The organism is Brachyspira suanatina (assembly GCF_001049755.1).
GTDB lineage: Bacteria > Spirochaetota > Brachyspiria > Brachyspirales > Brachyspiraceae > Brachyspira > Brachyspira suanatina.
Genome location: NZ_CVLB01000001.1, coordinates 1,268,625 through 1,326,295 on the forward strand (window position 1 = coordinate 1,268,625; position 57,671 = coordinate 1,326,295).

The 57,671-nt window shown below is 27.8% G+C and carries 47 protein-coding genes and 1 pseudogene (2 of these 48 cut by a window edge); 29 read left to right on the forward strand and 19 right to left on the reverse strand.

The features are described from left to right. The 5 genes in view from BRSU_RS05525 to BRSU_RS05545 are tightly spaced (at most 55 nt apart) and all read right to left on the reverse strand, a layout consistent with a single transcriptional unit that may run on beyond the window. A protein-coding gene (locus BRSU_RS05525; RefSeq protein WP_048594285.1) for a sulfate/molybdate ABC transporter ATP-binding protein crosses the window boundary here: on the reverse strand, positions 1-499 show its beginning. The gene continues 554 nt to the left of window position 1, outside the view; only the first 499 of its 1,053 coding nucleotides appear in the window; the start codon lies at positions 497-499; its stop codon lies off the left edge, out of view. A gap of 18 nt (positions 500-517) precedes the next feature. After that, entirely contained in the window at positions 518-1,186 is a 669-nt protein-coding gene (gene modB, locus BRSU_RS05530; RefSeq protein WP_014487826.1) for a molybdate ABC transporter permease subunit, read from the reverse strand. 4 nt (positions 1,187-1,190) lie between these two features. Continuing rightward, positions 1,191-1,982: a molybdate ABC transporter substrate-binding protein gene (gene modA / locus BRSU_RS05535; protein WP_048594286.1), complete on the reverse strand. Its 792-nt coding sequence runs from the start codon at positions 1,980-1,982 to the stop codon at positions 1,191-1,193. Positions 1,983-2,037: 55 nt separating this feature from the next. Continuing rightward, positions 2,038-2,514 (reverse strand): MogA/MoaB family molybdenum cofactor biosynthesis protein, encoded by a 477-nt coding sequence (locus tag BRSU_RS05540; RefSeq protein WP_048594287.1) that lies wholly within the window; start codon positions 2,512-2,514, stop codon positions 2,038-2,040. Further along, positions 2,486-2,935, reverse strand: a complete 450-nt coding sequence (locus BRSU_RS05545) for an MOSC domain-containing protein (RefSeq protein ID WP_048594288.1) — start codon at positions 2,933-2,935, stop codon at positions 2,486-2,488. The genes BRSU_RS05540 and BRSU_RS05545 overlap by 29 nt, the downstream gene beginning before the upstream one ends. 162 nt (positions 2,936-3,097) lie before the next feature. Here BRSU_RS05545 and BRSU_RS05550 point away from each other — a divergent pair, with 162 nt between their 5' ends. The 4 genes from BRSU_RS05550 (at position 3,098) to moaC (ending at position 6,629) form a co-directional block, all read left to right on the forward strand. Beyond that, entirely contained in the window at positions 3,098-3,958 is an 861-nt protein-coding gene (locus BRSU_RS05550) for an XdhC family protein (protein ID WP_048594289.1), read from the forward strand. A gap of 195 nt (positions 3,959-4,153) precedes the next feature. Next, positions 4,154-5,374: a molybdopterin molybdotransferase MoeA gene (locus BRSU_RS05555; protein ID WP_048594290.1), complete on the forward strand. Its 1,221-nt coding sequence runs from the start codon at positions 4,154-4,156 to the stop codon at positions 5,372-5,374. After that, complete coding sequence (locus BRSU_RS05560; protein WP_048594291.1) at positions 5,358-6,155, forward strand: GTP 3',8-cyclase MoaA; 798 nt, start codon at positions 5,358-5,360, stop codon at positions 6,153-6,155. Before BRSU_RS05555 ends, BRSU_RS05560 begins: the two co-directional genes overlap by 17 nt. Positions 6,156-6,179: 24 nt before the next feature. Continuing rightward, positions 6,180-6,629 carry a cyclic pyranopterin monophosphate synthase MoaC gene (gene moaC / locus BRSU_RS05565; RefSeq protein ID WP_048594292.1) on the forward strand — a complete coding sequence of 150 codons (450 nt, stop codon included), beginning with the start codon at positions 6,180-6,182 and terminating at the stop codon, positions 6,627-6,629. Between the two features lie 100 nt (positions 6,630-6,729). Here the strand turns inward: moaC and BRSU_RS14665 are convergent, their stop codons facing one another. Then, positions 6,730-6,939 carry a hypothetical protein gene (locus BRSU_RS14665; RefSeq protein ID WP_053082761.1) on the reverse strand — a complete coding sequence of 70 codons (210 nt, stop codon included), beginning with the start codon at positions 6,937-6,939 and terminating at the stop codon, positions 6,730-6,732. 171 nt (positions 6,940-7,110) lie between these two features. Then, entirely contained in the window at positions 7,111-8,943 is a 1,833-nt protein-coding gene (locus tag BRSU_RS05575; protein WP_048594293.1) for a methyl-accepting chemotaxis protein, read from the reverse strand. A 224-nt stretch (positions 8,944-9,167) separates the two neighbouring features. Between BRSU_RS05575 and BRSU_RS05580 the strand changes: the two genes are divergently transcribed. The 5 genes from BRSU_RS05580 (at position 9,168) to epsC (ending at position 14,142) form a co-directional block, all read left to right on the forward strand. Next, positions 9,168-10,790: a peptide ABC transporter substrate-binding protein gene (locus BRSU_RS05580; RefSeq protein ID WP_048594294.1), complete on the forward strand. Its 1,623-nt coding sequence runs from the start codon at positions 9,168-9,170 to the stop codon at positions 10,788-10,790. 121 nt (positions 10,791-10,911) lie between these two features. After that, positions 10,912-11,253: a hypothetical protein gene (locus BRSU_RS15000; RefSeq protein WP_280642051.1), complete on the forward strand. Its 342-nt coding sequence runs from the start codon at positions 10,912-10,914 to the stop codon at positions 11,251-11,253. A gap of 5 nt (positions 11,254-11,258) precedes the next feature. Then, positions 11,259-12,398: a beta-Ala-His dipeptidase gene (gene pepD / locus BRSU_RS05585; protein ID WP_280642066.1), complete on the forward strand. Its 1,140-nt coding sequence runs from the start codon at positions 11,259-11,261 to the stop codon at positions 12,396-12,398. A gap of 89 nt (positions 12,399-12,487) precedes the next feature. Continuing rightward, a complete protein-coding gene (locus tag BRSU_RS05590) occupies positions 12,488-13,402 on the forward strand; it encodes a PLP-dependent cysteine synthase family protein (RefSeq protein WP_048594295.1) in 915 nt (304 codons plus the stop codon). Positions 13,403-13,413: 11 nt separating this feature from the next. Beyond that, on the forward strand, positions 13,414-14,142 hold the full coding sequence (epsC, locus tag BRSU_RS05595; protein ID WP_048595140.1) for a serine O-acetyltransferase EpsC: 729 nt from the start codon (positions 13,414-13,416) through the stop codon (positions 14,140-14,142). A 78-nt stretch (positions 14,143-14,220) separates the two neighbouring features. Here epsC and BRSU_RS05600 read toward each other — a convergent pair whose 3' ends face one another. Continuing rightward, positions 14,221-14,892, reverse strand: coding sequence for a hypothetical protein (locus tag BRSU_RS05600; RefSeq protein WP_048594296.1), 672 nt, complete (start codon positions 14,890-14,892; stop codon positions 14,221-14,223). A gap of 174 nt (positions 14,893-15,066) precedes the next feature. Here BRSU_RS05600 and BRSU_RS05605 point away from each other — a divergent pair, with 174 nt between their 5' ends. The 5 genes from BRSU_RS05605 (at position 15,067) to tsf (ending at position 20,646) form a co-directional block, all read left to right on the forward strand. Further along, a complete protein-coding gene (locus tag BRSU_RS05605; protein WP_245158056.1) occupies positions 15,067-16,476 on the forward strand; it encodes a sialidase family protein in 1,410 nt (469 codons plus the stop codon). 149 nt (positions 16,477-16,625) lie between these two features. Further along, positions 16,626-17,648 carry a sugar kinase gene (locus BRSU_RS05610; protein ID WP_048594298.1) on the forward strand — a complete coding sequence of 341 codons (1,023 nt, stop codon included), beginning with the start codon at positions 16,626-16,628 and terminating at the stop codon, positions 17,646-17,648. Between the two features lie 86 nt (positions 17,649-17,734). After that, positions 17,735-18,691: an ROK family protein gene (locus BRSU_RS05615; RefSeq protein WP_048594299.1), complete on the forward strand. Its 957-nt coding sequence runs from the start codon at positions 17,735-17,737 to the stop codon at positions 18,689-18,691. Between the two features lie 236 nt (positions 18,692-18,927). Beyond that, positions 18,928-19,743: a 30S ribosomal protein S2 gene (gene rpsB, locus BRSU_RS05620; protein ID WP_028331245.1), complete on the forward strand. Its 816-nt coding sequence runs from the start codon at positions 18,928-18,930 to the stop codon at positions 19,741-19,743. A 48-nt stretch (positions 19,744-19,791) separates the two neighbouring features. Further along, on the forward strand, positions 19,792-20,646 hold the full coding sequence (gene tsf / locus BRSU_RS05625) for a translation elongation factor Ts (RefSeq protein ID WP_048594300.1): 855 nt from the start codon (positions 19,792-19,794) through the stop codon (positions 20,644-20,646). 150 nt (positions 20,647-20,796) lie between these two features. Here tsf and BRSU_RS05630 read toward each other — a convergent pair whose 3' ends face one another. Genes BRSU_RS05630 through BRSU_RS05640 form a run of 3 tightly spaced genes read right to left on the reverse strand, consistent with a single transcriptional unit; the run spans position 20,797 to position 25,382 of the window. Beyond that, entirely contained in the window at positions 20,797-22,158 is a 1,362-nt protein-coding gene (locus tag BRSU_RS05630) for a tetratricopeptide repeat protein (RefSeq protein ID WP_048594301.1), read from the reverse strand. 14 nt (positions 22,159-22,172) lie between these two features. Beyond that, positions 22,173-23,210, reverse strand: a complete 1,038-nt coding sequence (locus tag BRSU_RS05635; protein WP_048594302.1) for a hypothetical protein — start codon at positions 23,208-23,210, stop codon at positions 22,173-22,175. A 24-nt stretch (positions 23,211-23,234) separates the two neighbouring features. Next, positions 23,235-25,382: an ATP-grasp domain-containing protein gene (locus tag BRSU_RS05640; RefSeq protein WP_048594303.1), complete on the reverse strand. Its 2,148-nt coding sequence runs from the start codon at positions 25,380-25,382 to the stop codon at positions 23,235-23,237. A 174-nt stretch (positions 25,383-25,556) separates the two neighbouring features. Between BRSU_RS05640 and BRSU_RS05645 the strand changes: the two genes are divergently transcribed. The 7 genes from BRSU_RS05645 to BRSU_RS05675 all read left to right on the forward strand — a co-directional run bounded on the left by BRSU_RS05645 (position 25,557) and on the right by BRSU_RS05675 (position 32,922). Then, positions 25,557-26,849, forward strand: coding sequence for a hypothetical protein (locus BRSU_RS05645; RefSeq protein WP_048594304.1), 1,293 nt, complete (start codon positions 25,557-25,559; stop codon positions 26,847-26,849). A 324-nt stretch (positions 26,850-27,173) separates the two neighbouring features. Beyond that, positions 27,174-28,598: a sulfatase family protein gene (locus BRSU_RS05650; RefSeq protein ID WP_048594305.1), complete on the forward strand. Its 1,425-nt coding sequence runs from the start codon at positions 27,174-27,176 to the stop codon at positions 28,596-28,598. 46 nt (positions 28,599-28,644) lie between these two features. After that, positions 28,645-29,685, forward strand: coding sequence for an ABC transporter substrate-binding protein (locus BRSU_RS05655; protein ID WP_048594306.1), 1,041 nt, complete (start codon positions 28,645-28,647; stop codon positions 29,683-29,685). 42 nt (positions 29,686-29,727) lie between these two features. Beyond that, complete coding sequence (locus BRSU_RS05660) at positions 29,728-30,558, forward strand: ABC transporter permease (protein WP_014487861.1); 831 nt, start codon at positions 29,728-29,730, stop codon at positions 30,556-30,558. Positions 30,559-30,570: 12 nt separating this feature from the next. Further along, the gene (locus tag BRSU_RS05665; protein WP_048594307.1) at positions 30,571-31,371 is read left to right on the forward strand and encodes an ABC transporter permease; all 801 of its coding nucleotides are present in this window, start codon (positions 30,571-30,573) and stop codon (positions 31,369-31,371) included. A 21-nt stretch (positions 31,372-31,392) separates the two neighbouring features. Then, complete coding sequence (locus tag BRSU_RS05670; RefSeq protein ID WP_014487863.1) at positions 31,393-32,151, forward strand: ABC transporter ATP-binding protein; 759 nt, start codon at positions 31,393-31,395, stop codon at positions 32,149-32,151. Positions 32,152-32,169: 18 nt separating this feature from the next. Next, entirely contained in the window at positions 32,170-32,922 is a 753-nt protein-coding gene (locus BRSU_RS05675) for an ABC transporter ATP-binding protein (RefSeq protein WP_012669982.1), read from the forward strand. A 64-nt stretch (positions 32,923-32,986) separates the two neighbouring features. Here the strand turns inward: BRSU_RS05675 and BRSU_RS05680 are convergent, their stop codons facing one another. Then, positions 32,987-34,021, reverse strand: coding sequence for a LacI family DNA-binding transcriptional regulator (locus tag BRSU_RS05680; RefSeq protein ID WP_048594308.1), 1,035 nt, complete (start codon positions 34,019-34,021; stop codon positions 32,987-32,989). A gap of 179 nt (positions 34,022-34,200) precedes the next feature. On the opposite strand from BRSU_RS05680, the pseudogene BRSU_RS15080 reads away from it, so the two are divergent. Both BRSU_RS15080 and BRSU_RS05690 read left to right on the forward strand, forming a co-directional pair. Beyond that, a pseudogene (locus BRSU_RS15080) lies at positions 34,201-34,582 on the forward strand (type I restriction enzyme endonuclease domain-containing protein); the annotation flags it as partial. A 468-nt stretch (positions 34,583-35,050) separates the two neighbouring features. Continuing rightward, on the forward strand, positions 35,051-35,581 hold the full coding sequence (locus BRSU_RS05690) for a hypothetical protein (RefSeq protein WP_048594310.1): 531 nt from the start codon (positions 35,051-35,053) through the stop codon (positions 35,579-35,581). Between the two features lie 297 nt (positions 35,582-35,878). On the opposite strand, the gene BRSU_RS05695 is transcribed toward BRSU_RS05690, so the two are convergent. Beyond that, positions 35,879-36,574 carry a YggS family pyridoxal phosphate-dependent enzyme gene (locus BRSU_RS05695; protein WP_048594311.1) on the reverse strand — a complete coding sequence of 232 codons (696 nt, stop codon included), beginning with the start codon at positions 36,572-36,574 and terminating at the stop codon, positions 35,879-35,881. Between the two features lie 196 nt (positions 36,575-36,770). Between BRSU_RS05695 and BRSU_RS05700 the strand changes: the two genes are divergently transcribed. The 3 genes from BRSU_RS05700 to BRSU_RS05710 all read left to right on the forward strand — a co-directional run bounded on the left by BRSU_RS05700 (position 36,771) and on the right by BRSU_RS05710 (position 40,197). Continuing rightward, positions 36,771-37,226, forward strand: a complete 456-nt coding sequence (locus BRSU_RS05700) for a YaaR family protein (protein ID WP_048594312.1) — start codon at positions 36,771-36,773, stop codon at positions 37,224-37,226. Beyond that, positions 37,223-37,915, forward strand: a complete 693-nt coding sequence (tsaB, locus tag BRSU_RS05705; protein ID WP_048594313.1) for a tRNA (adenosine(37)-N6)-threonylcarbamoyltransferase complex dimerization subunit type 1 TsaB — start codon at positions 37,223-37,225, stop codon at positions 37,913-37,915. Before BRSU_RS05700 ends, tsaB begins: the two co-directional genes overlap by 4 nt. Positions 37,916-38,070: 155 nt before the next feature. After that, on the forward strand, positions 38,071-40,197 hold the full coding sequence (locus BRSU_RS05710; protein WP_048594314.1) for a methyl-accepting chemotaxis protein: 2,127 nt from the start codon (positions 38,071-38,073) through the stop codon (positions 40,195-40,197). 69 nt (positions 40,198-40,266) lie between these two features. Here the strand turns inward: BRSU_RS05710 and mnmH are convergent, their stop codons facing one another. The 3 genes from mnmH to BRSU_RS05725 all read right to left on the reverse strand — a co-directional run bounded on the left by mnmH (position 40,267) and on the right by BRSU_RS05725 (position 42,780). After that, positions 40,267-41,295 (reverse strand): tRNA 2-selenouridine(34) synthase MnmH, encoded by a 1,029-nt coding sequence (gene mnmH / locus BRSU_RS05715; protein WP_048594315.1) that lies wholly within the window; start codon positions 41,293-41,295, stop codon positions 40,267-40,269. 60 nt (positions 41,296-41,355) lie between these two features. Continuing rightward, positions 41,356-42,030 carry a PAQR family membrane homeostasis protein TrhA gene (gene trhA / locus BRSU_RS05720; RefSeq protein ID WP_048594316.1) on the reverse strand — a complete coding sequence of 225 codons (675 nt, stop codon included), beginning with the start codon at positions 42,028-42,030 and terminating at the stop codon, positions 41,356-41,358. A 141-nt stretch (positions 42,031-42,171) separates the two neighbouring features. After that, positions 42,172-42,780 carry a hypothetical protein gene (locus tag BRSU_RS05725; RefSeq protein ID WP_048594317.1) on the reverse strand — a complete coding sequence of 203 codons (609 nt, stop codon included), beginning with the start codon at positions 42,778-42,780 and terminating at the stop codon, positions 42,172-42,174. A gap of 194 nt (positions 42,781-42,974) precedes the next feature. Between BRSU_RS05725 and BRSU_RS05730 the strand changes: the two genes are divergently transcribed. Together BRSU_RS05730 and trpS are read left to right on the forward strand one after the other, a co-directional pair. Beyond that, positions 42,975-43,964: a PSP1 domain-containing protein gene (locus BRSU_RS05730; protein ID WP_048594318.1), complete on the forward strand. Its 990-nt coding sequence runs from the start codon at positions 42,975-42,977 to the stop codon at positions 43,962-43,964. Positions 43,965-44,200: 236 nt separating this feature from the next. Continuing rightward, positions 44,201-45,199: a tryptophan--tRNA ligase gene (gene trpS / locus BRSU_RS05735; RefSeq protein ID WP_048594319.1), complete on the forward strand. Its 999-nt coding sequence runs from the start codon at positions 44,201-44,203 to the stop codon at positions 45,197-45,199. A gap of 82 nt (positions 45,200-45,281) precedes the next feature. On the opposite strand, the gene mltG is transcribed toward trpS, so the two are convergent. The 3 genes from mltG to BRSU_RS05750 form a co-directional block, all read right to left on the reverse strand. After that, the gene (gene mltG / locus BRSU_RS05740) at positions 45,282-46,289 is read right to left on the reverse strand and encodes an endolytic transglycosylase MltG (RefSeq protein WP_048594320.1); all 1,008 of its coding nucleotides are present in this window, start codon (positions 46,287-46,289) and stop codon (positions 45,282-45,284) included. 78 nt (positions 46,290-46,367) lie between these two features. Beyond that, positions 46,368-47,618: a histidine--tRNA ligase gene (gene hisS, locus BRSU_RS05745; protein ID WP_048594321.1), complete on the reverse strand. Its 1,251-nt coding sequence runs from the start codon at positions 47,616-47,618 to the stop codon at positions 46,368-46,370. A gap of 27 nt (positions 47,619-47,645) precedes the next feature. Then, positions 47,646-49,709, reverse strand: a complete 2,064-nt coding sequence (locus BRSU_RS05750; protein ID WP_048594322.1) for a PDDEXK family nuclease — start codon at positions 49,707-49,709, stop codon at positions 47,646-47,648. A 450-nt stretch (positions 49,710-50,159) separates the two neighbouring features. Between BRSU_RS05750 and BRSU_RS05755 the strand changes: the two genes are divergently transcribed. Continuing rightward, positions 50,160-57,671, forward strand: the start of a protein-coding gene (locus BRSU_RS05755; protein WP_048594323.1) for a SpiroCoCo family coiled-coil protein. Its footprint extends 16,071 nt past the window's final position; 7,512 of the gene's 23,583 nt are visible here — the first part of the coding sequence; the start codon lies at positions 50,160-50,162; the stop codon falls past the right edge of the window.

The following is a 57,671-nucleotide window of genomic DNA, read 5'->3' on the forward strand; positions in this document are numbered from 1 at the left end:
CCCATTTTATATGATAGTCTAAAGCACTTAAAGGTTCATCAAGCATTAATATATTCGGAGATGATACAAATATCCTTGCTAATGCAGTTCTTTGCTGTTCTCCTCCAGATATTTCTCTTGGTCTTTTATTTTTTATATGATTTATAAAAAACTTTTTCATGATATATTCAATATCAATGTTGCTTTTTTTATCTCTTATACCGCATTTAATATTTTCTTCAACAGTCATATTTGGAAATAAAGCGTAATTTTGAAATAAAAAACCTACATTTCTTTTTTGAGGCTTTATATTAATATGCTTCTTAGAATCATAGAAAACATTCCCATTGCATTCTATATATCCGCTGTCTGGTTTTTCGATTCCTGCTATGCATTTCAAAGCCATACTTTTGCCGCTGCCTGAAGCTCCTAAAATAGAAAATACTCCGCTTTTTACTTCAAACTGTAAATCTAAATCAAAATTAGACAGCTTCTTTTTTATATCAACTATTAAACCCAATATTAAACCTCATAATTTTTATAATCTCTTTTTTATAGTATCAGAAAGAGGAAGTATAACATTCATCATCATTATACTTACAAATGATATTAATACAATTACCATAACCCATTTAAAAGCTAATTCTCTATCTCCAGCCTGAACAGCTGTATATACGGCTAATGACATTGTTTGAGTTTTATTTGGTATATTTCCTGCTATCATTATAGTTGCACCAAACTCGCCCAAAGCTCTAGTAAATGATAGTATAGTTCCTCCTAGTATGGAATGCCAAGTGTTTGGAAGTATTACTCTCCAAAATATCCAATTTTCTGATTTTCCTAATGTTCTTGCTGCATTGATTATATTTTTATCTATTTGCTCGAATGCTCCTTTTGAAGTTCTATACATTAGCGGAAATGATACTATAAATGAAGCTAATACTGCACCTCTTAATGTAAATACAAAAGGAAATCCTAATTTATCGACTATGCCTCCTATAAAAGAGTTTCTTCCAAAAAATAATAAAAGAAAAAATCCAACTACTGTAGGAGGAAGTACAAGAGGAAGTGTGAATATTATATCAAATAGAGATGAGAATTTTTTGATTTTTACCACTATAATAGCGGCATATATTCCTACAAAAAAAGTTATTATTGTAGAATATAATGCCGTTTTTATAGAAAGTATTAATGGAGAATATTCCATAATCTTATTTAATTACAGTAAATCCATAGTTTTTAAATATTTCAGCAGCTTTATCATTAGATATATAATCTATAAATTTTTTAGCTTCTTCTTTATTTGCTGAAGATTTTATTGTTGCTATAGGATAAATAACTTTTTTATGAGTACCTTCAGGAGCTTCCGCTATTATATTAATGTCATTTGCTATTTGAGCATCAGTAGCATAAACTATACCGCAATCAACTTCTCCAGTGCGAACCCAAGAAAGTACATTTCTAACATCAGAACCATAAACAGCTTTTTGTTTAACTGTATCTAATATAGATAAATTACTTAATATTTCTTCAGAATACTGTCCTACAGGTACGCTTTTTGGCTCTCCTAATCCTATTTTAGTAACATTGGCATTTGTCATATCTGTGAATGATTTTATATTTAAAGTTGAATTTGTTGGAGATATTAACACAACTTTATTTTCAAGCAAGTCTTTTCTTGTATCAGTGTCAATTAAATCTTTTTCCTGTAATGCATCCATTTGTTTTTGAGCAGCAGAAAAGAAAATATCAGCAGGTGATCCGGCTTCTATTTGCGTTTGTAATGCTCCGGATGAAGCAAAAGAGAATGTAACAGTTGTTCCTGTTTCAGTTTTATAGTTATTAGCTAATTCTGTAAGTACATCTGTTAAGCTTGCTGCAGCTAATACTAATATTTCTTTATTTTTTGTATTAGTTTGTGATGCATTATCCGCAGTATTTGAAGAACCGCATGATACAAATAAATAAGATATTAATAAAGTTATAAATATTATTTTTTTCATAGTACAGTAACCCCTTTGAATTTATTTTGTTTTTATATATGCTTTATAAAAATCTTTAATGTCCTTCACCTTTCATCATACTAATAATATGTTCTAGTAAAGGAATCATTAAATTAGTACAATATTCAGCACCTTTTTTGCTTCCAGGAAAATTAACTACAAATACATTATCATTAATTCCAGCATAACCTCTTGAAAGAGTTGCAAATATTGTCTCTTTTATAGATTCTTGCCTTATATAATCTGATATTCCTCTAACTTCCTTTTTACAAAATGCCTCTGTAGCTTCAGGCGTTACATCTCTTTGAGATAAGCCTGTTCCTCCTGTGGTTATTATAATATCAAATTTATTTTTGTTTTCAATTAAAGTATTTAATATGGTATCATATTCATCTGGTATTATGACTTTTTCAATATTTGTAATTTTTTCTTTTAGATTATCTTCAAGAGTTTTTACTATAACAGCACCTGATTTATCTTCATAAATGCCTTTAAAAGCTCTGTCAGATACAGTAATAACAAGTATCTTCAAGTTTTATTTCCCCGCCTTTAATAACTCTTACAAATATACCCTTTTTAGGCATAATACAGTCGCCTACTAATTGCTTTATATCGCAGCCATGATGGCATGCCTTTCCTATTTTAGAAACTTCTACTATAGTATCACCTATATACATTTTTGTTCCTATAGGAAGTTTATAAAGCTCAACATCTTTTGTTGTTATATTTTCAGCAAAATCACCCGGTTTGAGATTGGCTTTCATTTTATCATTAGTGTATTCTATATCTTCAATAGCAAGTAAAGAAACTTGTCTGTCTTTCAATTTATTAAAATGGGCATCATTAAGAACACCTTTATCTTCTACTAGAGTGATACTCTCTACAGGAGTTTTCACTGTACCTGTATCTTTTGATATGTTTAATGAGATTAATTTGAAATATTTCTTTTCCATAATGCAATTCTAATTTTAGATTAAAAAACTATTATTATTTAGAAGTTTATACAAAAAACAAAAATATTCAATATAAAGATAATTTTTTTTTAGAATTTTATTTAAAAATTACAAAAAATTTATTATAATATTATTTGAAACTACTTTTAATGGGAAATTAAAATGAATAATAAGCAAATATTAGATAAAGCTTTGGAACTTATAAATAATAATATAGAAGCAGAACTAATAAAAATACTCAAAATATCAGGCTCTGCTCCAAGAACATTAGATGCATTTATGATAGTTTATAAAGAAGATGATAAACAAAAAAATGTTGGTACTATAGGCGGAGGTTTATTGGAGTTTGAAGCTTTAAAAGATGCTTATTTATTTTTAGATAACAAAGAAAGTTCTATTAAAAAATATAATTTAACTCCTCAGGAAGCAGGCGGAATCGGTATGGTATGCGGAGGAAGTGCTGAGATGTCATTTGTATATTTAAATGATAATAAAGATATGATAAGTAATTTGAAAAAAGAAATTGAAGATAAAGAAAGTAATGTTTATATATTCGGCGGCGGACATGTATCCTATGATTTGGTTGAAGTTTTGTATAAAATAGGTTTTAATTGCATTGTTATAGATGATAGGGAAGAGTTTGCCAATAAAGACAGATTTCATAATGCTAGTAAAATAATAGTAAAAAATTATGAAAATGTTTTTGATAAAATAACTATTACTGATAAAGATTATATAGTAATAGTTACGGGAGGACATTCTCATGATTATATAGTTGAAAGAAATGCTTTGAAAACTAATGCATTATATATTGGAATGATAGGAAGTAAAAACAAAATAAAAACATTGCATGACAGATTAAAAAGTGAAGAAAATTATACTGATGAAATGATAGCAAGAGTGCATGCTCCAATAGGAATAGCAATAGGGGCAGAGAGTACTGAAGAAATAGCAATAAGTATAGCAGCGGAACTTATACTTATAAGGGCAAAAGCAGAAAATAGAAGAAAGATAAAAAATTAATTTATTATAAATTACAATATTATTCGGAAAGTATAAACTATAAAATATAAGTATTCAATAATTGTAGACATTTACTATTTATAAGTGATTTTACTGCAATTAAAAAAAATTTAAATATAATTTTTATTATATTATATTTTTAGAACTGTAACTTTATAAAATTAATAAATATATATTGCAATAATAGGAGTTTTTATGGCTAGAACTTTTTTACATCCGAATGAAGCTTTGGAATTGGTATTAAAAAATTCTGAAGATTATGGTAATGAAAAAATATCAGTGCTTGATTCTTATAACAGAGTTTTGGTTGATGATGTTCATGCTTTGAATGATGATCCTCCTTTTAGTAAATCTTCTATGGACGGATATGCTTATAAAAAAGAAGATGAAAATAAAAATAGTTATGTTTTAATTGAAGATAAAATTATATATGCAGGACTTTGCGATAAAATTGAAGTTAAAAGCGGGGAATGTGTAAAAATAATGACAGGTGCTATGATTCCTGAAAATTGCGATGCAGTTCATAGAGTAGAGTGGGTAGAAGAAAAAAAAGAAAAAAAAGAAAATGGCAAAACAATTATAAATTTCACTAAAAAAGAAATAACTAATAATGTAATAAAAAAAGGCAATAATAAAAAATCCGGAGATAAAATATTAGATAAAAAAATACTTTTGCCTAAAGATGTTGCTATACTTTCAGGATTTGGTTATTCTAATATAGAAGTAAAGAAGAAAATAAATACTGCTGTAATATCTACAGGTAATGAAATAGCAAATATAGGAGAAAGTTTAAAAGAAGGACAGATATACGATGCTAATGCCCCAATGCTTGTTGCTAGAACTTCAGCTTTATCCTGCAGTAGTAAATTTTATGGAAAAGTAAATGATGATGAAAAAGAGATAAAAGAAATATTATATAAGGCATTAGAAGAAAATGATATTGTTCTTATAAGCGGCGGAGTGTCTATGGGAGATTTTGATTATGTTCATAAAGAGTTATTAGAGCTTGGAGTTAATCAAATATTTCATGGTGTTGCTATGAAGCCTGGAAAACCTTTGTTCTTTGGTAAATTAGGTAAAAAGGCAGTGTTTGCTTTACCTGGTAATACAGTTTCTTCTTTTATGACTTTTGAAATAATGGTTAAACCTTATATATTAAATTGTTTAGGTGTTAATTATGATACTAATTATATAAAGGCTGTAATTAGTGAAGACTTTAAAAGAAAAGACACAGAAAGACTAGAGTATATACCTGTTCATTTGTTTTTTGATGATACAAGATTATTAGTTAAACTTATAAAATATAATAATTCTTCTATGATATCATCATTTTCTGAAGCTAATGGTATATTAAAAATAGATATTGGAATTTCTGATATTGTCAAGGGAAGTATAGTTGATGTTAGATTCCTTTAATAGAGAAATAAATTATATACGAGTTTCTGTTACCGACAGATGCAATTTAAGATGTGTATATTGTATGCCTGAAGACGGTATTATAAAAAAAACACATAGTCAAATTTTAAGCTATGAACAAATATACAATGTAGTTAAAGAGGCTTCTGAATTAGGAGTAAAAAAGGTTAGAATAACAGGAGGCGAGCCTTTAGTAAGAAAGAATATTGATGAGCTTGTATCTATGATTAGAACTATAGATAAAGTAGAGATAATAGCTATGACTACTAATGCAGTTTTTCTTGGCAGTATAGCAGAGAAATTAAAAAATGCAGGGCTTGATTCAATAAATATATCCCTTGATACTTTAGACAGTGAAAGATATAAATATATTACTAGAGGCGGAAGTATATACGATGCTATGAAAGGAATAAAAAAAGCTTCTGAATTAGGCTTTCAATTAAAGATTAATGTTGTTGTTTATGATGACAAAAGCAGAGAAGAATTGCCATTATTAAAAAAATATGCTGAGAGTATAAATGCTAAACTTCAAACTATTGAGTATTATAATCTTAATAGTCAAAAAAAAGATTCTATAGATTATGACAGACCTGCTAGATGTAAATACTGCAATAGAATAAGATTATTATCTGACGGATATTTACTCAGCTGTTTGCATAGCAATATAAAATTTAAAGTTGATTTTGATGATATTAGAGGCTCTATAATAAAATGTATTGAAGGAAAGCCTGAAAATGGTGCTTATAGTGATGCTGAATCATTAAGTATGATAGGCGGTTAATTAAATAAAAATTGAGGTTATAAAATGAATGATAAGTTAACACATATAGACGAAAGCGGTAATGCCAATATGGTTGATGTTGGAGATAAAGATATTGTAAAAAGAACTGCAGAAGCTACAGGAAAAATATATTTATCAAAAGAGACACTAAAATTGATAGAAGAAAATAATATAAAGAAAGGTGATGTCATATCTGTTGCTAGGATTGCAGGAATAATGGGAGCAAAACATACTTCTGAGCTTATACCTTTATGTCATAATATCAATATAGAAAAGGTATCTTTATACTTTACTTTAGAAGAAGACGGAATAGTTATAAAATCTTATTGCCGATGCAGTTATAAAACAGGTATAGAGATGGAAGCTTTAACAGCAGTTAGTGTTGCTGCTCTTACAATATGGGATATGTGCAAAGCTGTTGATAAGAATATGAGAATATCTGATATTACTTTATTATCAAAAACTAAAAGTTAAAATTATGAAGAATTCCTAACTGTAAACTATGAAATGAGTTAATTACTGATTCTTTATATTCTCTATCAGTATAATAATTTGAAAATTGATTAAAAGCATATTATATTTTAGCTAATATGCTAAAACCAATACCATTTTCAAAATATGATCTATATTCAAGTTGAGCAGTAATTCCGTTATTTATACCTACATTCACTTCATATTTTTCATCGCTATTTACAATAGGTATGCCTATAGAAATTAAAAGTGGGATATTTGCTGCTACCTCAAAACCACTAGCTGCAAATGCAGAAGCACTAATTAATAACATTAAAAAAAATCATAATATTAATTCTTAATTATTTTATATTAAATATTAGTATATATAATAATATTTTTTTAACATTAATGATTATTTTTTGTAAATAATTATTTATATAGATTTATCTATTATATATACTTATTAAAGTAAGGATATATAATAGATAAAGAATATTTTTTATTAATTGAAATGGAAATAAGAAACTTGATCAACTATATTATTAGATTTATCAAGTACATCTTTACTTGCATTTGCTCCATCACTAGCTATTTTAGAAGTGTCCTGAGTTATTCTATTAATTTCTATAACAGCAGTATTGATTTGTGATAGGCTATTTTCTTCTTCTATGATAGCACTTGATATTTCTGTTAATAATGTTAGTACATCATTAACAGATGTTTCTATTTGATTAAGTATATATGATGAAGCCTGAACAGATGCACTTCCATTCTGTATTTTTTCAATAGTTTCATTAGCTATTGCAGTAATATCTTTGGCAGCATTTCCAACATTTATGGCAAGATTTCTTACTTCGCTTGCAACTACAGCAAATCCTTTTCCTTGATCTCCAGCTCTTGCAGCTTCAACAGATGCATTCAAAGCTAATATATTAGTTTGGAAAGCTATTGATTCTATTATTTTTGTTATGTCTGAAATCTTTTTACTAGCCTCGGATATTAAAGCCATATTTTCTGATGTAGCATTTATAGCATTTACTCCGTTTCTTGTAGCATCTGATACTTTTTCACTCATATTTTTTGCGTTTCCTGCATTTTCAGCAGTTTCTTTTAATGATGAAAATACAAATTCTACGGATCTAGTTAATTCTTCCAAAGAACTAGCCTGTGATGTAGATCTGTCAGATAAGTCTATACTGCCATTTGTAATAATATTAACAGAGCTATTAATTCCATTTATATTATCTTTCATGCTGTAAATAATATCACCGAGTTTATTTTGCATATCATTAAGAGCTCTTATTACATCACCAGTTTGATCTTTTTTATTTAATTCTTTTTCATCAAAATGAGTATTGAAATTACCTTTTGACATAGATTTTATTATAGAAATCGTATTATCCAATGTGTTTGATATAGGTTTTGCTATAACTATTACTAATGTAGCTTCTATTGCTGATAATATTATAAATACAGATATTATTAGTATAAGTAATTTTAATAATGATGAATTTAATTCTTTATTATCTAAACTTACAATTATATTCCAATTACTATTTTTTATTTTTGATGATATATATGATAATTTTTTATCTATCCAAGCGTAATTATTATTATTCATAATATCATTTTTGTATGGAGATATTTCTTTATTATTAAAAATATTTTCTTTTAATATATAGTTTTCATTTTGATTATATATATACAATCCATCTTTATTTATAATATTTAAATTATAGTTATATTTTTTTGCTTCTTCTAAACCTGAAGATATAATTTTAGAAAAATCTACATCTATTCCTACTACACCGCTGATTTGACCATTAACATATATAGTTTTTGAAAAAGTTACTACAATAGATTTAGTAACAACATCTACATAAGGTTCAGATACTACTATTTCTCTTGAAGCTATAGCATTTTTATACCATTCTCTTGATGTTTGATCATAGTCGTTTGGCAGCTGCCCAACTGTATTTAATACTGTTCCTCCATCTTTATATGGTATTGTATCAGCATAAAATATATTTATTAAATCAGGCTCATTGTTTATAATATTTTTAAATACGTTTAATAAGTTATCCCTATTTACTTCCTTTTCTACATAAGAATAAAATATATTTATTTTTCCGTATAAAGAAGAAATATTATTTTCTATTTCCGATGAAATATTATATGTATTATATTTATTGGAATTTAAAAATCTTGTTTTATACTGAGGAAAATATGCAATATATATTGCTACACAAATTATAAATAATGCCGCCATATATGGTATTAAAAATTTAAATATTAAACTATTATTTCCAATACCGCTTTTATTATTACCCAACATAAATACAACCTCTCTAATTAAATTGAAAACAAATAAAAATTTTTTTTAAAACTATATTAATATACCTTATTATATAAAAATAGCAAATAGTATATTAAAAAAAATAGTATTTGATTAAATATATAAATTAGTAGTATTTATTAATAATAATTTTAAGTAATATATTATTGACTGAAATTTTATGCTATGATAAAATATATCAACTATTTTTGGGAGTTTTATTTATGATTAAACTTTTAAAATCTGTAATTTTTTCTTTTACTATATTTCTATTTGCAATTTCTTGCGGAGGCAGAAGCTCTAAATATGAAGAAGGAGTATTAAGACTTAATGTTGGTCCAGAGCCTCAAACTATAGACCCTACATTAAATTCCGCTATAGATGGAAGTATGTATATTATACATGCTTTTGAAGGACTTGCAACAAAAGATAAGCAAGGTAAAATAATTGGAGGAGTTGCTGAGAGTTGGGATATTAGTGATAATGGTACTAAATATGTATTTCATATTAGAAGCAATGCCAAATGGTCAGATGGAAAACCTGTAACAGCAAATGATTTTGTGTATAGCTGGAGAAGAGCAACTGATCCTAAAACTGCTGCTAATTATAGTTATCAAATGGAGCCTTTGAAAAATGCTAAAAAAATTACAGCAGGTGAAATGCCTGTTGATTCATTAGGTGTTAAGGCTTTAGATGATAATACATTAGAAGTAACATTAGAAGCACCTATACCATATTTTGATCAGCTTATGGCTTATCCGGTTTATTTTCCTTTAAGACAGGATATCATAGAAGCTAATCCTGATAGTTGGACTATGAGTCCTGAAACTTACATAGGAAACGGTCCTTTTAAAATGACTGAAAGATCTATCGATGATAGGATAGTTATGGAAGTTAATACTAATTATTGGAATGTTTCAGCTATAGTACCTAAAAAATTAATATTTGTTTTAATGGATAATGGAACATCTGTAGTAGCAGGTATTAAAGAAGGTTCTATATATTTTTCTGATAGAGTTCCTACTCAAGATATGGATGTTTTAAAAGAGGAAGGATATTTACAAATCAAACCTTATTTAGCACTTTATTATTATAGCTTAAATAATACTAATGATACTTTAAAAGATGTGAGAGTTCGTAAAGCATTATCTTTGGCTATAGATAGAAATTATATAGTAGAGCAGGTTACAAGAGGCGGACAGATTCCAGCTGCTGCAGTTGTACCAGCTTTAATATCAGATGTTAGCGGAAGTTTTAGAACGAATGGTGGTGATTATTACAGTCTAAAACCAGAAGATTATACTAAAAATGTAGAAGAAGCTAAAAAATTATTAGCAGAAGCAGGATATCCTGATGGTCAAGGTTTTCCTGTATTAGATTTTAAAACTAATCCCGGAGAGCATACTTCTATATTTGAAGCTATACAGCAGATGTGGAAAAATAATTTAGGAATAGACAGCACAATATCAAGCGAAGAATGGGCAGTATTCCAACAAACTCGTTTGGATAAATCTTATGTGATTGCTAGAAACGCTTGGGTTGGAGATTACGATGACCCTATGACATTTTTAGGTATGTTCTTAAGCCATAGTGCTCAAAATGCTGAAGGTTATAATAATCCTCAATATGATACATTATTAGCACAGGCTTCTTCTATAGGTGATAATAATGTAAGAATGCCTATACTTCATAAAGCTGAAGATTTATTTATGTCTGAAATGCCTATCATACCTTTATATTTTTATACTTTACCTGTACTTGTTAATCCTAATTTGAAAGATGTGCAGTATGATGTTTTAGGTAAACATAAATTTTTCTATGCTTATTTAGAGAATAGTGAAAATTAAAAATTGATTATATTTTATTAGTGTTAAAACAAGGGAGTGAAAAACCCTTGTTTTTTATTGTAAAATAATTATTGATAGTGGAAAATGATTCTTATAATATTAGTTTTTGGAGGAAATTTATATGTTATTAAGTAATTTTGATAATCTTGATTCTAAAGAAGTTTTCAGATGGTTTGCTGAAATAAGTAAAATACCTAGAAGATCTAAACATGAAAAACAGATTAGTGATTTTTTAGTTCAATTTGCCAAAGATAGAAATTTGGAAGTATATCAGGATAAAGTGAATAATGTAATAATAAAGAAGGAAGCTACAAAAGGTTATGAGAATATCGCACCTGTTATTATACAGGGACATATGGATATGGTTTGTGAAAAAACTAGTGAATCGAAACATGATTTTGATAAAGATCCTTTTGTGAAAAAACTAGTGAATCGAAACATGATTTTGATAAAGATCCTATAGAATTAATAGTTGAAGGAGATGTTTTAAGGGCCAATGATACTACTTTAGGTGCAGATGATGGTATTGCTGTTGCTTATGGTCTTGCTTTTCTTGATTCTAAAGATATACCTCATCCAGCATTGGAAATTCTAATTACAACTGATGAAGAAGACGGTATGTCAGGGGCATTTTCTGTTACTGATGAACATTTAAATGGTAAAACTCTTATAAGTTTGGATTCTGAGGCTGAGGGTGTACTTTGGGTAAGCAGTGCAGGTGGTATCAATGCAGTTTCTGAATTTAATATAGAGAGAGAGAGTAATAATAATCCTTCATTAAAGATAGAGATTAAAGGGCTAAAAGGCGGACATTCCGGTATGGAAATTGATAAACAGAGAGCTAATGCTATAAAGATATTAGGAAGAGTTTTATATTCTGTAAAAGATTATATAAATATTTCTTATATAGATGGTGGTTCTGTTCATAATGCTATAGCTAAAAGTGCCTATGCCGTTATTACTACTGAAGATACGAATAAAGTAAAAAATATTATAGAAGAACTTTCTAAAAAGATAAAATTTGAATATAGAGTTGTTGATCCTGATATGGAAATAGTTGTTTCAAATGCTGAAAATGTGAAAGAATGTTATAAAAAAGACTTAAGCAAGAATGTTATAAATTTTATGATGCTATCACCTGACGGAGTTCTTTATATGAGTAAGGATATAGATGGTTTAGTTCAGACAAGTGCTAATAATGGAGTGCTTAAAGAAAAAAATAATAAATTAACATCTACTGTATTTATTAGAAGTTCTGTAGAGAGTTCATCAAATGAAATAGTTTCAAGGGTTAAGGCTTTATCTTCTTTAACAAATGCTTCTTTTATAGATCAAGATGGATATGCTGCTTGGGAATATGATCCTAATTCAAAAGTAAGAGATATAGCGGTAAAAGCATATAAAACTGTTACAGGTAAAGATGCTGATGTATCTTCTGTGCATGTTGGTTTAGAGTGCGGAATATTAAAACAAGCGTTAAAAGATGCTGATATTATTAGTATGGGGCCTAATATTTACAATGTTCATACTCCTAAAGAATATTTAAGTATATCTTCAGTAGACAGAGTATGGAAAGTGTTAAAAGAGATTATTAAAAATATGAAATAATTAATTTGGTATTTTTAAAATTTTTATTCTCTATTGTTTTTATTTGTTTATTAATATATATTAATAAATAATATATTTTTGGAGATATTATGATATATAATAATATACTTGATATGATAGGAAATACTCCTATTTTAAGATTACAAAATATAGAATCTAAATTTAATTTAGGTGGAAATGTAGAGTTGTATGGAAAAGTAGAAAAGAATAATCCAGCAGGTTCAATAAAAGATAGAGCTGTTAAGCAAATAATATTGGATCTATTCAAAGAAGGTAAATTAAAGGAAGGTGCAACTATAATAGAACCTACTTCAGGTAATACAGGTATTGCTATGGCAGCTATTGGAAAGTATCTGAAATTGAATGTTATAATAGTTATGCCTTCATCTATGTCTGAAGAAAGAAGAAAGCTTATAAGGAATTATGGAGCAAAATTAGAATTAGTTGATGGAGGAATGGATGCTGCTGTAAAAAGAGCAGAACAATTAAATAAAAAGATAGTTGATTCTGTTATACCTGGTCAGTTTATTAATAAATCTAATATAGATGCTCATTATCTTACAACTGCACCTGAAATATTTAGTGACATTCCGGATATTGATTATATATTTGCTGGTATTGGTACAGGTGGTACTATAACAGGAATAGGAAAGTATGTAATGGAGAAAAATAAAAATACTAAAGTTATAGGAGTGGAACCTGAATCATCTCCTTTACTTACAAAAGGACGTACTTCTGCTCATAAAATACAGGGTATAGGTCCTAATTTTGTACCTGAAATTTTAGATTTAAATGTTGTATCTAAAATAATAGATGTATCTGATGATAATGCTATAAATACAGCAAGAGAAATATGTTTTAATGAGGGGCTGCTTGTAGGAATATCTTCCGGAGCAAGTGTTTATGCAGCAATAGATTTTTATAGAAATTTAACTAAAAAAGATACTATAATAAAGATGCTTTGTATATTGCCTGATACAGGTGAAAGATACTCTTGGAATTAAGGTCTCATTTTATGAAATTGAAAACTTTTAATGAACTTCCTAATCAAAAGGATATTAAGGATATAGTTAAACTTATAAGGGATTATGCATTTCCTAATTTTTTTAGAGAAAGTCCTAATAGAGATATTGTCAAAAAAAGCATAGCTAAACTTTATATGAAAATAGTTACTGATGATTCTCACTTATTAGATTTTATAGAACAGCTTGATGATATTGTTATAAGTTTAGAACATGATTTAGAATTTTTTTATCAATCAGATCCGGCATCAAAATCTTATGATGAAATAATATTCACATATCCGGGATTTAGAGCCATATTTCATTATAGAATAGCACATATATTTTATAAGCAAAATGAATCTTTGATAGCTAGAACTATATCCGAATTTGCACATTCAAAAACAGGTATAGATATTCATCCTGGAGCTGAAATAGGGGATTATTTCTTTATAGATCATGGCACAGGCATTGTTATAGGTGAAACTACTGTTATTGGACATCATGTAAAAATATATCAAGGTGTTACGTTGGGAGCATTATCATTAACTAATGGAAGAGCTTTAGAAGGTCAGAAAAGACATCCTACAGTATGTGATAATGTTACAATATATGCTAATGCTTCTATATTTGGCGGAAACACTACTATAGGGGCAAATGCTGTGATAGGAGCTAACTGTATAGTTTTAGAATCGGTTGAAGAAAATAGAAAGTTAACTCTTAATGATAATATGTCTGTATAATCTATATAATATTGTAATATAAAATAAAGCCTGTATTCGATTGGAATTCAGGCTTTTTTTAATTAATTATATTTGTTATTAAAATTTAGGGCCGTATCTATATCCAAATTGTATACCTATATCTACATTGCCGAATGTTTCATTCTCTACAACATTTAAATAGCTGCTAGTTTGAGCCCAATAATTTCCAAAATCGTATCCTACATAAAATCCTAAATTAACCGCTGAATCTATACCTACAAAAAATGAATAATCAAATGTAGCTCTCATATAAAGTCTAGCATATATATCATGTTTTATTTCTATATTACCTATTTCTGGAGTATAATATGAAGAATTTGGTGTTAATGTTATTTTGTATCCTATATTTAATCCTATTGAACAAGAATAAAAATTGAATTTAGGCATTATACCAAAATACAAATCATTATCTGTAAATTTATAACGTACTGTATTATTATATTTAGAATATTTAGTTTCAGTATAACTATATCCCATTACTCCTAATAAACTAATTCCCATTTTTTCCTTTATTTGGAACATATAACCAAGATTTGCTTCAATGCCTCCCTGAAAATTTACTTCGCCTTTAGGGTTACCTTCTACATTTACATTCTTATGAATTACGGTAATACCCATACCTAAAGGAACATTAACTATTGCTTCAAAACCTCCTTTTACTTCTGAAAATGTTGTTTTACATATCATTATAAATAATATAATTAATGTAAATATTCTTTTCTGTGCCATATAAACTCCAATAAAATTGTAAATATTAACTATATAATATTAATAATTTTAAAATTTTAGTCAATAAAAAAATATTTTTTAAAAAAATACTTTACTTATTGTGCTTTTTTTGTTATGTTTAAATAACTTATTTATGAAAAATATATATTATGTTGTCGAAAAGGTTTGTTAAAAATGAAAAAGAAGTGTTTTATTTTGTTGATTTGTGTAGTTATTGGGTTGTTAGTGTTTGGAGCGGTTTCATGTTCTAAAAGGTTAAATCCCTTTATTCCAAATAGCGGCAGTGGTAATGGCGGCGGAGAAATAACTCCTCCTATAGATCCTCCTGATGGCGGCGGTGAAAATGATCCAGAATGGTTTTTACCTCCTGAAAAACAGGTTAAACCTTTTATGAAAACAGAAGTTCTTTTTGAAAGTAAAATAGAAAATAATCAAACTAATAAACCTCTAAAAATATATAGGATACCAGGAATAACAGTTTCAGAAAAAAATACTATAATAGCAGTTGCTGATTATAGAAAAAATAGTTATAGGGATGTTGGATTCAGTGGTTCTCAAGCTATAGATATTGTTGTAAGAAGAAGCGAAGATGGAGGAATAAATTGGGGACCTGAAATAATTATACCTCCTTTAGCTAAAAATAATAGAGAATCACATGGAGATTCATTATTTTTCTCATGTAAAAATGGGGATTTAGTAGTTTTATGTGCAGCAGGTGGGGCATATAGACAGGATCCTGGTTTTGGTGGCTCTAAAATTATGATATCAAGAAGTACAGATGATGGACTTACTTGGAGTGATTGGGAACTTGCAAAAGGAGATATTAATGATTTTGGTCATGGTAAATTGGCTGGTTATGATAGGGGGTTTGCAGCTTCAGGTACAGGTGCAAGACTGTTTAATGGTACTTTAATGGGGGCTATGTTAGTAAATAAAGGTACAGCAGATACAACAGCTGCTGCTGCTGTTATAGTTTCAGAAGACAATGGAAATACTTGGTATGTTAGAAGTATAGCTAAAAGAAAATCAGGAACTCAAAATGAGCCTAAAGTTGTTACTCAATTAAATGATGGAAGAATTTTATTATCTGTACGTTCAGGTAAAGTTGGAAATCAAAGAGTGTGGTTTAAGTCTGCTGCTGATGTAGGTTCTAAATGGAATGAAATTAATCCTAAAGGTAATTTTTATGATGGTAATTGTAATGCTGAAGGTATTTTATTTACTTCTACTCTAGAGGGATATAATAAAAACAGACTTATACATTTAGCATTAAATTCGCCATTTGGAAGGCGAGATCTTACAGCTTTTATAAGTTATGATGAAGGAGAATCATGGAAAAAGTTAAGAATGTTAAATAATGGAGGAAGAGCTGGATATGCAGCATTAGCCAGATTAAAAGATGGTACAATAGTATCATTGGCTGAAGAACAAGCTGGACAAGGATTTCCTGAAACTAAAGACTATGTAGATCTTTATAATATTGTATTTAGAAGGTTTAATTTAAGATGGCTTACAGAAAATTTACCTGAAAGTGAAAAGGATTTTTATACTCCTCCTAATCAAGCTCTTAGAAGAAGATGGTAATTTAATACTACATAAAACTATAAAAAAGAAAGGAATTTGTTTCCTTTCTTTTTTTATTTATAGAATTTCATTGAAATAATTATAAATATAATGTACTATTATGTTAAGTTAATTATGTTAATTATGTGATAAATTAAAAGGATTTTTCTATGGCTTCAGTTGTTACTTTTGGAGAAATAATGCTTAGGCTTTCTCCCCCTTCAAATTTAAGATTTGTACAGGCTAATTCATTGGATGTAAGATTCGGAGGCGGCGAGGCTAATGTTGCTTTTGCTTTGTCTAATTTTGGAGTTGATGCTTCATTTGTTACTAAGCTTCCCAATAATGATATAGGACAGGCTTGTATTAATGAATTAAGACGTTATGGTGTGGATGTATCTAATATAGTTTTGGGCGGTAATAGAATAGGTATATATTTCCTTGAAAAAGGAGCAAGTCAAAGAGGATCTAAAGTAATATATGATAGAGCTAATTCTTCAATATCACAATGCACTAAAGAAGATTTTGACTGGGATAAAATTTTTGACGGAGTTAAATGGTTTCATCTTACAGGTATAACTCCTGCACTTGGAAAAAATGTTGCTGAAGTTTGTATTGAAGCTTGCAAAAAAGCTAAAGAAAAAAATATTACTATTAGTTTAGATTTAAATTATAGAAAGAAATTATGGACATCAAAAGAAGCTAATGAAACTATGAGTAAATTAATGCCTTATGTTGATATATGTGTAGCTAATGAAGAAGATGCTGAAAAAGTATTCGGTATTAAAGCAAAAGATAGTAATATAATAGAAGGTAAATTATCTCATGAAGGCTATAAAGATGTGGCTAAAGAAATAGTAGATAGATTTAAAGTAAAAAAAGTTGGAATCGCTTTAAGAGGTTCAATTTCTGCAAGCGAGAATCTATGGTCTTGTATGCTTTATAATGGAGAAGAATATTTCTTTTCAAAAGAGTATTTAATAAAAATAGTGGATAGAGTAGGAGGCGGAGACAGTTTTGCTGCCGGACTTATATATTCACTTTTAAATGGTAAAGATGACAGAGAGGCATTAGAGTTTGCATCTGCTGCTAGTTGTCTGAAACATTCTATTGATGGTGATTTTAATGTTGTAACTGTTGATGAGGTTATGACAGTTTATAATGGAGATGCTTCAGGACGTATTCAAAGATAATTATAATTTATTTTTATTCTTGACAATTTATAGTCTTAAGACTACAATTATATATATATAAAATAAATAACTAGGAGTTTTAAATTATGAAAGAAGTAGTTATAGCTATAGATATTGGCGGAACATCTATGAAAGGTGCTGTTATAGAGGAAAACGGCAATATTTTATATAAAGATAATTTTGATGTAAATCCTAGTCATACAACAGAAGAACATAAAAAAATTATTACAGAATTCGTTGAAAAATTAAAAAGCAATATACCTAATGATTATAAAGCTGTAGGTTTGGGAATAGACTGTCCGGGAGTTATGAATAGAGAAACACTCCATATGGGAGGAGCTGAAAATATACCAGGGCTTAAAGGATTAAAATTTTCTGATATAGGCGATAAATTTAATTTGCCTACAAAGACAGCTAATGATGCAAGTATGGCAGCTTTAGGCGAGGCAAAATATGGAAGCGGTAAAGAAAAGGATTATCAGTCTGTAATGTTTGTTACACTTGGAACAGGTGTTGGAGGCGGATTTGTACTTAATGGAAAATTATTTACAGGTTCTTTAGGTGGAGCAGGAGAGATCGGACATGTATTTGTAGTTCCTGATGGTGATAAATGTAACTGCGGATCAAGCGGCTGTATTGAGCGTTATGCTTCTGCTACCGGCTTCATTGCTATGGCTAAGCAGAAAATTCATAAAGGGGTTATTCCTACTTCTTTAACTTATGAAGAATTAGATAAAGGAAAGGCTAAGGCTTTATTTGATGCTGCTAAAAAAGGCGATGCATTAGCTAAAGAAACTATTGCAGAATGTTCCTACTATTTAGGTATGTCTATAGCACAGGCTTTGAATATGCTTGATTTGGACTTGGTTCTTATAGGCGGCGGACTTTGTAAGGACTTTGATATGATGATAGAGCATATTAATAGAGCTGTAAGAAATTATGGGCTTAGAATGATGGTTAATAATCTTGAAATAAAACCTGCTTCTTTAGGAAATGATGCTGGTGTTTTAGGATGTGCTGCTTTATTCTTTAGAAATAATTGATATTTATAATTGACTTTTTTTCATATTATGGTATTATATATTAAACCGATTATATTGGTAAACTTTTCCATAATAGCAAAATGTTCTTAGTTATTCTGTTTTAGAATACATAAAAGACATTGTTACTAATTTAGTAATCAAAGCATTATGATTTTTATAATACTAATGTTTATATATGAAATTTATGGATAGGGTGCCTTAATCGGTACTCTATTTTTATTTTAAAGGATATGATTATGTCATTACCAGTTATGAAAGACCTTTTAGAGGCAGGCGTACATTTCGGACACCCAACTAGAAAATGGGATCCTAGAATGAAACCTTTTATTTTCCAAGAGAGAAATGATATCTATATCATTGACCTTATGAAAACTTTAACTTATGTTAAAAAAGCTCATGAAGCAGTAAAAGAAATGGCTAGAAACGGCGGAAATGTTCTTTTCGTTGGTACTAAAAAACAAGCTTCTCAGAGCATTAAAGAAGCTGCTGAAAAATGCGATATGTACTATGTTAATAATCGCTGGTTAGGCGGTATGCTTACAAATTTTGCTACTATCAAAAAAAGTATTGCAAGACTCAAAAAGATAGAAAAAGAAGAGGTTGATGGTACTTTTGATAAACTTCCTAAAAAAGAGGTTATACTTCTTCTTAAAGAAAAAGAAAGATTAGAGAAAAACTTTGCAGGTATTAAAGATATGGAAAATTTACCTGATATGCTTTTCGTAATAGACCCAATGCAGGAAGCTATTGCTGTAAGCGAAGCTAGAAAATTAGGAATACCTGTTGTAGCAGTTGTTGATACTAACTGTAACCCTGAAGTTATAGATCACCCAATACCTGGTAACGATGATGCTATAAGAGCTATAAGTTTATTTGCAGGTGTTGTTGCTTCTGCTGTTATAGAAGGACAAAATGAAGCAGGAAAAGAAACATTAGCTAAGCATGACAGCTCTTCTGATGAATCTTCTGAAGAAGTTTATGATAATAGCGCTACAGAAGCTGCTGAGGCTGTTGCTGAAAAATATGGTGTTTCTCAAGAAGATGATCAGTAATTAATATAAATTGTTAATAATAAAATATTTAATATAAAGGAAAAATTGATGGCAAATATTAGTATGGATACTATTAAAGAGCTTAGAGAACGTACAGGCGTAGGTATAATGGACTGTAAAAAAGCTCTTCAAGAAACTGACGGCGATATGGATAAAGCTATTCGCCTTCTTAAAGAAAAAGGTGCGGCTGTTGCTGCTAAAAAGAATGAACGTACTGTTAAAGAGGGTTCTATAGGTTTTTGCGTTAATGATGATAAAACAAAAGTTGCTTGTATAGAACTTCAGTGTGAAACTGACTTTGTTGCTAAAAATGAATTATTTATCAATTTAGCTAAAGAAATTGCTAATACAGCTATGGGATTAGATGATGTATCAGTAGAAACAGTTTTAAATGCTAAAGGTTCTAACGGCGATACTATTCAAGGTATGATAAATGAAGGCATACAGAAATGGGGTGAAAAAACTGTACTTGCTGAAGCTAAAGTTATGAAAACAGATGGTTTCTTCGGTACTTATGCTCACTTCAATAATAAACTTGTTGCTATAGTAGAATTTGACGTTAAACCTAAAGGTAAATGTCAGGAAATAGCAGATCAAATAGCTATGCATGTTGCTAGTGAAAAACCTCTAGCTTTGAATAGAGAAGGAGTAGATCCTAATGCTGTTAAAGAGCAGAAAGAAATATTTGAAAAACAAGTAAGAGATGCTGGAAAACCTGAAAATATGATAGAAAAAATCGTTGATGGTAAAATGAGTTCTTGGTATTCTGAATCTGTTCTTATAGACCAAAAATTATTTACTGACAACAAAATCTCTATTAAAAGTTTAATAGATGAAGTTTCTAAAGAAGCAGGTTCTACTGCAACTATTAAAGATTTTGTAATTGTTTCATTAGGTTTATAATTTAATAATTACTTAAAATAAAAATTAAGCGGATTGCCATTTTTGGCACTCCGCTTTTATTTTGTACAAATTAGTTTTAAACAATAAAAAAGGTTATGACAAAAATCATAACCTTTTTTAATAGAGTATAATAAATGAGTTATTAGTTCATTAATCGCTGAATGATATAACACCTTCAATAATAGCCTCAAATCTTTCAGGTTCAATGATCATTACTGTATCATCTACTTTCAAGTTAGGAGCAAAGTCACCTATACTTATTAAGAAAGAGTGGGCACTCTTGTACTGTCTTGCATATTCCATAAACTGATCAACAGTATCCTGTCTCATAGGATATCCTGAAGTATCTAATGCAAATGTACTCTTATATGACTGACCTTCAGAACCGAATTTCTTAATAGTTACAAAGAATACTAATGTGTCGGATTTTTTAGTATGATCTGTAACTACATATCCGTTTAATGTTAATATTCTATAGAAGTATTTTTCAAGATATTCTATAATATCCATTTCCAATGCAGTTCTGAATGCATTATTAGCAATAATAGAACTGTAAGTCTTTAATTTCTGATCAACATCTAAGTATATGTTTCTTATAGATTTAATTATTTCCCATTGTTTAACAGCAGCTTCAAACTGTTTGTTTTTTACCAAAGTTTCAGCATATCTGTATCTTTCATCTACAACTTTTTCACTTGCTATATTTTCTTTAGTTAAAACCTGTCCATAATATTCTCTAGCTTTAGAGAAGTTACCAAGTTCATAATAAGAATTGGCAAGATTCAAAGATATTGCATCTTTATCTGATATATCATTACTTTCATAAGCTATTTCTAATTCTTTTATAGCATTTTGGAAGTCTCTGCTTGAAGATAATATTTCACCTAAAAGTAAATGGTACTCAGGATTAGAATTATCTAAAGCAATAGCTTTTTCTATCTGCTGCTGAGCTGCATGATATGAACGAATTTTATAAAAACAAAAAGCCAACATATACAATAGTTGAGGATTACTATCATTTTGAGCTACTGCTAATGAGAAATATTTTTGTGCTTGTACCCATTCCCCATAATTATAACAAACAAGTCCTGCTTTATATAATGAATCATAATCCTGATCCCTAATTTTTGTGATCATATCATATTCATCTATAGCTTTTTTACTGTTTCCTGTTTGTTCATATATTTTTGCTAAGAATTCTCTTACAGACAATTCTGTTAATTCTTTTGTAAAATAAGCTCCGTCTATCATATTTTGTAATGCGGCCATGGCCAATATATATTGCTGCTGTTTATAATACATATTAGCAGTCATCCATAATATATTAGCATCTTTTTTATATTTAGGGTCTAATGTATTAATCTCTCTCATGGCTACATCATAATTTTGTTCATTATAAGCCTGAACGATTTTTTTTAGTTTAATAGGGTATGATCCACTCTTTATAACATATTGAGTGGCAAAACCTAATAAAACGATTAAGACTAATATTACAATTAATGAAGCTTCCACGGTTCTTATCCCTTTTATTCATAGTATATAACTGGACTTCCAGTTTCTTCTGATTCATTTAATGCATCTTTGATTTTTTTCATCATATTATCTTTTACAACAAATACAGACATTTTATTTGACATATTATGAGAAAAATCAAATCCGCTTACAGCCATAGATACATTAATATCTACGGGTTCTTCATCATATTCAAAATTATAATTTTTTAATGCTTTAAAATATCTTTTTGTAGCTTTCCAAGCCTCTTCTTCATTAGCAAAAATCACAGAATATATAATACCTTCATAAAGTAGGCATTGATTTTCACCTATTCTGGCATTTTTCTTTATCGCCCTTATAAGTTCATCTTCTAATTTTTTATAAATAGCATTTCCATATTCTTCTCTTATAGAACTTGCATTTGATATTTTAAAAGCTATCACTCCTATAGCATGCTTATATCTTTGTGAAAATGCTATTATATTTTTTATGGTACTAGAAAATATTTCATATTCTGATTTATCTATTCTAACAACTTCATAGTCATTATTTGCATAATTTTCATCATCTTGTTGTATCACATTATTTTCTATACTATATCCTAAATTATACAATATAGTTTTGTACATAAATATCATAAGTTTTTTTATATTATATGATAACTGTATTGATATAAAGAATAATCCTATAGCTAATATGCTGCTATAGAATGTATAATCCCTTTTATATAATAACTTTTGTATTTCTGGAACATAACTTAAAGATAATATTAATATTATGGAAGTAACAGCAAAAAAAAGTAAATTTTCTATTGTTCTAGAAACTCCTGTATAACTTTTTGTAGGCTGCATTAATACTATAATAAAAGCATATAATATAGAAATTCCTATCCATATCCATACCCAAACATCAAGAGCATATAATAAATACACAAAGAAATTTTGAGTATTAGGAGATATCAACAATATATATATAGGTATTATTATAGCACTATATATTAAAGTGCATATCATAGCGGCAAAAAATCCATATATATATGATTTAGATAAGTTTATTTGTTTATCTTCCATAATAGTTACCTAATTTTGTACTAATTAATATTTAATATAGTTAACATCACCTGTTTGTCCAAAGAGCTTTATCATCTTTTCTAGTTTATCTCTATTTGAATATAATAAATATTCAAGTCCCTTTCTTCCTTTTCCTATAATAGAGATAAAACTTTCTTCAGTAACACAAACAGCATTTGCTCCCAACACTAAATATTTAAATACATCAACTCCATATTTAGGAGATTCTGCAAGTATATTAAAGTGGTGATTTGAATTAAAATCTACTTTATTTACAGTATCGGCAACTTTTTCCATACCTTTTAATGCATACTTATTATTATTTGAAAAATAAACATTATTTATATGAGATATTTTCATATTATCTAAATCTCTATTGCTTGATATCCCTTTTATGATTAAAGGTATATCTAATTGCTTGGATATTTTTGCTAAATCTTTTTCAGTTTTGAAATGTATCTTATTTAATTCATTTATATTATAGCAGTAAGTAAAATCTATACCAACAGCACAAGCACCATTCCTTTCCGCTGATTGTAATTTCTGTGTTACTATTTCTTTGGTATTATTACCATCTATCATAATAATACCTCTTTTTCTTCCTTTTATAGTTTTTAATGATAATTCAAATATTTCATTATCATTAAAGTCATTGAATATTGCAAGTACTTCACAATTAGAAGCTACATCTATAACTGTTTCATAATATTCTTTTATATCCATAATGCCGTTTATTGCTTCTCTTAAATTATGGATTGTATCTATTATAGTAGGCTGAGATAGATGCATATTAAATATATTGGTTTCTATATTTGCCTCTGGTTCTTTATGAATTATACTAGGGCTGAAATTATATTCAGAAAGTCCTGTTTTATCTTCAGTATCTTCAACAAATAAATATGAAGCATTTGAATTAGATGACAATTTTTCTTTAGCAACTTTTTTGATTTCATCTATAGTGATGCTTTTTTCATCTGTTAATTTGAAATGTACGTAGCTCATAGCTTTATTTGCCATAGCTATAGCTTCATCTCTTGTATTTCCTACAGCTATTATATTACCGGCTTTCTCTAAATTGTTTGTAGGAGTAACTAATATATCACCAGGTTTTGTTTTAATAAATATTTCTTTAATACCTTCTATTTTTTTAGCATTTTCAACACCGTCAATAGATTCTATTATTCCTGTGCCCGGAAGAAATGCTTTTTCAACAGAAACTTTATCCCATTTAGGCTTTAAATCACTTGGAGGATTTCCTAATGCTATTTCTATTGCGTTTTTTATTAAATTTACGCCTGTAGCAAGAGGGTAGGTGTATGCACTCATAAAACCGCCGGATAATCTTGCCGCAATTTCTCCAACCATAGCACCATTTTTTGTTACTTTTATATCACCTTTGGCAGCTCCGATTTTTAAATTTAATGCTTTTATACCAGCTTTCATAACATTAATAGCATCATCCAGCTTTTCCTTTTCTAATGCAGAAGGCAGTATATGACCTGTTTCTATAAAAAATGGAGGAAATTCTATTATTCTGTCTGCAACACCTGTAACATATATTTCATCATTATATATAAGCATATCAATAGAAAGTTCCGGACCATCCATAAATTCTTCCATTATTACTTCTCCTGAAGGCGAAGCACTTTTAGCTCTGTTAAATGCCGCTAAGACATCGCTTTCACTTGATACTTTCATTACACCGCGAGCCCCCATATTATCAGCAGGCTTAACAACAACAGGTGTATTTAAATGCTTATATGCCTCCATTGCCTCTTCATAATTCCATACAGGAAAGAAATTCGGCTGAGGAACATTATTTTTCTTGAATCTTTCACGCATTCTTATCTTATTTGAAGCAGCATAAGCATCTTCAAATCTATTTCCGGGAAGTCCCAAAGCATTAGCTACAGCAGCAACGGTAGTAGAAGCATCAGTACCTACAGTGATAACTCCATGTATTTCCATTTTCTGGCTTAAATCTCTTGCCGCCCTTACACTTCCATCAACATCTCTAGTGGACACTATCATAGGATAATCTGCTATCTTCATACCTGGAGCATCTTTATTATAATCAAAAACTATTGTATAAAGTCCCATTTCCTGAGCTATTTGTATTGCTGGTACTTGAAGAAGTCCCGCACCTATTATTATTATACGTTTGCCTTTCATATCAATATTGCCTTTTATAATTAATTTAAAATATTCCTATATAGTGTTATTAGTATCGAAATTTTAATACCAAACTAGAGAAATTTTCATTATATAGTGTCTAAATATTATTGAACTATATATAATTAATGATATAATTTTTTTAAGCTGCGTTTTTAGCAAAGGTATTCTATAATGATTAAAAAAAGTATTATTATTATTTTATTTGTTTTGATAGTTTCATGTAATAATAAAATTACAAATCCTTCAGAAACTATCAATAGTATAACTTATTATAATACATCTGATGCAGAAATAGATAAATTTAATATTTCTAGATATAGTAAATATAATGAAGTTTATCTTTGTAAAGATGTTAAGTTTAAAAAAATAGCTGAATCACCTAATAGTATTATTTATTTAGAAGATGGATATGATATAAGTATTGATAAAATAAAAAGTTTCTGTACCAAATTTGAAGAATATTATCCTATTGAAATAGAAATGTATGGTGAGCATACAGATATGGATGCAAATGGTAAAGTTATATTATTAATAGCCAGACTTACTGATGAAGGTAATCCGGCACCGCCTAAAGGATATTTTTATATGGGAGATTTATTTGATTATATAGAAGATTCAAATAAAGGAGAATATTTATATATAGGTGTTGATGCTATAAAAAATGAAGCTGATTTTACTTTAGGCATTATTTTGCATGAATTACAGCATTTGATTAATGCTAGTGTGAATTTCATGAGGGGCGGAAAAGAAATGGATTTGTGGCTTAATGAGTCACTTTCAGAATCAACATCTATTCTATTTGCCCCTTTAATTATTGATTACAGAGTGGGATTATTTAATGGAATTGATTATTATTCTTTTTATAGTTGGTATAATACTTATAATGTTATAGATAATAATCCTAAATATATATATAATAGTTATGCCTCTGCATCAATATTTATGCAATGGCTTTACACTAAAGATAAATACATTTTTCAAAAAATAGCTCATTCTGATATTGCAAAAAACAGTTATCAAAGACTTTTAGATTCTGTTCAGCATTTAAAACAGGGCGGATATGTATGGGAAGATTTATTTTTTGATTGGATAGAAGCAGTAGATAATGGAGCTGTTTCAGGTGTTTCAATAAATAAAGTCGCTCCAAATTCAAGTATAAAATTAGATCCAGGTTCTTTAGTTGTTTATGACTCTTTAGATGATGATTCTCAAAATGCTAATATAGCTAATCTTTCAAGAAGGATAATCAATAAAGAAAACAAAAAAAATATATTAGCTTTCAATAATATTACATTAGATGCAGTGCCATATATTCCAGATGATAAAAATGTAGTTATGTTTAATACTCCTAATATTAATAGCTCATTATTAAGGAATACTATTAATATTTATAAACCTAAAGAGGCTATTGGAAATCATTTTATAGATAGAATAATAAAAATAAATGATCTAAAAAATCAGTAATATTTGTGGAAAATAAAAAATTATTATTTTATATATAAGTATGTAAATATAAAAATAAATTCTTATTCTAATGTGATAGAATGCAATTATCTTACAAAAATGTACTAGTTGGTAATTATTTTATTCATAATAAATTAATATATTTTCTGATTAATCATATTTTATAATTAACAATCTACCTAATCATTAATTATTATATATTGATATTTATTTCATTATAAATAAAAAATATTTAATAAAAAATTGACAATGAATTATTTATTTACTATACTATAATTAAAAATGTTACAGTACACGCAATTATGAAAGAGATTTTAAAAAGTTATGAATAATAAAAAACCAAATATAATATTAATTACAGCAGATCAAATGAGGGCTGATTCTATAGAATATATAAATAACGAAGTAAAAACACCAGTATTGAATGAATTAGCAGAAAATGGAACAGTATTTACAAATTCTTTCTGTACAAGTCCTGTATGTACTCCTTCAAGAGCTTCTATCTTTACAGGAAGATACCCAATGAATATAGGAGCTTGGAATATAGGAACAGAACTAAATGAAGATGAAATTACTTTAGCAGATTATTTGAAAGAAGAAAATTATTTTAATGTTGCTTCAGGTAAAATGCATTTCAGACCTCAGCTTAAAAATCTGAATTGGGAATTTGAAGATGTACCAAAAAGAGATAGAGTAAGAGAAAGAGATAAAACTTATTATGGATTTGATATAACACATATAACAGAAGATGATAAGCAAGGTGAGTATCTAGATTTTGCTAATAGTCATGGATGCAATTTAGAAACAGGTAAAGGATGTGACGGAATTAATCCTATACCAGAAGAATTACATCAAACTTATTGGACAGCACAAAAGGCTATAGATGAGATAGATAATTTTAATTTTGATAAGCCATTATTTATGTGGGTAAGTTTTGTTGATCCTCATCATCCATTCGATCCTATAAAAAAATATTATGATATTTACAAAGATATTAATCCTAAAGAACTTAATAGTAAATTAAAATTGGATAAAAAAAGACCGGAACATTTAACTAAACAGGGTGAAAGAGGATATTGGCCTGGCGGCGGTGAAGAGCATAATTATAGTGAAGAAGAGATAAAAGAAATAAAAAGACTTTATTACGGAATGATAAGCTTTATAGATGCTCAGATAGGAAGAATTATTGATAAATTAAAAGATAAAAATGAATTTGATAACACAATAATAATATTTACAAGTGATCATGGAGAATATTTAGGAGATTATGGGCTTTTGAGGAAAGGTCCTTTTATGTATGATTGTTTGATAAAAGTTCCATTATTATTTTATGGTAAAGGTATAGTAAAAAATAGAAGTGATGAAATAATAGAAAATATTGATATACTGCCAACTATATTAGATATGTTAGGAAAAGAAATTCCTTATGGTATACAAGGTCATAGTTTAAAGAATATTTTAATAGGTGAAGATCAAAATAAAAAATATAAAAAAGGTGCAGTAATTACTTATGATGCTCATGATAGAGGCATATTTATAAAGACATATAGAACTAAACAATATAAACTTTCAATATTTTTAGATGAAGAGTATGGAGAGTTTTATGATTTAGAAAAAGATCCTAATGAAGAAAATAATTTATTTTTTAATAAAGAGTATGATGAAATAAAAAATAAATTATTATTAGAAATGTGTCATAAGATGATAGAATGTAGCGATCCTTTAAACAAAAGATATGCTAATTGGTAATTCTTTTATTTTTTATAATAAATTAATATTTTAAGGAGATATCAAAATGAAAAAAACAGTGAAAATTATTACTTCATTAGTTTTAATCACATGTCTATTTTTATTAGCTTCATGTGCTAATAAAGGATCATCATCTTCTGGTGATGCAAAAACATTAAAAGTGGCTGTAATGCCGTTTTTAAACTCTGTACCTATTGAGTATATGATAAATAACAAATTAGATGAAAAATATGGTTTTAAAATTGAAACTGTATATTTCCCGTCAGGCGGTCCTATGAATGAAGCATTAGGTGCTGGTTTATGGGAGGTTGGTACATTAAGTGCTGCTTCTGTATATTCTTTGGCTAATTATAATGCACATGTTGTGGCTGATATAGGACACTCTGAAGGCGGTATAGAAGTATTAGTTAATCCTGATTCTGATATATTAACAGTTAAAGGTGTTAATAAAGATTTTCCAGAAGTTTATGGGGATGCTGCTACTTTAAAAGGTAAAACTATAGCTGTACCTACTGGAACAATATCACATTTGAATGTTATACATTGGCTTAGAGCTATAAATGTTGATCCTAATACAGTTAATATAGTTCATATGGAATTCCCTCAAGCATATCAGGCTTTAAAAGCTAAAAAAATAGATGCTGCTGCTTTGAATCCTCCAACTTCTTTCTCTGCTGAAGCTGATGGAATGAAAATAGTTTCAAGTTTAACTACATTAAATATACCTCAATACGATTCAATAATAGTATCTGATGAAGCTTTTAAGAATAAAAAAGATACTGTAGTTCTATATATTAAAGCATTTTTAGAAGCATGCGATGCATTACAGGCTGATCCTAATATGGCTGCTCAAGAATTATTGAATTGGTATACAAAAAATGGATCTACTTCTACTTTAGAAGCTTGTCAGTCTGAAGTTCAAACTCGTCCTTTTGTTACAACAGAAGAAATCAAAAATATAAAAACAGGTGATTCTGTAAGAATAACAGCTGACTTCTTTGCTAGCCAGTCTTTAATAACAGAGGATAAATTAACTGTTGTTGATCAAAATGTAGATACTGAATTATTAGGTAAAGCATTAAATTGAAGAATAATTACTTAAATTAATTAATAAAAAAGGACTATGTATATGGAAGAGAATATAGAAAATATTTCGTTAAAAGAAAAAGAAAAAATCGTCATAGCCAACAAAAAGAAAGAGAAAAGCAAATTTTTTATTATATCTGTAATATCAGTTGTAGTATTTCTTATAATATGGCAATTAATAACAGATGTATTTAAATTATTTCCTTCATATTCTCTTCCAAGTCCTTATACAGTTTTTAAATCTTTTATTTATAAACTTACAAATAAAGCACCTGATAATGGTACATTGTTTCAGCATATATTAGCATCTTTGCAGGTAGCATTGACAGGTTATTTTTTAGGTGCTGCTATAGGAATACCTCTTGGAATATGTATGGCTTGGTTCAAAAAATTTAATTTAGTTGCAACTCCATTATTTGACCTTATAAGACCAATACCTACTATAGCATGGATACCTATGATGATATTATGGTTTGGAATAGGATTAGGAGCAAAATCAGCAATAGTATTTATGTCTGCATTTGTACCTTGTGTAATTAATACTTATAGCGGAATAAAAGCAACCACTCAAGTGCATTTATGGGTAGCACAAACTTTTGGTGCTTCAAGAAGACAAATGCTTAAAGAAGTTGCTATACCAACAGCTTTGCCTTATATATTTACAGGGCTTAGAGTATCTCTAGGTTCTTCTTGGACTTCTTTATGTGCAGCTGAAATGTTGGCAGCAAGCAGAGGTTTAGGATTTATGATACAGTTAAACAGACAATTAGCTAGAGCAGATTTAATAATAGTAGGTATGCTTACAATAGGGGCTGTAGGAGCAATTTTATCTGTTGGATTAGGGTATTTAGAAAAAAAATATGTTAAAAGATAATAGGGTGTAATTATGAAAAATAAAGAAAAAAAAAGATTGAAATTATCAGATTTTGAGAAACCTATTTGGGCTGTTATATCTATAATAGGATTCTTAATCGTATGGCAATTATTAACAACTTATACTCCTATAAAAATAACTACCCCGAAGCCATTAGAAGTATTCAAATTTTTAGTATGGAGTTTAACTCATAATATAGGTCAGCAAACTATATTAGGACATATAGTAATAAGTATATTCAGAGTATTAACAGGTTTTGCTATAGGTGCTGTAACAGGTGTTATATTAGGAATATCTATGGGAGTTAATAAATATGCAAGAGCAATAATAAGACCATTTTTTGAAGTATTCAGACAAATTCCTCCTATAGCTTGGATACCTATGGCTATACTTTGGTTTGGAATAGGTGAGGTTCCTAAAGTATTTATAATATTTATTGGTACTTTTGTTAATGTTACTTTGAATGCTTATGCAGGAAGTTCTCAAGTTAATCCTACTTTAATAGGGGCGGCTAAGATGCTTGGTTCTAATGATAGAGATATATTTTTGCATGTTATACTTCCAGCTTCTGTGCCTCAAATATTCAATGGTATGCAGGTAGGTTTTTCAGTAAGCTGGATGGGGGTATTAGCAGCTGAAATGGTTAGTTCTTTTGCCGGTGTAGGTTGGGTTATAATAAGAGGTTCTGATACCGCAAATATACCTCAAGTTTTAGCTGGTATGATAGCTATAGGTATAGTTGGTTTATTATTATCTTCTTTAATGAGATATATAGAAAAGAGATTAACTATTTGGAATTCTACTGGTATATAATAATTAATTTGAGGCGTTAATATGGAAAATAAAACTATTATAAAAATGAATCATGTTAATAAAGTGTTTTTCAGTGAGCATGGATATAAAGAAGTTATAAAAGATATAAGTCTTGAAGTGAAAGAAAATGAATTTGTTGTATTATTCGGACCCGGCCAATGCGGAAAAACAACATTGATAAATTTGATAGCAGGACTTGAAACAGCAGAAAATTCTGATATAGAAGTTAATGGAAAAAAGGTAACAGAGCCTCATCCTGAAAGAGGTGTTGTATATCAAACTACTGCTTTATTTCCTTTTTTGACTGTTATGGAAAATGTAGAGTTTGGTCCTAGAGCAAGAGGAATACCAAAGAAAGAGAGAAGAGAAAAAGCAAAATATTATATAGATTTGGTGGGACTAAATGGATTTGAAAATAGTTATCCGAATCAATTATCCGGAGGTATGAGGCAGAGGGTAGGTATAGCTAGGGCATATTGTAATGAACCTGTTGTTATGCTTCTTGATGAGCCTTTCGGACATTTGGATGCACAGACTAGATATATGATGGAAGAAGAAGTTGAAAAGATTTGGCAGAAAGAAAAAAGAACTGTTGTATTTGTTACTAATAATATAGAAGAAGCTGTTTATTTGGGTGATAGAATAATACTTCTTACAAACTGTCCTACAGTTGTAAAAAAAGAATATATTATAGATTTGCCTAGACCTAGAAGATTAACTGATCCTAATTTCCTTAAAATTAGAAATGAAATAAATGATAATATGGATATAACTTTATAACATAAAAAGGATATATTTATGACAAACGATACTAGAGAAGTAAAAGTAAAAGTTTCAAGATTAACAAAAAAATTCGGAGATTTATTGGTTTTAAATGATATATCATTTAATGTTATGAAAGGTGAGTTTTTATGCATAGTAGGACCTACAGGCTGCGGTAAAACTACATTTTTAAATAGTCTTACAAAGTTATATAAACCAACTTACGGAGCTATACAAATAGATGGTGAACATGTTGACTTAAAAAAACATGATATAGCATATATATTTCAGGAATATTCTACTATGCCTTGGCTTAAAGTAGAGGAGAATGTTAAGTTTGGATTGAAAATAAAAAAACTTCCTCAAGATGTTATTGAAGAGAGGGCAGACAGAGTAATAAAAATGGTTGGACTTGAGAAGTTTAAAAACTTTTATCCAAGTGAGCTTTCTGCTAGTATGCTTCAAAGGGTTGTTATAGCCAGAGCATTTGCAGTAGAGCCTGAATTACTTTTAATGGATGAGCCTTACGGACAATTAGATGTTTCTTTGAGATTTAAATTAGAAGATGAGCTTTTGAATATATGGAAAACTTTGGGTACTACAATTATATTTATTACGCATAATATAGAGGAAGCTGTTTATTTAGGTGAAAGAGTTTTAGTATTGACTAATAAGCCAACTTCTATAAAAAAAGAAATACATATAGATTTGGAGCATCCTAGAAATATAGCAGATCCTAAATTTGTTGAATATAGAGAAGAAATAACAGAACTTATAAAATGGTGGTAATACAGATAAATTTCATTATAAACTTATCTAATATAATAAAATTGAAAAATAGAGTAGGGTAGAGTTATAATAAATTTTCTCTGAATATCACTTGTGTTTCTATATAAGTATATCTTTTATCCGGTATAGTTTTTGTAAGCAAGTATTCAAATAAAACTTTTATTGCTCTGTATCCTTGTTCCTGCGGATTTTGTGTTATTGAAGCTATTATTCCTCTGTCTAAAAGTCCTTCTTTTACAACTTCTGAAAAGTCGTAGGTGATGATTTTTATTTTATTGTATAGCCCTAATTCTTTAATAGCATTTATAACATATTTACTAGTTTCGGCACCCGGACATATAACAACATCAGTATCCATATGTTTTAATAAGTTATCTTTACTTTTATCAAAATTAAGATTATTATCTTTTTCCATTTCTATTATTGATTGTACATTTACATTTTTATAATCAGAATTAAGTCTGCTCACTAAACTGTCAACACGTTTTTTATTTCCAAGCATTTTATTGAAATTATTTGAAAAAACTAATAAATTAATATTATTTCCGTTTGATATGATATTCAAAAGTGAAGCTGCTATCTCTCCAGCTAAATCATAATTGCATCCGACATAAGCTATACAATCTTTGCTGTTTACAAAAGAGTTTAAAAGCACTATAGGGAAATTATTATTATAAAGTTCAGATATTTTATTTATGACTCTCTCATCATTTATGGCAACTATAGCCATAGCATTAGCTCCTTCATTAATAGCTTCTTCAATGAGTTCTAATTGATTATCAGCATCAAAGTCTTTACATCTTTTTATAATAACAGACATTCCGAATTCTTCTATTTCTTTTCCGGCTATTTCTATTCCTTTTATAACATCTTCAAAAAATAAATTGTTATAAGTATTTAGAACTGCAGCTATTTTGAATTTCTTTTTCCTAATGGCTAATGACTTGGCTATTTTATCAGGTTTATAATTCAATGACTTTGCAATATCCAATATTTTTTGTTCTACATCAGGGTCTATTCTTCCTCTGTTATTTAAAGCTCTGTCAACTGTTCCTATTGAAACTCCTGCTAATTTTGCTATTTCTCTTATGGTAGCCATATAAATTCCTTTTGATTGTCTAATAAACATAATAAATATTTTTATTTTATATGTCAAATATTTTATTAAAAAATAAGTATTGTAACTATCATATTTTTATGGTATATGATATAGTATAAATATACAAATATAAGTAAACATAATATAATACGAAATATTTTTTACATAATCAAAAATATAATAATGCTATAGATAATATTGAGGTAATAGATGAGCTTTTGAATCTTTCTGATAATTTGGATAATATAGAAAAAGAGGCAAATGGTTTAGATTTAGGGCTTACAAATGAAGAAAAGGCTATGTATGATGCTATGCTTAGTCCTATAAATTCTGACTATAATAAAGAGGAAATTAAAACAATGGCTAAAGAATTGGCTGTTATAAATAGAAAAGAACTCTGAAGATATAGATTGGCAAAGCAAGGAATCCACAAGATCCAAAATGAAAATGGATATAAAGATATTTTTGAAAATGCATAAATATACTAAGGAGTTTGAAAATACAGCCTTGGATAATATATTAATACAGGCAGAGAATTACGAGATATTAAAGTATAGCTAATAAGGTATAGTATTATGGGTAAATTTCAATAATTAAAGCATATATATAAATGTATCTAAAAATACTAAAAATACTGTTAATTTACAAGCTATAATGTTATATATCTAATAATAAATACTCCGAAAAAATAATAAATTTATATTCCGATAATGTGTATTATGTTAACTTATACATGCTATTTTTTTATATATGTTCGTGCTTAGAATATATAGTTTAGTTATGTTTTTTAGCTATAAGTTATATTAAAATTATTATTGTATAGAATTTGATACATAAATCAGCTGCAATTTTTATTAACAATAATTTGAACTTTTTTATAATTTATAGTATAATCTAGCATTAATTATAAAAATTGTGAGCTTCTGGCAAGTTTAGTTGACAGAACCTTTACTGTAGGCAAAGCGAGCGAACAATTTTTATTAGCAATAATAAAAAATAATAATTTTATATATAATTGGATACAAAATAATGAAGAAAATAATACTTTTAATATTAACTTTATTTATAATACTTGTTGCATGTAAAAATGACGGCGGTTCTATATACGCTATGGAACAAAGATATAGAAATTTTTTGAATATACTTCCAAATGATGTAAAGAATGATTATACTTTAAACTCTGATAAATACGGTAATATGTATAAAGAATGGATTAATGAGTTCAATACTTGGACTGATAATATACTTAATGAAGAAGCTAAAAGAGAACAAGAAATATCAGCAAGAATAACACCTGATAAAATAGAATATGCTCTTGAAACTTTAACTAGTAAAGACTATGAAAGAAATTTACCTGTAGATCTAATGGCTAAAGTAAAAGCTCATACAGATCAATTATCATTGAAAATAGATGAACTACAAAAAGATGAAGCTTTCTCTAATTCTATGATTAAATTAAAAAAAGATGAAGCTGTAGAGAATTTCACAACAGAAGATACTGTATTTTATTATGTTTGGAATTATTTAATAACAATAGAAAGACCAAGACGTTTCCAGTGATTATAATCATTTAATTTTGTTCTTTTTATAGAAGATATTTTTGATTTTCTTCTATAATATAGTATTTATATTAGTCTGAATACTTACTTTATTTTTATTTAAAATAAATTTTTTAAATATTTCTAACTAATATTGACTTTAAGCATTTCTAATTTTTTATATTCTATAGTGCTATTAATATTTATATTATAATAATTTTATAATATGAATTAAAGGTTGTTTTATAAACAATTTGAAATTCTAGAATTTTCTTTCTCTACTCTAGCCTATTTTTTATAAACTACATAACATATAATATTAAGAATTACCCAAGAAACTGCTTCCTATTCTTATCATATTCGAACCATGTTTTATTGCAAGCTCATAATCTGAAGACATTCCCATAGAAAGTATTGATAAAGGATTATTATATTTTAAATTAATAGATTTATATATAGTATTAAGTTTCTCAAATTCTTCTTCAATAAGTAGTAAATTCTCACTATCTTTTCCTATTCCCATTAAGCCTTTAACAGATATATTAGACATTTTTATAATGTTTTCATATATATCTATATAATTATTTATATTAAATCCGCCCTTCTGATCTTCATCGCTTATATTGAATTGTAATAATATATCTTGAACTTTATTATTTTTTATCGCTTCTTTATTTATATATTCAGCTATTTCAATGGAGTCTACACTCTGTATTAAGTCAGCATATCTCACTATGTATTTTACTTTGTTTAACTGTATTCGTCCTATAAAATGCCATTTAACATTATTTTTTAATTGGGCAATCTCCCCTGCTCTATCTCTCAAGCTTTGAGCCTTACTTTCTCCAAGCGGTAAATCTATATCTAATGATAGAAATTCTTTTATAGTTTCAATAGAAGAATATTTACTCACAGCTACTATATTTATATCGTATTCTATATTATATTTTTGTTTTGCTGCATTAATATTATTTAATATTTGATTATATCTTTCTAATATTTCATTTCTATTCATAGTTACTTCCTTAGATTTTATCATATTATAAAACTTTTAGTATTTTTTTCAATTATTTAATTAAATATAAAAATAAAGTTATAAAGTAAAATAGTAAAAATACGATTTATTATATGTTGTATATATTGAAATTTTATCTGATTCATGTTAAGTTAACATAATATATTAACTAAAAATAAATTATGGAGAAAAAATAATGAGAGTTCAGGAAAGAAGAAATAGAGAAATGAATTTAAACAGTCTATTAATGACATCGCAAGATGCTTCTATGAAAATGGCTGTATCATCTTCTCCATTTGCTGCAATGCTCGAAGAAGAAAAGGAAATTAAAAGGTATTCTTATGAATTGGATGAATTAAAAAGACAAATATACGATGCTGGAAATATGCTTGAAAAAAGTGCTAATATGAAAGACTTTCAAAAATTTAGAGATTTAATAAGATCATTAACAGATAAATTAGTAAAAGATGCTTATAGAATAAGAATAGTATCTTCATATATGAGAAGAGGCCGTGAATATCAAGTAGTTTCAAAGATAAATGAAGAACTCGATTCATTATATAGATTAATAATGTCAGAACAAAAGAATCATATAGCTATTGCAAATAAAGTTATGAGACTTAAAGGTTTAGTATTAGATTTAATGTCATGAATATATTAGCATTTGATACAGTATCCAGCAGTTTTTCTATAGCCTTGCAAAAAGATAATGATTCTATCATTGAATATAATAAAGAAGATGTAAGAAATCATAATGAGGAAATACTTCCCGTCTTAAATAACTTTCTAAAAGAAAATGATATTTCACTTGATAAAATAGATTATATAGTATTGGGAATTGGCCCAGGATCTTTTACTGCATTAAGAATAGCATTTGCCACAGTAAAAACAATTTGCTATGCTAAAAATATACCCATTATAGGTATTTCAAGTTTAGAAACATTGTATGAAAATATCAAATATTATGATGGAATAAAAGCAAGTATGATAGATGCTAGGAAAGGAAGTATTTATGCTGATATATATTCCGGAAATAATAAAATAAGAGAAAATTTAGATTTAACCTATGGAGAGTTTATAAATATCATTAATTCTATAGAAAATAATGATAAAACACTTACTCTATGCGGAGATGGATTTTATAAGAATCAAGATTATTTCAAAGAAAAATTAAAAAACTATAAAATAAATGACATAGATAAATCATTTAATATAATAAAAGCCTGCAATAGTATAAAACTGTCGATACCAAGGATAAAATCAAATAATTTTGATAATATTTTCAATTTATTGCCTCTTTATTTGAGAAATAGCGAAGCTGAAAATAAAAAAAATGAATGAAAAACAATAGAAAACCTTCCAATTTATTAAAAATATATAAAAAATATCCGATAATTATTACGATATATGAAAAATATATCTTGACTTCATAAAAAATATTCTTATTATATATAAGAATTATAATATTTTTCTAAAATAATTGTTGGAGTTTGAAAGTGAGAAAATTGCAATCCTTGAAAGTTAAAATACCGTTCTTTGTAATGCTGCTTGTTACTATTATGACGATAATATTAGTAACATTAATAATTAATGTAGGCTCTCAAGGAATAAGAAGTTCAGCCATATTTGGTTTTGAATCTACTACAAAAGTTTATTCAAGAATGATTAATGTATGGCTAGGGCAGGCAATATTTACGTCTGAAGCTATAAGCAGCGGTTATCCAGAATTTATAACTTATATTAGAACTAGAACACCAGAAGCAAAAGCGGCTGTTGAAGCAAGTTTAAAAAATATTGTAGCTAATAACCATAATGTTGAAGGTATTGTAGTGCTTGATGGTTCTGGAAATGTAATAGCTGACAATTTAGATGATAAAGTAGTAAATACTGCTAGAAACTTCAGTGGAACAGAATTATGGCAAAAAATAATGGCAGGACAATCATCAATGCATTATACTGTTGACCCTTCTCCTGCTGATAATAACAAATATGTAGTTAAGATTTTTTCACCAATAAAAGATAGTACAGGAAATATAGTTGGTGCAATATCAACTATGATTGACTGGCTAGGATTTATAGATAAAGAATTAACTCTTGTTAAATTTGGTAATACAGGTCACCCATTTATTGTAGATAAAGATAGATGGGTTATTGCTGACCCTATTCCTTCACATGTTAGAAGTGATGTCTTAAGAAATGCTGATTATATTAAATATGCAGTTGAAAATGAATCAGGATATTATGAGTTCAAATCTCCTTTTAATGGTAAAGATTCAATAGCTACTTTTTATAGAGAGCCTATATCTGGATGGTCTGTTGTTATGAGTATAGAATCAGAAGAATTATTCTCCCATATTGCTTCAATGAAAAGATATGCAATTATTGGTACTATACTAATATTAATAGTAGCTTCTTTCTTTATAACTTTCTATATAGGCAGAATAACAAAAATATTACATTTGTTGGCTGTTGATTTAAGTAAATTATCAACAGGTGATTTAACAATAAGTGCTCCTCCTGGATTTGAAAAAAGAAAAGATGAATGGGGGGAAATTGCAATAGCTATAAATGAAATTACTGAGCAATTAAATAAAAAAGTAAGAATAGTATATGATGGTGCTTATACTGTAAAAGCATCAGCTAATGAAGTAGCACAAGGTAATATAGATTTATCAAATAGAACAGAAAATCAGGCTTCAGGACTTGAAGAAACTGCTTCTTCTATGGAAGAGATAGCTTCCACAATTAAATCATCAGCAGAACATACTTTAGAAGGTAACAATATGATGATTAATTCTAAAAAAGCTATTGAGGAAGCTGGAAGAATCATAGAAGAAAGTACTCAGAATATTGAAGCTGTATATGAATCAAGTTCTAAAATTAGTGCTATTACTAAAATAATCGAGGATATAGCATTCCAAACTAATATACTTGCTCTTAACGCTGCTGTTGAAGCTGCACGTGCTGGAGAACAAGGAAGAGGTTTCGCAGTTGTTGCTTCTGAAGTTAGAAACTTAGCTCAAACAACTCAAACTTCTGTTAAAGATATTACTACTTTGGTTGCTGATTCTGAAGAAAAAATAGCAGCTGCTACAGAAACTGCAAGAGAATCTAAAGAGATATTCCAAAATTTAAGAGTTCAAATAGAAGAAACAGCAAAAATTATGCAGGATTTGAGTTCTACTGCTATGGAACAACAGGCAGGTGTTGATCAAGTTAATATTGCTATTACTCAAATGGATATGACTACTCAGCAAAACGCTGCTTTAGTAGAAGAGGCTACAGCTGCTTCTGAGGCTTTATTCTCTCAGGCTGAAGAATTATTATCTGCTATGGAATTCTTCAAATTAAGAGGTTCTAACTATAAAAAGAATATAACTAAAGTTGAAAGAAAGAAAGCTTCACCTACTACAGATACAAAAGCTGTTCAGGAAAATAAACCAGCTCCAAAATCTGAGCCTCAAAAACCTGTTACTAAAAAACCTGAGTTAAAAAGCCCTATTAAAAAACATCATGAAGAAAAAATGCCTGCTCCAACTCCAGCTAAAACTGTAAAAGATAATGAGTTTGGTAATACATTTGATACTTCTAAAGATACTTCCGATGGTTTTGAATCATTTTAATCTTTATTAAATAATAAATAAAAAAGCGATAGAGTTTTTCTCTATCGCTTTTTAGTTTAACAATTAATCTTATATAGCTTTAATAATAGATTCTACTATATTATCAAAATTATTATCCTCACATTTTATTGATACTAATTTATTTTCGTTTATACTAAGTTTGTATGCCTTATCATAATAGTAAAGCATATTAAGTACGCATTCATATATATTTCCATTATCAAGCAATTCTAAGGATTCTTTTAATCTTTCTCCGCCCAAACGTTTTTTTATCTTTAGAATAGATTCTTTTAAATCATTAATATTATATTTTCCATAAGTATTAACAATATATTCTGCCCTGCATTCTTTTGGTATATCTAAATATATGATTTTTTGAGCTTCTCTCATTTTATTGAATAAAGATTTTGGTATCGCTCTTCTTCCTATAAGCAGACTTTCATCTTCAAACCAAAGTGTGGAATTGATATCATATTTTAACAGTTCGTATGAAAGATTATTCTCAAATTGTTCCTGAGATGGCTGTTCTCCTTCATTTATCCATCCAAAAGCAGACCCTTTATGTTTTGCTATTTTTTCTAAATCTATTACATTATATCCTATAGATTTTAATTTATTCAATATCAAGGTTTTTCCGCTTCCTGTTCTTCCTGTAAGCAAATATATTTTATAATCCCTTTCAAATGAATCTAGTACATAGTTTCTATATCTTTTATATCCGCCTTTTAGCATATAAACATTATATCCATAACTTGAACAAAGCCAAGCAGTGGATTCACTGCGCATTCCTCCTCTAAAACAATGCATAAGTATTTTATTAGTAGAATTATATTTATTGGCTATTTCATCAATGGATTTTAATATATCGGTCATTCTAACGGATACATATTCTAATCCCTTTAATATAGCCTCTTTTCTTCCTATTTGTTTGTATATAGTGCCTACATCTTTTCTTTCTTCATCATTAAATAAATATACATTGTGAGCATTTGGAATATGAGCATGATTATATTCTATTGGAGAGCGTACATCTATTATAGGTAATTCATCATAATTTGCTAATTTCAAAAATTCTTCTATATCAATAAGTTTAACCATAATAACCTCTTATATTATTATCCAAATATAATATAGAAAAAATTAAAAAAGTAAAGAGATTTAATTTATAACATAACTATATAAAAACCAATAATGAGCAAAAGAACCCATCAAAACAAATATATGGAAAATATCATGAGTAAATTGCTTAGTTTTATCATTGCATTTTTTACCTAAAGCATATAAGAATGCTCCTATAGTATAGAATATTCCGCCCCATATAAGCCAATTTAAATGCAAAATATCAAATCTATTCATTAAAGGTTTGAATGCAAATATGATTATCCATCCCATTAATATATATAAAACAAGTCTTAGAACAATATTTTTGTATTTTATCACTGTATTTGACAATATTCCTATTAAAGCACAAGACCATATAACAGATAATATCAATATGCCAACATTTCTAGGAAGAGAAAATATACAAACTGGAGTATAAGTTGCAGCTATAAATACATATATTCCTATATGATCAAATTTTCTAAATAACTGTTTAAGCTTACCATCAGGAAAGAAATGATATAGAGAGCTGAATGTATATAAAAATATTATACCAACACAATAAATAATTATAGGTATTGGATTAACCTTTGTCTTTACGAGCATAAGAACAAGACCAGCAATGCCAAGTAAAGCACCTATGCCATGAGATATTGCTGAGTATAGCTCCCCTATTTTTTTTGATTTATGATATCTATTTTGTATGTCAATATAAAAAGCACTTTTCTCCATTTCTTAATCTCCCACATTTATATATTTATAATTTTAATTCATAAATAAAAAATATAAATGGAAAAAAATAACTATATTATTATATTATTAGTAGCATATTATAACTATATAACGAAATTAAAAATACATTTAATACATATATTAGAATAATTTTCCTATAATTTCTAAATCATTCCAATCAATTTCATGTTCCATAGGTATAGGATATGAATTCCAATCTACATTTATAGCTGGTATCCATTCTTTACCCATACCATATCCATTTTTTCTAAGCCAATGTGATAATCTATCTGTATAATCTCTTCCATATTTTTTGGCTATATATAAATTATTATCTTTGAATGAGAAACCTATAGGCAAATATATACTTTTGTTAGAGAATGTTTTATTAAAATATTCATTAATATATAATCTAGAATTATCATTATTTTTTAAAGCATCCTCATATAAATTAAGTGATGGCAGACTTTCTATAATATAACTTTTTAATGTAACATTTTTATAATAAAATGCCTCATTTGGTTCTTTCATTAAAAATAATTTATATTTTATTTTGGATTTGTAACCATATACAATAAAATCCATGTCAGCATTCTTATCAAATCTGTAAATATTTTGATAGATGTCAGATGATGATTTATTTGCTACATATTCCTTCCAATATACTACATTCTTATTTAAATAAATTTCTGGTGCAGTTAAACATGACAGCATAAAAAAAAATAATGGAAACAATAAAAATAATTTCATAATGACTGCAAATATTATATTATTAAGATATTATATCATATACTATATGAAATATTTATCAACTAATTTTATAATTTAATAATAGATATTTTTATATTATTTATTAAAATAATACTTGCAATAATATCAACTTAAAAATAAAATATAGTAACTTTAAATATTATAATTTATCAGTAATTAGCGGAGAATATATAATGATAAAGAATATAGCTCATATAAAGTTCAGGGGATCTAATATTGGAAAATTTGAACATTTACATATAGAAAATATTAAAATAAAAGATGCTTGTGTTATAGAAACAGATGAAGGTATAGAAATAGGTTATGTGCTTAATTTTGAAGATATAGATGTAGATTTATTGGAAGAAGATAATAATAATGTAAACTCTGATAATGCATCAGAAAATAATGAAGATATACAAGATGATAATGAAGCTATTAATGAAGAGGAAATATCTGAAGAATTAAAAGATATTGCTGTTGAAGAGGAAAATAATAATATAAAAACTAAAAATAATAAGAATAAAATATTTAATATTGTAAGAATAGCAGATGAAAAAGATTTAGAGCAATATAAAATTAATATGGAAGATGCAGCTGAAGCATTTAAAATATGTAAGGAAAAGGTAAATAATCATAATTTAGATTTAAAATTAATAAGTTCTTACTATTTTTTGGATAGAGCTAAACTTTTATTTGAATTTATAGCTGAGGAGAGAATAGACTTTAGAGAGTTAGTTAAGGATTTAGCAGCACATTTCAAAACTAGAATAGAATTAAGACAGATAGGTGTAAGAGATGAGGCTAGATCCATAGGCGGATGCGGAATATGCGGAAGAGAATTATGCTGTAAAGTGATAAAGGGTAAATTTGAAACTATAACTATAAAAATGGCAAAAGAACAAGGCATGCTTTTAAACACAATGAAAATATCAGGACAATGCGGAAGGCTTATGTGCTGTTTAGCTCATGAATATAAGGCTTATTGTGCTCTTAAAAAAGATTTGCCTAAAGTTGGTACTAAATTAGTATTTAACAATGTACCGGCTGTTATAAAAGAATTGAACCCTTTAAATAAAAAATTATTAATAGAAACAGAAGATAAAAGACTTATATATATTAGTGTAAGCGATTTAAAAACAAATGAGGACGGTTTTTTAATAGCTAATATTAAAGCAGAATAAAATATTATAGTATTTAGAATTTTATTATGAATAATAAAAAAGCTAGTAACTAATGATATAACTTAATTTATTAATTAGGTTTTGTCATTAGTTAGGTATATAAAAGTTATATGAAGTCATTACCGAAGGTACACAGGGGTGTGAGTTAATTTATTAAGTCAAACCTTTGGGCGACCAAGTAGGTAGCTAAGCTAGGGAACATAGCAATAATAAAAAAATTAAATGGAGCTGAAAATATGTCTAAAAAAATTATGTTAAGCGGAATACAGCCGACTGGTTCTCTTCATATTGGGAATTATCTTGGAGCTTTGAAGAATTGGGCTGATATACTTAATGATTATTATGGATTTTTTTGTATTGTTGATTATCATGCTATAACTGTTGAGTATGATGTTTCTCAAATGCAAAAAAGAATAATGGATGCAGCTGTTGAATATTTGGCATGCGGTCTTGATCCTAATAAATGTTCTATATTTGTTCAGTCAGATGTAAGAGCACATACCGAATTAGCTTGGATATTTAATTCTATTATACCTGTAGCTGAGCTTGAAAGAATGACTCAGTATAAAGATAAATCAAGAAAGAATGTTGAAAATATTAATGCAGCACTTCTAACCTACCCTTCTTTAATGGCTGCAGATATTTTGCTTTATCATCCTGATATAGTACCTGTTGGAGAAGATCAGGAACAGCATGTAGAGCTTACAAGAATGATAGTAAGAAAGTTTAATAATAGATATGGTGAATATTTCAAAGAACCGGATACTTATCATGGAAAAGTGTTGAGAATATTGGGACTAGACGGACAAAATAAAATGAGTAAGTCTTTGAATAACCATATAGCATTATCTTTAACTGCAGAAGAAACAGAAAAATTAATAATGCAGAAAGCAATGACTGATACTAACAGAAAACTTAAAACTGATCCGGGTAATCCTGATATATGTAATGTTTATAGCTATCATAAAATATTTTCAAGCGAAGATGAGCAGAAAGAAGTTTGTGAGGGATGTAAAAATGCTTCTATAGGATGCGTACAATGTAAGAGAATGCTTGCTAAAAATATTAATAATGAATTAGCACCTATAAGAGAAAATATAAATAAGTACTCTAATGATAAAGATTATGTTTATGATGTACTAAAAGAAGGAGCAAAAAACGCTTCTGAAGTAGCTGAAAAAACATTGTATGAAGTAAGAAATTTAATGGGTTTAGTTGATAATAAAAGAAAGTAAGTAAAAAATAGGGGCTTATATGAAGCCCCCTTTTTTATAAACTTAATTATTAATTTTTTGTATTATATAATTGTAATTAAAATTATTTTTTGAAAATATATCTGTTAATATTTTCCACATGTTCTTCATAAGTAACAGAAAATGCATGTTTTCCTGTTCCGTCTGCTACAAAGAAAATATAATCAGTATCTGCAGGATCCAATGCCGCTTCTATAGCTTTAGCACCAGATGAACATATAGGACCAGGAGGAAGTCCTGTATTTTTGTATGTATTATAAGGGTGTTCCATTCTCAAATCAGCATATTTAAGATTTGGCTTTTCTATATAATCACCTTTTACCAAGGTCATAGCATATATTGTTGTAGGGTCAGCTTCCAATCTTTTATCTATTTTCAAACGATTATAATAAGCAGATGAAATTAATCTTGGATCATCAAGAGGTCCCATTTCTTTTTCTACTATTGAAGCCATAGTAAGTATTTCATGAACATTTCTTCCCATTTTCTTAGCTCTTTCATCTAAATCAGGAAATTGCTTAAAAAGTGAGTCTATCATATGCATAACTAATACTTTAGTCGGATTTCCTTTAACTATATAGTAAGTAGAAGGAAATATATAACCTTCAACGCTATCAGAAGGGATATTATATTTTTTTAATATCTCTTTATCATGGCAAACTTCCAAAAACTCTTTTTTAGTGGTAAAGCCTTGAGATTCTAAATAAGTTCCTATTTCATAAATATTTTTTCCTTCAGCAATAGTAAGTCTTACCATAGCCTGTTTTCCGCTATTAAGATGCTTCATGATGTCTATCATGTTCATATTTCTGCTAACTTCATAATAGCCGCTTAAAAGTTTTCTGTCATATTTAAGATATTTAGCAAATAATAGGAAGACTTTAGAATTTCTAATAAGTCCCTGCAATTCCAATTTATTAGCTATAGTTGAAGCACCTTCGCCCTGTTTTATTTCAAAGTACACTTTTTCACTATCTTTGCTAATAGGACTAATCATATACTGAATTAATGCCACAGATGAAGCGGATACTATAGCAACAAGTATAATTAATATAATAAATAATTTTTTCATAATTTTCTCATTTTCTATTATGTAATTGTTTTTAGATAAAACAAATGATAATACAATATGTAATAATTTTTGACATAATTATTTTTCTATATTGTTATGTATATCATTTATAGATATTTCTTTTTCTTCGCCGCTATCCATATTTTTTAATTTGCACATGCCTCTTTTGAATTCATCTTCTCCAAGCACAACAGCATATTTTGCATTTCTTTTGTTAGCAGATTTGAATTGACTTTTAATAGATTTCACAGCAAAATCATAATCGCAGCTTATATTATTGGCTCTCAAAGTCTGCATGATTTTTAAAACCTCGTTTTCAGTTTCTTTAAATGCCACGATATAAGCATCAAGTCTGTCGGTTATGATATTATTCTGATTTTCTAGCACAAGAAGAAGTCTTTCAATACCCATAGCACTTCCAACAGCCGGAACATCTTTTCCATTATTGAAAATTCCGATCAAATTATCATATCTTCCGCCTCCAAGTATGGCACTTTGAGCTCCCAAAGCATTTGTCTGAACTTCAAAAGCGGTTTTTGTATAATAATCTAATCCCCTAACAAGCATAGGATCAACAGTGAATTTCTGTCCTACTCTTGTAAGCTCTTCACATAATTTGTCAAAATGTTCTTTACATTCATCACATACATAATCATAGAATTTTGGTATATCTTTTATTGTTTCTTTGCATTTTTCATTTTTGCAGTCTAATATTCTTAAAATATTGCCTTCATATCTTTTCTGACAAGTTTCGCAAAGTTGTTCTTTTTTGGTTCCAATAGCCTCTTTCAAAGCATTATTATAAGAAGGCTTACATTTAGAACATCCTACTGTATTTATTAGAAGATTAACATTATCAATACCAAATTCTTTTAATACATTTATATTTAGAAGTATTATTTCAGCATCTATTAAAGGAGAAGAATTTCCTATGCATTCAACTCCGAACTGATTAAATTCTCTGTATCTTCCTTTTTGAGGACGTTCTGCCCTATACATAGTACCTAAATAAAATAACTTATTTATAGCAAACTCATTTTGCATAGAGTTTTCAACATAAGCACGAGCCACAGAAGCAGTCCCTTCGGGTCTTAAAGTAAGAGATCTTCCGCCTCTATCTTCAAAGGTAAACATCTCTTTTCCTACAATATCAGTACCCTCTCCTATTCCTCTTGTGAAAAGATCTGTATATTCGAATAAAGGTGTTCTTATTCTGCCATATCCGTAAAGTTTTACTATGTTTTTTATTTTATTTTCTATATATTCGAGTCTTTTAGAAGAATCATAGAAAAAATCGTTTGTACCTCTAGGTTTTTTTATATCTAACATATTTACTAGTCCTAATTATTTATTTTTTTAATTTAAAACTTCCTGAGTTTTGCTGCTTCCAGCCTTAGATGTACTCTTTGGAGGCTCATATATAGGTTTTGAGTTTTTTACAGCTCTGATTCCTATTATTTTATCTTCATAAGAAGGCATAGCTGATAAATCTTTAAACATTGTAGAGGAATAATCTAATATTTGAGTATTTCCTGCTTTAGATGAAAGTATTTTTGAAAATTCCTCTAATTGAGCTGCATCTGCTACACCTATTCTGTTTCTCCAATAAAGAACAGTAGGATAATATCTATGATCTTCAGTTAAAGAAGAACCTACTTCAGCAAACATCTTATCTGCTTCATATAAATTATTATAAGCAAATAGATTTACAGCACCTAAATAAAGTCTTGTTCTCATTAAAAGATTAGAATTATCTTTTTTATTATAAGCAAATGTTAAATCTGATTTAGCCTGAGCAGCAAATTCTGCTGATCTTCTTCCTTCATTTAAGAATCTTGAATAATAGGCAACTCCTCTATAATATGTATATTCTTCTACGGATATTCCCATATATTCATTATAAGGGTTTGTATTAAACCATTCTGTTGCTACTTTTGCAGGTCTTGATAGTACATCTCTTATTATATTTCTTGTGTTTTCAGCATTTCCATCATATCTATTAACAGGTGTATTTTCTTTTCCTACTGTAACTGAAACATCTTCTTCCTTTTCTTCTTTTACTACTTCTTCTTCTTTTTCTCCATATCCATCAATTAATTCTTCTTTTATCTCTTCTTTTAAGCTATCTATATCATTTGTAGTAGTACTAGTATGATCTTTTATTATTATAGAGAATAGATTGTATTTATCTTTTTCTACTTTTACTGCATTAGTATACAGTTTATCTCCAAAAGATATATAAGCTTCATACATTCCTTCAGAAACCTCTATAACAAAATTTGTAGAAACTTCAGTATTAAATGAATAATCTTCTATATCTACACCTATAGGACCATTATTAGGGTTTTTATCTATCAATATTGTTAATGGATATAAAGTTTCAGTTTCTATATTTGTAGGTTCAGGAATATCCTTTTGATCTTTTGTTCCTCTTAAAATATTAGTTTTATATTCGATAGTTTTAGGATCATCTATAACTATTTCATCAACTATTTCCTTTTCTATAGAAGGAATTTTTCTATTTGAAGCATTTTCAGGAGTTTTTTCCCTTTTAGCTATATTCTGAAGCTCATCTAATTCTTCTTTTTCCTCTGGAGCTATCTCTGTTTTTACTAAATCTTCTTCAGCATCTTCATTTTTTTCTATTTCTTTCTCTATTTCATCAATTTTCTTAGTAGGAGAATATCTTTCAAAAGTATTAAATTTTTGCGCTGTAAATACAGGAAGTCCTTCTTCTTCTGGAAGTATAGGAATTGAATTTTTTATTAATGTATAAACATCCATATTAGATGTAGTCCATTCATAAACTTTCTGAGTCATATTTTCAGGAGATTGTAATTTTTTCATCATTTCATTTATAGGTTTATTCTCGCCTGAAAAATAATCATATATTTTATTGTTAGGATTTTTAGATAGTATATTCAAAGTTTCATAATAACTTTCATAAACCATAGGCGTAATATAACTTAAATACATACTCCAATATATTGCTGTAGGATAGTTAGGGTTTGAAGTTTTACAATTATCAGCATAGTATTTAAATATCCTAGCAGGTAATTCTTTGTCTCCAGGTAATATTGTAAGTATTCCTCCCAAATATAGGAAGGCTCTATCATTGTAAGAATATACAGGGTCATTAGGAAGCTCTAAAGCCTTTCTGAAATCACTAGCGGCCCTATTAACTTCTGTTCTTGCACTTCCAAATTTTACAAATGATAGATATCTGCTTACACCTCTATAAAAATCAAATACATACTCATTTACACCATATTCATCAGAATATGAATTTTTCTTAAACCAATCTATAGATTTTTTAGGAGATTTATTTTGCAAATCTTCTATATAATCTGGAAATGTCATACTATTTTGAGAAAATAATGGGAAATATAGTAGCAATATAAATGCAATAACTTTTTTCATTGTTATCTCCGAATATTTTTTAACTATTCTTTAAAATATCGACATCTGTTAAAAAACTTAACTTATTTTACTATAAAAAAATATAATATCAAGTATAATAAAATATTTTTGAGTGTAATTAAACTAAATGTTAATTTATTAAGTGTTGATATATAAAATATTTTACTTATTATAAAATATAATATATATTAATATTTTATAGTATAATTTGCAATATAGTGTAATTTTATAATATTAGCAAATTAATGTATTTTTATTATTTGCTTGAATATTATTTATATATAGTAAAATTTGTCAGTTTACATAAGAAAATATTATGATAATATAGAAAAAATCTAAATTTTAAGCGAATTTTGCCATCCTGAGAAATTAAAACATTTAAATACTATTGACATATACATTAACATAATATAGAATTATGTTAATATACTATATTTACGGAGTTTTTTTATGACCCCTGTTCTTCAATTAATACTAACATTCGTTGTTCCTCTATTATGTATCGGTATATACGGCGTAATCAATAGAAAAAAAAATTACGGCAATAATGATTTTAATGAAATGTTTGCTGAAGAAAAAGCTGTTTTGGAAGGTATTGTAGAAGAAAAAATATCTGAAGTTAGAGATAATGCTATAGATCTGGAAATAGCAGTTAAAAAAGCTGGATTTATAAGCAAATCTATGGAAGAGGATCTAGCTAAATTAAATAAAAGGATTGAGTCATATAAAGACTATAAAGCTGCGGTATCTCAGTATCAGGAGCAGGTTGATTCTCTTGAAGAAGCTTATTTGGAGATATTAAATAAGGTAGATACTGTATTAAAAGAACGTAATACTATAGAAAAGACTTATAAAAGAATATCCGATGTTAAGGCTAAAATGACAGAATTAGAAAAGAATGTCGGATCTATACAGGATAAATTGATAGAATCTTATAATTCTAAATTAAATGAGTTTGAAAGCGAACTTTATAAGAGGTTTGATGCTCTTACTACTAACCTTTTAGCTCGTGATGCTCATTACAGCACTATGGCAGAACAGGAAAAAGAGAAAATATCAGCTCTTACAGAAGAATTCAAACTCCATGTTGCTAAAAAAGAAGAATTGTTTACTAATCAGCTTACTCAGCTTGCTGAAAGAACAGCCCGTCATAATATAGAACAATTAGCAGAATTATTTGAGAAAGGCAGAGATGAGCTTATAAACAAATATTCATCATTCGCTGATGAGATAGATGTTAAATCTAAAGATATAGAAAATCGTTATGAAACTTTAAGCCAGTCTAAAGACGGACTTGAAACAGAATTGAATAATTTAAGAGATACTATACATGACAGACTTAATTCTATAACTGAATCAAGCGTATTAGAATTCAAGGATGAAATGGAAAAAACTAAAGAGATGCTTTACTCTACTCTTAAAGAAGGACTTGAAAAAATAAGTCAGGATAAAGAGGAGTTTTTAGATTCTATAGAACAGAAAGCGCATTCTTTAGAGAAGTCTATAGATGATATAAAAGATAAAGCAGACTATATAAGCAAAGATTATGCTGAAAAAGCTCATCAGTTAGAGAGTGAGTTCTCTGTATTAAAAGATGATATAAATAACAGATTCATAGCTGAAGTAGAAAATTTCTCTAATCATATAAGAAATGTACTTGAAAATGAAGATGACGGAGTAATAACTCTTTACAGAAATAAAACTAAGGAACTTAATGACTTAATCATATCTATAGATGGTATGAGTGAAGAAACTATGCTTAAAGCTGAAAGCAGATTTGAGGATATAGTTAATGATATAGATAAATTAAAAGATGATATATTAACTAGAGCTCAAGATGATATGGAGTACTCTATAGATAAAGCTAGAAGTTCTTTAATAGCTGAAATCAATGAGCTTAGAAATGATGTTGAAACAGAAACTAATCTTTTGAAAGACAAAATAGATGAAACTCATTATCAAACTTCTGAGATAATATCTATACTTAATAATAAACAGGAAGAAATACTTGATTCTTTAAATCTACAAAAAGAATATTTATATAAAGATTTAGAAGCACAGGCTAATGACAGAGTTAATGAAATAGAGAAATTATTTTCTTCTGTAAAAAGTGAATTAGAGGAAAATATTGATTCATATATAAAAAATACTTCTTCTGATTTAACTGCTATTGATGAGAAATTATCAAGTTTAAAAGAACAATATGATAAAGCTTCTTCTGATATAGATACTTTAAGTAAGAATACAGAATATAATTTAAAAGAAAACCTAGAAAAACGTTTAGAGATATTAGAGCAATCTTCAGTTGAAATCAATGGTTTAGTGAGCAGAGCTAATGAAAAATTAGATACAGGAATAAAAGATACTGAAGAAAAAATAGATGATATAAAGAAAGAAATTTCACAGTACAGTGATGCTTACATAGAAAGTTTGAAATCTCACTTGAAAAATGTTTTAGATGATTATGAACAAACAAAAATGAAAGCTATAACTGACAGTATTGATTCTGTTATAAATCAGGTTGATGAAAGTGAGAAAAGACATGATGAATTAATAAGCAATATAGAAAGCTCTATCGATGAGTTTAAAAATAAAATGGATTTAGCAATAAATGAAAATGTTAAATTCAACGAAGAAAACAAAAAAGAAGTTGTTGATATGCTTCATAATGAACTTCGTCAGGCTACAGATGCATTTGATACTCTTTTGAATGAAAAAAGAGATAGTATGAACAAAATAAAAGATGAAATTGAAGATATAATGCATAGAGTAGAAAACGGCAGAGATGCTTTTGAACGTACTATAAATAAAGTATATGAAAATGCTGAAGATAAAGAAAAAGCATTAATGTCTGATATAGAAGATAAATATAATTCATTAGATAAGAAAATAGATGGCGTGTTAGATGAAAGAAGAGCTGATTTGAATGCTATAAGTGCAGAATACAATGCCATGCTCGAAAAATATTCTAACAATTTAAAAGATGATTATGAGGAATTGAAACATCATGCCTCTTTAATGAGCGATGAATATAAAATTCGTATAGAGAATTTAGGTGAAAGAATCAATGAAATAATTGATAACGCTAATAATATGCAGTCTATTATTGATTCTAAAGCATCAGAAATAGATTCTTATATAACTTATAAGAAAGAGGAAATAGACAGAAAGAGCAGCGATATATTTGCCGGCGTAGAAGAGAATGCATCTAAAAAATTAGATGAGCTTAGAGAGTTAATAGATAATTCTATAAACAAATATCAAGATGAAATAAAAGAAATAGAAACATACAGACTTGAAGAAAAACAGAATATCATTCAGGATATAGAAAATATTGGCGCTAACATAAGAAAAGATTATGAACAGTATACTAATCTTCTTGAAGACTTCTATAATAAAGAAAAAGACTCTTTAAATGATTATGCTAATAATTTAAAAGATGAAATAGAAAAAGCGAGAGAAGAATCTGAAGCTAAACATCTTACCAATGAAGCTAATTATATAGATGAATATTTAAATAAAACATCTTCAAAAATAGATGAAGAAGTTAATCGTTTAAATGAAGAATTAAACAGTTCATTTAATACTTTATATAGCGGATTCTCTAAAATATTAGCTAAAATAAGAAAATCTAACAATAAAAAATTATTGCAGTATATTGCTAAAATCAAAAGACATGCTAATAAAGTTATATCCAATACAGCAGCAGAAGTTAGAGATAGTCTTGGCTTAACATTGGAAGATTTGAGAAATGAGTTTATATCATTGAAAGACAATGTTGATGAGAGATTAAGAGAAGAAGCTGATAAGTTAATTTCTAATAATGAAAATGTACTTGCTATATTGGATGATCATAATAATAGATTGGAACAGATCAATGATTTAAGCAATAGTATAGAAAATATTAAAGAAACTTTATTAGAACAGATTAATGACTTAAATTCTCATTTGTCTGATACCAATGAAAATTTCAATAATATAATAGACAATATAAAATCTTCTATAATAGACAGAGATGAATTGATTGAACTTCAGAATAGTGAAAAAGAGTTCTTAAAAAATCAAATAGATGATATTAAAGAAGAATTTGAACTTTTCAAAGATCAAATGTTAAGAACTAATGAAGTAGAAATACCTGCATTATTCGATGAAGAAAAAGAAAGAATAGAGAATATGTTTGATGAGTTCAGCAAAAATTTACTTATGAGACTCACTGACAATGAAAGCGATATACATTATATAAAAGATGTTCTATCTGAAGAAAGAAGTCATTTAATATCCCAAATAGAGATTTTAAGAAAAGATGTTGATGATATAAAAGATGATAACAGAGTTACAGTTTTATCGGAAGAAAAAGCTGTACTTGAAAATTCATTAACTGCTTTAAGAGATGACTTTGATAAAATAATCGATTTAGAGAATGATTTCGTTACTCTTAAAAACAGAATGGAAGGAATAGACAGCGGATTAAAAGATGATGTTAAAGATTTATCTGATAAATTGAGAGATTTAAAAAATAATTTAGAGGAAAAAATAGAAAAAGACTCTAATGGCTTATATAAAGATTTAGAATCTCTTAATGATAGTTTTGAAGCTGTAAGAAAGAATATGTCTTCATTCTTTAATAAAGATGAAATAGAAGAAATGCTTAATAATGAAAAAAGCAGATTAGATTCTATATTCGAAAGCTTAACTTCTAATAACGAAAACTTTAAAGATAGATTAGAAAAACGTATAGCTTATTTTGAAGATATGTGGTCTGATAACACAAGAATCAAAGCTATATATGCTTCTGATATAAGAGAAGAAGTTGAAAATATAAGAAAAGAAGCTGATGTTAAATATGACAATCATATTGCTGACTTGAAAGCAAAAATGCAGTTAATAGAACAGGATATATATGATTGGAAAAACGGCAATTTAAATACTTTGCTTGCTCAGTTAGATGAAGCTAAAAAAGGAATAGAAGAATTTATCAATACTTCAGAAGGAAAGAAAAATCAATTCCTTATTGATATGGTTAATGATATAGAGAAGAAAGAAAATGAAATTTATTCTCGTATAGATGAAAAAGTTTTAGAAGCTGAAAATAAACTTTCTTCTATAGATGAAAAATTAAACAAAGCTATAGGTAATAGTTTAGAGGAAATACATAATAGAATAAATGAATCTGTTGCTAAATATGATGAAGAAATCAAAAGAATCGAACATCATAGAGAAACTGAAACTGAAAATATAATATCTGATATGGAAGATTTAGGCAACAGCATAAGAGAAGATTATGAAGAATATTCTATTATGATAGATAAAATATATGAAGATGCTGTGTCTGAATTAGAAACTCATCTTGATAATATTAAAAAAGAGATAGAAAGAGCTAGATCTGAATCTGAGGAAAAACATGTAACCAATGAAAAGAATTATATAGATGATTATTTATTAGATTATTCAGAAAAAATTGAATCAAAAGTTAATGATAAGTTAAATATATTAACAGAAAGCAAGGCTCAATTAGATGATATGGTAAAAGAGTCTTTCAATGCTCTTAATAATAATTTGAATGATGTTATAAGCAGATTCAATGAAGAAGCTAATAATCAAATACATTCTGTTATAGATAGATTGGAGCAAGAGGCTGCAGAAAGATTGCATAATGATCAGAAGTATATAGCAGAATTGGAAGATCAGTTAAGAGCTATAAGTGTAAAAATAGATAATGAGATTTATAATATTTCTTCAAAATTAGACAATGAAATATCTGATGTTAAAACAAAATATAAAGATTTGAGTAACGATTTTGATGAAGCATTGGATATGATAAAAGCTTCTATATTTGATAGAGATGAGCTTATAGAATTACAGAATTCCGAAAAAGAAATGTTAGCTGAGCAGATTGAGACTTTGAAAACAGAATTTGATTCTTTCAAAGATGATCTTTTGAAAGCTAATGAGGAAGATATACCTACTCTATTTGAAGAAGAAAAACAAAAAATAGAAAAAGCATTTGAAGACTTTACTTCTAGTCTTTTAGATAGAATGAATAATTCTGAAAATGATATCAATTATGTGAAAGATGTTATAGTTGAAAATAGAAATGCATTCTTTGAAAAAATAGATAATATAAAAAGAGATATAGAATCTATAAAAGAAGATAATACTATAGCACAGTTGGCTTTAGACAAACAGTCATTAGAAGATTCTTTCAATACTATTAAAGCTGATTTTGGTAAATTAGCTGATTTGGAAAATGCTTTGTATCAATTAAGAGATAATGTTGAAGATATAGATTTGAATTTCAAAGATGATATGAAAGTATTATCTGATAGATTTGAAGAATTTGAAAATAAAGCTGTAACTGATGAAAGATTCGATAATTTATCTTTCAATATAGATGAGATTAGAAATAATTTAAAAGACTCTATAAATAAATCTTCTGAATTAGAGAATAAATTTTCATCTATAAAAGAAAACCTTATACAGGCACTAAGCAAAAATGAGAATATAGAAACTTTATTTGCCGATGAAGTACAAAAATTAGATGATCTATTTAATAATTTAAAGACAGATAATGCAGAGTTTAGAAACAGATTAGAAAAACGTATAGACTATTTTGAAGATACTTGGTCTGACAGCGGAAGAATTAGAAGTCTTTATGCTGCTGATTTGAGAGATGAATTAGAAAATATAAGATCTGAAGCAGATATTAAATTAGAAAATTATGTTAATGATTTAAAATCTCAAATAGAAGCTGTTAATAATGATGCTTCTGCTTGGAGAGATGAATATATTAACAATCTAAAAGAAAAAATTGATTCTATGGATAAAGATATATCCAGCTGGAAAGACGGACGTATTAATGAGCTATTAGATCAGTTAGAGAATGCTAAGAAAAGTATAAAAGATTATTTAGAATCTTCTGAGTACAAAAAAGAAGAGTTCCTTTCTGATATACTTGAAAAAATAGAAGATAAAGAAAATTCTATCTATAATAGAATAGATGCTAAAATAGAAGATATTGAAAACAGATTGTCTGCTGTTGATGGAAAAGTGTCTGATGATATATCAAGAGGTTTAGAAGAAGTAGAAAATATAGTAAATAAAGCTATAAATAAATATGATGAAGAGATTAAGAATATTGAACATCATAGAGCTGAAGAAAGCAGTAAATTATTAGATGATATACAATCAGGATATGATTATTATTCTAAACTTATAAATACTACATATAAAGATTCATTATCATCTTTGGCTGATTATACTAACAGAATAAAAGCTGACATAGAAAAAGCTAGAAAAGAAGCTGAAAATAAACATGTAAATAATGAGAAAAATTATATAGATCAGTATTTGAAAGACTATTCTGCTAAATTAGATGATAAAGTTAATGAGAAAATTAATATATTAAATGACAGCAAAAATAAATTAGATGATATGATAAAAGAGTCATTCAATACTCTTAATGTTAATTTGAATGATGCTATATCAAAATTCAATCAGGAAGCTGACTCTAAAATCAATAGTACTATTGAAAAATTAGAGAAAGATGCATCTGAAAGATTCTTCAGCTATAAAACTTATATATCTGAATTAGAAGATAATTTAAGAGCTATTAATGCAAAAATAGACAATGAAATATATAATGTCTCTTCAAAGTTCGATAATGATATAGCAGATTTGAGAAACAAATACAAAGAATTTAGTATTGATTTTGAAGAATCATTGGATATGGTGAAAAGCTCTATACTTGATAGAGATGAACTTATAGAACTTCAAACTTCTGAAAAAGAACTTTTAGCAGAAAGAATAGATGATCTTAAAAATGAGTTTGAAAGTTTTAAAGATGAAGTATTAGTAGCAAATAGAGATGATATACCTACTCTGTTCGATGAGGAAAAGGAAAGAATAGAAAAAGCATTCGAAGATTTAACTAATACTTTATTTGATAGAATAAATGATTCTGAA

Coding starts and splice junctions, on each gene's coding strand:
- tsf (WP_048594300.1), top strand. CDS start 19,792: ATGGCAAATATTAGTATGGATACTATTAAAGAGCTTAGAGAACGTACA.
- tsaB (WP_048594313.1), top strand. CDS start 37,223: ATGAATATATTAGCATTTGATACAGTATCCAGCAGTTTTTCTATAGCC.
- rpsB (WP_028331245.1), top strand. CDS start 18,928: ATGTCATTACCAGTTATGAAAGACCTTTTAGAGGCAGGCGTACATTTC.
- mnmH (WP_048594315.1), bottom strand. CDS start 41,295: ATGGTTAAACTTATTGATATAGAAGAATTTTTGAAATTAGCAAATTAT.
- epsC (WP_048595140.1), top strand. CDS start 13,414: ATGAAATTGAAAACTTTTAATGAACTTCCTAATCAAAAGGATATTAAG.
- moaC (WP_048594292.1), top strand. CDS start 6,180: ATGAATGATAAGTTAACACATATAGACGAAAGCGGTAATGCCAATATG.
- BRSU_RS05550 (WP_048594289.1), top strand. CDS start 3,098: ATGAATAATAAGCAAATATTAGATAAAGCTTTGGAACTTATAAATAAT.
- hisS (WP_048594321.1), bottom strand. CDS start 47,618: ATGTTAGATATAAAAAAACCTAGAGGTACAAACGATTTTTTCTATGAT.
- BRSU_RS05730 (WP_048594318.1), top strand. CDS start 42,975: ATGATAAAGAATATAGCTCATATAAAGTTCAGGGGATCTAATATTGGA.
- BRSU_RS05675 (WP_012669982.1), top strand. CDS start 32,170: ATGACAAACGATACTAGAGAAGTAAAAGTAAAAGTTTCAAGATTAACA.
- BRSU_RS05680 (WP_048594308.1), bottom strand. CDS start 34,021: ATGGCTACCATAAGAGAAATAGCAAAATTAGCAGGAGTTTCAATAGGA.
- BRSU_RS05750 (WP_048594322.1), bottom strand. CDS start 49,709: ATGAAAAAAGTTATTGCATTTATATTGCTACTATATTTCCCATTATTT.
- BRSU_RS05575 (WP_048594293.1), bottom strand. CDS start 8,943: ATGTTGGGTAATAATAAAAGCGGTATTGGAAATAATAGTTTAATATTT.
- trpS (WP_048594319.1), top strand. CDS start 44,201: ATGTCTAAAAAAATTATGTTAAGCGGAATACAGCCGACTGGTTCTCTT.
- BRSU_RS05605 (WP_245158056.1), top strand. CDS start 15,067: ATGAAAAAGAAGTGTTTTATTTTGTTGATTTGTGTAGTTATTGGGTTG.
- BRSU_RS05590 (WP_048594295.1), top strand. CDS start 12,488: ATGATATATAATAATATACTTGATATGATAGGAAATACTCCTATTTTA.
- BRSU_RS05690 (WP_048594310.1), top strand. CDS start 35,051: ATGAAGAAAATAATACTTTTAATATTAACTTTATTTATAATACTTGTT.
- BRSU_RS05635 (WP_048594302.1), bottom strand. CDS start 23,210: ATGGAAGATAAACAAATAAACTTATCTAAATCATATATATATGGATTT.
- BRSU_RS05545 (WP_048594288.1), bottom strand. CDS start 2,935: ATGGAAAAGAAATATTTCAAATTAATCTCATTAAACATATCAAAAGAT.
- BRSU_RS05670 (WP_014487863.1), top strand. CDS start 31,393: ATGGAAAATAAAACTATTATAAAAATGAATCATGTTAATAAAGTGTTT.
- BRSU_RS05650 (WP_048594305.1), top strand. CDS start 27,174: ATGAATAATAAAAAACCAAATATAATATTAATTACAGCAGATCAAATG.
- BRSU_RS05695 (WP_048594311.1), bottom strand. CDS start 36,574: ATGAATAGAAATGAAATATTAGAAAGATATAATCAAATATTAAATAAT.
- BRSU_RS05725 (WP_048594317.1), bottom strand. CDS start 42,780: ATGAAATTATTTTTATTGTTTCCATTATTTTTTTTTATGCTGTCATGT.
- mltG (WP_048594320.1), bottom strand. CDS start 46,289: ATGAAAAAATTATTTATTATATTAATTATACTTGTTGCTATAGTATCC.
- BRSU_RS05600 (WP_048594296.1), bottom strand. CDS start 14,892: ATGGCACAGAAAAGAATATTTACATTAATTATATTATTTATAATGATA.
- BRSU_RS05655 (WP_048594306.1), top strand. CDS start 28,645: ATGAAAAAAACAGTGAAAATTATTACTTCATTAGTTTTAATCACATGT.
- BRSU_RS05700 (WP_048594312.1), top strand. CDS start 36,771: ATGAGAGTTCAGGAAAGAAGAAATAGAGAAATGAATTTAAACAGTCTA.
- modA (WP_048594286.1), bottom strand. CDS start 1,982: ATGAAAAAAATAATATTTATAACTTTATTAATATCTTATTTATTTGTA.
- BRSU_RS15000 (WP_280642051.1), top strand. CDS start 10,912: ATGTTATTAAGTAATTTTGATAATCTTGATTCTAAAGAAGTTTTCAGA.
- BRSU_RS05645 (WP_048594304.1), top strand. CDS start 25,557: ATGATTAAAAAAAGTATTATTATTATTTTATTTGTTTTGATAGTTTCA.
- BRSU_RS05580 (WP_048594294.1), top strand. CDS start 9,168: ATGATTAAACTTTTAAAATCTGTAATTTTTTCTTTTACTATATTTCTA.
- BRSU_RS05560 (WP_048594291.1), top strand. CDS start 5,358: ATGTTAGATTCCTTTAATAGAGAAATAAATTATATACGAGTTTCTGTT.
- BRSU_RS14665 (WP_053082761.1), bottom strand. CDS start 6,939: ATGTTATTAATTAGTGCTTCTGCATTTGCAGCTAGTGGTTTTGAGGTA.
- BRSU_RS05615 (WP_048594299.1), top strand. CDS start 17,735: ATGAAAGAAGTAGTTATAGCTATAGATATTGGCGGAACATCTATGAAA.
- modB (WP_014487826.1), bottom strand. CDS start 1,186: ATGGAATATTCTCCATTAATACTTTCTATAAAAACGGCATTATATTCT.
- BRSU_RS05610 (WP_048594298.1), top strand. CDS start 16,626: ATGGCTTCAGTTGTTACTTTTGGAGAAATAATGCTTAGGCTTTCTCCC.
- BRSU_RS05665 (WP_048594307.1), top strand. CDS start 30,571: ATGAAAAATAAAGAAAAAAAAAGATTGAAATTATCAGATTTTGAGAAA.
- BRSU_RS05555 (WP_048594290.1), top strand. CDS start 4,154: ATGGCTAGAACTTTTTTACATCCGAATGAAGCTTTGGAATTGGTATTA.
- BRSU_RS05660 (WP_014487861.1), top strand. CDS start 29,728: ATGGAAGAGAATATAGAAAATATTTCGTTAAAAGAAAAAGAAAAAATC.
- BRSU_RS05640 (WP_048594303.1), bottom strand. CDS start 25,382: ATGAAAGGCAAACGTATAATAATAATAGGTGCGGGACTTCTTCAAGTA.
- trhA (WP_048594316.1), bottom strand. CDS start 42,030: ATGGAGAAAAGTGCTTTTTATATTGACATACAAAATAGATATCATAAA.